The sequence below is a fragment of the Bradyrhizobium sp. BRP19 genome (assembly GCF_020194195.1).
Lineage (GTDB): Bacteria > Pseudomonadota > Alphaproteobacteria > Rhizobiales > Xanthobacteraceae > Bradyrhizobium > Bradyrhizobium yuanmingense.
The window spans coordinates 109,411-164,315 of the sequence record NZ_JADYVZ010000004.1; the positions used below are offsets into that span (position 1 = coordinate 109,411).

Below are 54,905 nucleotides of genomic sequence, written 5' to 3' on the forward strand. Positions count from 1 at the left end.
GCAGATCAAAGACATCAAAGCCGACCTGACGATCGTCGGCGGCAAGATCGTGTTTCAGCGTTAGTGTGCGTCCCGATAGCATGAGGACGCATCTCGAAGCCGAGAGAGGAGATCCAAGTCATGATGAGCCAAGAGCAGAACGACCTCATTACCCGCGTCGGACCGAAGGCGCCCGCGGGAAAGCTGATGCGGATGTATTGGCAGCCTGCTGCGCTCGTCGACGAACTCGCGGAGGGGCGCCCCATCAAGGCCGTCAAGCTTCTCGGCGAGAACTTCGTTCTGTTCAAGGACGAAACGGGGCGCTATGGCCTGCTCGATCGCGACTGCCCGCATCGGGGCGCCGACCTTGCCTTCGGCCGGCTCGAGAACGGTGGCCTGCGCTGCGCCTTCCACGGGTGGCTGTTCGACGTCACGGGACAGTGTCTCGAGACGCCCGCCGAGCCTGCAAACTCCTCGCTCTGCAAAAATATCAAGCAGCGGTCCTACCCCGTGGTGGAGAAGGGTGGAATCCTGTGGGCGTATTTGGGTGAAGGCGAGCCGCCCGCGTTTCCGGAGATCGACTGCTTCGCGGCGCCGGACGAATACACCTTCGCCTTCAAGGGCCTGATCGAATGCAATTGGCTGCAGGCGCTGGAAGTCGGCATCGACCCGGCTCACGCATCGTTCCTTCACCGGTTCTTCGAGGATGAGGATACATCGGCGGCCTATGGCAAGCAGTTTCGCGGTGCGTCGGCCGACTCGGAAATGCCCATGACGAAGGTCCTGCGCGAGTACGACCGGCCGATCATCAACGTCGAGCACACCGAATACGGCCTGCGGCTCATCGCCTTGCGAGAAATCGACGAGCAGCGCACCCACGTTCGCGTCACCAACCAGCTATTCCCGCATGCGTTCGTCATTCCGATGAGCACGGAGATGACGATTACCCAGTGGCACGTGCCCGTCGACGACGTGAATTGCTATTGGTATGCGATTTTCACCAGCTACGCCGCGCCCGTCGACAAGGCGAAAATGCGCGCGCAGCGCCTCGAGCTTTACGAGTTGCCGGAATACCGCTCGCGGAAGAACAAGTCGAACGACTACGGCTTCGACCCGCACGAGCAGGCGACCGAGACTTACACCGGCATGGGCGCGGACATCAACGTCCACGACCAGTGGGCCGTCGAGTCGATGGGCGCTATTCAGGACCGGACGCGTGAGCATCTCGGGCAATCCGACAAGGCGATCATTCAGTACCGCCGGCTGCTTCGCCAGGAGATCGAGAAGGTGGCCTCCGGGGGCAAGCCGCTGTTGTTCCTCGACGCTGCCAGCGCGCGCAGCATCCAGGGGCCGGCCACAATGGACGGCATCGGTCCGACGAAGGGCTGGGAAACCTACTGGATGGAAGTGGACGTCAAGCGTCGTCGGGGCGCTCCCTGGGCCGCGCCGGTGCCCGCCGAGCTCGCCAAGAAGGTGCCTCACCTGACCGCCGCCGAATAAGCCAGGCCGCCCAGCTCAGCAAAGGAGATGTCGTTGAGTTTCGTCGAAAAGCACGGTCTCTGGTCGTCCGAACAGAAGGAGGCTGCCATCCGCATGCGGCGGATGGCGGAGGAGCAGGAGTTGCATACGATCCGGCTCTCCTTTCCGGACCAGCACGGCATCTTGCGCGGCAAGGCGCTGGTCGCTTCCGAGGCGCTCTCGTCGATCGAGAGCGGCTGCTCGATAACGACGACATTGCTCGCGAAAGATACCTCTCACCGCACGGTGTTTCCCGTCTTCACCGCCGGCGGCGGGTTCGGGATGCACGAGATGCAGGGGGGAGGCGACATCTTGATGGTCGCCGATCCCACCACCTTCAAGGTTCTCCCCTGGGCATCAAAAACCGGGTGGGTGCTTTGCGACCTCTACTTCTCCGACGGACGACCCGTGCCCTTCGCCTCCAGGGGCCTGTACCAATCCGTGCTGGGGCAGCTCAAGGACCGGGGCTATGATTTCAAAGCGGGCCTCGAGGTCGAATGCCACATCTTCAGAGTCGAGAATCCCCGACTGGCGCCTTGGGACGCCGGCAGTCCCGGCCAACCGGGTGAGCCTCCGGAGGTCAGCCTGCTTTCGCAGGGCTATCAGTACCTGACGGAGCAACGTTACGACCAGATGGAGCCTGCGCTCGAGCTGATCAGGCAAAACATCGTGGCGCTGGGCTTGCCGCTTCGGTCGATCGAGTTGGAATACGGGCCGAGCCAGTGCGAGTTCGTGTTCCAGCCCACCGTCGGCATTGAGCCGGCGGACACCATGGTGCTGTTTCGTACGGCAGTGAAGCAGATCTGCAACCGCCACGGCTATCACGCGACCTTCATGTGCCGGCCGCGGATACCGAACGTGATGTCATCGGGGTGGCACCTTCACCAATCGCTGGTCTCCCGAACAGACGGCGTCAACGCGTTCATGACCAGCGAACCGGCCGGCCTGTCGAACCTTGGCAAGCACTATATGGCCGGGCTGCTGGAGCATGCCAGGGCATCCGCGGTCTTCTCGACGCCGACGATCAATGGCTACAAACGCTACCGTTCCTACTCGCTGGCTCCGGATCGGGCGATCTGGGGACGCGATAACAGGGGCGTCATGATCCGCGTGCTGGGCGGTCCCGACGATAAAGCCACCCGGCTCGAAAACAGGATCGGCGAGCCGGCTGCAAACCCCTATCTTTACATGGCGTCGCAGATTCTGGCCGGCCTCAACGGCATTGATCGCCAGCTCGATCCCGGTCCGTCGGCGGACACTCCCTACGAGACCAAGGCGAACCTCCTACCGACCTCCTTGCGCGAGGCGGTGTTCGCGTTGCGCGATGACCCCTTCTTCCGCGAGGCTCTGGGAGAGAAATTCGTCGACTACTACGTTTTCATCAAGAACGCAGAAATCGAGCGCTTCCAATCGACGGTCACCGAGTGGGAGCAGCGAGAATATTTCGAAATGTTCTGAAACAGCATCACCGAAGCGGGAGAAGAGAGATATGAGCTTGAGGTTTGGACTTGTTGGGGCCGTCGCGATTGCCACTGCCTGGATGTCGCCGGCGCAGTGCGACACCATCAAGGTGGGGATCATCGGCACCATGTCCGGTCCGTATGCCTTGTTCGGCCAGAACTTCAAGTACGGCATCGACGCCTGGGTGGCCAAGCATGGATCGAAAGTGGGCGATCATCAGATCGAGTTTGTCTATCGCGACGAAGAATCGCCGAACCCCGCCAAGTCGAAATCATTGGCTCAGGAGTTGATCGTCAAGGAGAAGGTTCAGTACATCGCGGGACTGTACTTCACTCCGGACGCCCTGGCCGTCGCTCCGCTTCTCGAGGAAGCGAAGGTGCCTATGATCGTCATGAACGCCGCGACGTCCGCGATCGTCGAGAAGAGCCCCTACATCGTGCGGACGTCCTTTACGATGTGGCAGAACACGGTCCCCGCGGCGAAGGTGGCGAAGGCCAGAGCGGCCAAGAAGGTGGCGATCGCCGTCAGCGATTACGGCCCCGGCATCGATGCCGAATCGGCCTTCAAAAAGACGTTCGAGGCAGATGGAGGCACCATCGTCCAATCGATCAGGATGCCGCTCAATACGACCGACTTCGGCCCGATCATGCAAAGGATCAAGGATTCCGGCGCAGACATGATCTTCACATTCTTGCCGGCCGGTCCACCAACCCTGGGGTTCGTCAAGGCCTATATCGACAACGGGCTGAAAGCGTCTGGCGTGAAGTTGTTGTCCACGGGTGATGTCGTGACCGAGCCCGATCTTCCGACTATCGGTGACAGCGGCGTAGGCATCCTGTCGACTTACCACTACGCGGTCTCGCATGACTCTTCAGAGAACAAAGCCTTCCTGGCCGATCTGATCAAGGCCGGTGCCAAGCCTGAGGACATCACCATGGCGTCGGTCGCGGCCTATGACGGTGCTCGGCTCATCTACAAGATGGTTGAGGCCACCAACGGCCAAAAGGACCCGGACAAAGCCCTTGCGGCCGTGAAGGGCATGAAATGGGTCAGTCCGCGCGGCCCCGTGTCGATCGACCCGGATACCCGGCATATTCGTCAGAACGTTTATCTGCGCGAAGTCGTGAAGCAGGACGGCAAGCTCCTCAACAAGGAACTGCAAACGTTCGATGCGCAGCCGGACTGGGGCCTGGCGAAGAACTAGGGCGGATCGCTCGCGATGTAAATCTCGCGAGCAATCTCTTCATCGTGTCGGATAAGGGCCCGGAATGAGTGGTCGGTCGCAGTCTATTCGCTTCGTCAACGGTCGCATCTATCGCGATGCCAGCGACCGGATGATACCCGGCTTGACGGACGCGCACATCCACCTGTTCGGGCTGGCTGCCGAGCGGCTCCAGATCCGAAAAGCCGCGGAAGCATTCAACTAATGGCGTGGACGGGTCTCAGCATCGGGCTAGATGCCCTCTCGTACGGCATGGTGCTCTTCATCATCTCCATCGGGCTGTCCATCATGATGGGCCTGATGAGGGTCGTGAACCTTGCTCATGGCGCATTTGCGATGATCGGGGGATATCTCGCGTCTTTTGCGCTCAAGAACGCGGGCGCTGGATATCCACTCGCGATTGTCCTGGCGGTCCTCGGCACCATCGCGATCGCCTTTCCGCTCGAATTTCTTCTCTACCGCCGGATTTATCGCAAGTCCGATGAGCTGACCCAGATATTGCTCACGATCGGCATCGCGTTCGTCATCATTGGCGTTGCCAACTACATTCTTGGCCCGACGACCAAATCCATTCCGCTGCCTCCGCTGCTGAGCGGTCCCGTCGATCTCGGCTTCCGAATGATCCCGGCTCATCGGATTTTCGTGATGATTTGCGGAGTGTGCACCGCGGGCTTGCTCTGGCTACTGATCGACCGCACCGAGTTCGGGATCCGGCTGCGTGCCGCGGTCGACAACGGTGACATGGCCGAGTCGCTCGGAATCAAGACGCAGATCCTTTTTTCCGCGACCTTCGCGCTTGCGGTCGGCCTGGCGGCGTTCGGGGGCGTGGTGGGCGCCGAACTGCTGCCCGTCGAACCTTTTTACGCGCTCAGATATATGGTGACGTTCCTTGTCGTTGTCTCGGTCGGCGGGGCAGGATCGATCCCGGGCGCCGTGGCGGCATCGATATTGCTTGGCCTTGCGGACACGACCGGCAAGTACCTTGCACCCGAATATGGTGAGTTCTTCTTCTATCTTGCGGTCATCCTGGTCGTGTTTCTGTTCCCGAACGGCCTTTTGGGCAGGAGGCACTGACGTGACCGATCGAGCCATGGTCGATGGCGTGAGCCCGCCGCGTTTTTCCGTGCCGCTTGAGCTGCGCGCTGTCGCAATCACGCTGGCGCTCGGAGTGCTCGGCTACACGCTCTTTCCGGAGGACCTCGCGTTTCTGACGCGACTGATCAGCATCACGCTTCTGGTGCTGTCGCTCGATCTGGTCACGGGGTATTGCGGTGTCGCCACCCTGGGGCATGCGGCGATCTACGGTGTGAGCGCCTACGTCGTGGGTAACGCCTGCCTTGCCGGACATTCCGACCCCCTGCTGTTGTTGCTCGTGGGGGCGGTGGCCGGTGCCGTGATGGGGCTGGTCTCAGGCGTCCTTGTCACGAGGTTCAAGGGTCTCCCCCAGCTCGTGCTATCCATTGCCGTCGGACAGCTCGTCGCGGCGCTGGCCAACAAACTGTCCAGCCTGACGGGCGGAAGCGACGGATTGTCCGGCATTTCGCCTGGACGAATCTTCGGGGTCTATGCGTTCGACATGTATGGTCGCACCGGCTATGTGTTCTCCGTTGCGGTGCTTATGGTCGTGTTCGTGGTGCTGCTTCGAATCGTGCACTCTCCGTTCGGCCTGCTTTGTCAGGCAATCAAGGATGACAGCCTGCGAGCTCGGATGATCGGTGCCCGCGTGTATCCCCGGCTCGTGCTGATGTATGGCGTGTCGGGGGTTGTTGGCGGAATTGGTGGTGCTCTCAATGCCATCAATACGGGCGTCGTGGGACTGGATAGCATCGGATTTGAGCGGTCGGCTGAAGCTCTCGTCATGCTGGTCCTGGGTGGCGCAGGCAGTCTCTGGGGCGCGCTGATCGGATCCATCGTCTTCCAAGTGTTCGAGCACTACGTCTCGGCTGCGAATCCATTCCATTGGATGACCATGGTCGGTGCGTTGCTGATCGGGGTCGTTTTGTTCGCCCCGAAAGGCCTGGTGTCCCTTGGAGGCTTGCTTGCTGGTCGCACCGCCTCGGTGATGAGGAGGCGCCCGTGAGCCGGCCGCTGCTCGAACTGCGAAACGTTTCGATGTCCTTCGGCGGGATGCGGGTCAACGATGATATTTCCTTCAGTATCGGGAAGGGAGAAAGGGTCGCGTTGATTGGCCCGAACGGCGCGGGCAAAACCACGCTCGTCAACGTCATCTCCGGCGACTTGACCCCTTCACAGGGTGCCGTCCACCTCGCTGGTGTTGATGTCACCGCGCTACCGATTTCCGATCGCGTCGACGCCGGCTTGATCCGGACATTTCAGATCACGAGGCTCTTCAAGAGCCTGACGGTCGCACAAAACGTCGCGCTCGCCGTGATGCAACGAAAGGGGCTCACGAGAAGCATGTTTTCCTGCCCGATGGATCGGCCGGACGTTCGTCGGGAGTGGGAGCGGGCCCTTGGAACGCTCGGTATCGCCCATCTGGCCGACAGGCAGGTCTCGCAACTGGCGTACGGTCAGCAGCGCCTTCTTGACCTGGCAATCGGGCTTGCTCTCGAGCCGAAGGTCCTGCTCCTGGACGAGCCCGCGGCAGGGGTTCCGTCGGAGGAGTCCTCCAAGATCATCGAGGCGATCGACAGATTGCCATCTGATATCGCGGTCTTGATGATCGAGCATGACATGGACCTGGTCTTCAAATTTGCCCGCCGTGTGCTCGTTCTCGCCAACGGAAAGCTGATCTTCCAGGGCGATCCGGCAGAAGTCACGCACCATCAGGAAGTCCGTCGAGCTTATCTAGGTAGCTACGCAGATGCCCGCCACGCGTCTTGAAGTCAAAGGTCTCAGTGCCGGGTATGGCCCCACCCGTATCATCGATCACATGTCGTTCGAGGTCTTGCCCGGAGGCCGTCTCAGCGTCCTTGGTCGAAACGGAGCCGGCAAGACGACCTTGCTCGCATCGCTGATGGGTCTGACGACCCATCATGGGGGAAAAGTATTCCTGGGCGAGGCTGATCTCACGGATACCAAGGCATCGACACGCGCTCAACGAGGTCTCGGTTACGTACCGCAGACACGCGACATATTTCGGTCCCTGACGGTGGAAGAAAACCTGGTCGCGGGTCTCAAGGATCGAGGTCGAGAGGCACTTGAAGAGGTCTACGTGATGTTTCCGAGGTTGGCCGAACGTCGACGCCATTTCGGGACGCAATTATCGGGCGGCGAGCAGCAGATGCTCTCGCTCGCCAGGACGCTGCTGGGAAGGCCTTCAGTTCTCCTCTTGGATGAGCCGCTCGAGGGGCTCGCGCCGGTGATCTGCGATCAGATCATGGAAATCATCACCGCGCTGGCGAGTTCTGGTGAAATGACCATCATTTTGGTCGAGCAGCAGATCGAACGAGCGCTGCGCTTTGCCGATCATGTCATGGTGGTTGAACGCGGCAAAGCGGTCTGGAGTGGTGAATGCTCGCACTTGCGCGACGACCCCAAAATGGTCGAGCGCCTGCTCGGTGTTGGGGTGCACTGAGGCATGCGGCTTCCTTGTCATTGAGACAATGGGCAAGCTCGTATCACCCTTGCCCCGTCGGGGCGGCGGGGTTTGGCCGTAGCGCTCGCCCGGAAAGGCGAACCGGAGCACGATCGCACGCCAAAGGGCCGGACAAGTTGATCCCTTGCCGCAAAGCGCTCAAGGACGACCGCAAGCGCTGTCAGTTCAGCCTTCCAAGCAGTCTTCGGATGATCTTCCGCAAGTTTTCGGCGTACTCATCGACGACCTGACGCCTCTCGGCCGATGGCGGCAGCTGACATTCGTCGTTCCCGTCCGGCGACGGAGGATCCGTCTTGGAACTCCCGCGCATGATCGAGGCGATCGGCTTTGTCACTTTCACGGGAAGTCTGACCTCTGATGCACGACGCGCGTCGTTCAGGCTAGGTGCCAATTCCATCTGCGGCCTTCACACAAGTTAAGTCGCCGGAGCGGGTCGATCTGCATGGCTCGTCGCCGACGCGTGGCGCCGCAACATTTTGCAAATCGCGGCGCGCTAGGTGCACGAGGCGGTCGGATCGCACTTCGGGCAGCAGCCGTCGGCGGCTGCGCCGAGCTGGCGGCCGAGCTCGGCCCTGAGAGCCTCCTTGTCCCATTCGGCGCCGTCGCATCTGACGATTCGCTTGGCGCGCTCGAAGGCGTGACTCTCGGCGGCGTCATCGCCGATGCGGACGATCACGTCCCGATGGAACGGGCAGGCCGTCGTCGCGCGGGTCGTCTCCAGGGCGTAGCGCACGACCTCGGTGAGATCGTCGGTGTCAATGTCGGCAAGCATGTCGGTTCTCCTGATCGGCGTCCTCCCTTGTCCAGACCATGCACTGGCTTCGACGAAAACCGGCCTCGGGCTCGATGGGAGCGCCGAGGCCGATTGTTCGCGTGGCTCTTCCATCCAGGGTCTGAACTCGTCCAGCAAACCCGCGCTGCCGATCTTCGTTCCATCGAACTCTTCGGCGGAGCCGCTCTCCGGCCTGCTCCATGTTCGCGGTCTTCTGCACTCTCCGTGAAAGCGGCGCCGGGAAGGCCTCGAAATCCAAACGTCGCTCGCTCCGGCAAATGGGACCTCGAAAAAGCGTTCCCGATGCCGACACAAGACTATCGTCGGCGTCGCAAACATGTCTTGATCCAGCTCAAGGGAGGCGGCGGTATTTGACCGAACGCTTCTCGATCGGCAACCTGCTTACAAGCGCTGCGCGATGTCTTCACCGCTGCTCGCGTCAATCCGTTCAGGACATCTGCGTAAGTATTGGACCGCAATTTCCAGGTCGCCGCGCCGGGCGCATATCTCCAGCATGGAGCGCAACGTCATCTTCAAATGCCCCCGCACGGGCATGAACGTGCAGCACTGGATTCCCGGCACAGCCTCCGACGCCGCGGACACGCACGTCCCGGTCCGGTGTCCCGCTTGCGCCTCGCTGCACTTCGTCAATGTCGCCAGCGGCAAGACCTTGAGCGAGGGCATCGGGCGGCCTCGCGTGACCACGGCGCCAGCCGGTCACAACCAGCCTGATCCATCGCGTCCTTGACTTCGTGAGCTTCGCGCGGCCGCGCCCGGATCAGATTTCCAACTGGATCCTCAAGGCATCTCAGACCCAGCCACCATCGACGATATAGTGCTGGGCGGTGCAGGCGGACGCCTCGTCGGAGGCGAGGAAGACGGTGAACTTTGCAACCTCGTCCGGCATGAGCCGGCGCTTCAGGCATTGTCGCTGCTGCAGCTCGATCTCGCCGGCCGGCGTCATCCATTTCTCGAGCTGCCGCTCGGTCATGATCCAGCCTGGCGCGATCGCATTAACGCGGATGTTGTAGGGGCCGTAGTCGCGCGCCAGCGAGCGCGTCAGTCCGATCACGCCTGACTTGCTGGCGGTGTAGGCGGCCATGCCGCCTTGTCCTGCGATCCACGACACCGAGCCGAAATTGACGATGGCGCCGGCATTGGCCGCCTTCATGTCCGGCAACACGGCCTGCGATGCGAAGAACTGGTGCTTCAGGTTCACCGCGATGCGGTCGTCCCAATAGTCCGGCGTCATCTCCTCGGTGTTGTGCCGCTCGTCATGCGCGGCATTGTTGATCAGGATGTTGATCGGGCCATGAGCCTTGCGTGCCTCGACGACGCCGGCACGCAACGCGGGGATGTCGATGAGATCGACGTGCTGGAAATGCGCAGCCAGTCCCCGCTCGGACAGCTCGCGCGCCAGGCGCTGTCCCTCGTCGGTCTTGATGTCGAAGAACACGACCTTGGATTTCTGCTCCGCAAAGCGCCGCACGATCGCAGCGCCGATTCCGGCTGCGCCGCCGGTGACGAGCACGACCTTGCCGGCGAGGTCGGAATAGATGGCAGCCATTGGGCACCTCGGTTTGTTGCGGCCGGCGCGGCGCGCCGCAGCCGACTCTTTTCCAAACCTTAGCCATTCCGTTGGTGAGGTGCATAGATCAGATTTTGTGTTGCGTACCTCAAAAATTGAGGGCAGGATTGCGTTCAAAGAATAAAAGTCGTCGGGAGGATGTGATGAGATTGCTCGGGAAACTGGGACTCGCTGCTGCCGCATGCTTGCTTTGGGCCAGTTCCGCGTCAGCCGACACCACGGTCAAATGGCTGCACATCGAGGTCAACCCGGCCCAGGTGAAGATCTGGGAGGAGGTCGCACGCAGCTATGAGGCGTCGCACCCAGGTGTGAAGGTCGAGATGCAGTTCCTCGAGAACGAGGCCTACAAGGCCAAGCTGCCGACCATCCTGCAATCCAAGGATCGGCCGCACATCATCTATAGCTGGGCCGGCGGAGTGCTGAAGACCCAGATCGAGGCCGACGTCCTGGCAGACATCACCGATTCCGTGAAAAGCGGCGGCTACAGCGACACGATCGCACCGGCAGCGCTCGCGGCTTTCACCAGCAACGGCAAGGTCTATGGCCTGCCGACCGCGCTCTCGCAGGTCGGCTTCCTCTACAACAAGGACTTGATGGCCAAGGGGAATGTCGACGCGAGCAAGATCAAGACATGGGACGATCTGCTCGGCGCAGTGAAAACGCTGAGGGGCGCGGGCGTGACGCCGATTGTGGTTGGCGGTGCCGACAAATGGCCGCTGCATTTTTACTGGACGCATCTCGCAGTGCGCATCGGCGGCAAGCCGGCCTTCGATGCAGCACTGAAGGGTGAGAATGGCGGGTTCGCCGGCGAAACCTTTCAGAAATCCGGCGAGCTGTTCAAGCAGCTGGTCGATCTCCAGCCCTTCCAGAACGGCTTCCTCGGGTTCAAGAATCCGCAGGCCGTCGGCTATTTCGGCGACGGCAAGGCCGCGATGATCCTGGCCATCTCGTCCTTCTATCACACCCAGCGCGCGCTTGCCGCCGACAAGGTTGGTCTCGGCGACGACAAGCTTGGCTGGTTCGATTTTCCGGTCGTACCCGGCGGCAAGGGCGAGCCGTCAGACACGCTCGGCGGCATCACCGGCTGGTTGATCACCAAGGGGGCGCCCAAGGAAGCCACCGACTTCCTGAAATTCTTTATCTCCAAGGACGTGCAGGCGCGGCTTGCCGCCGGCAACTTCATCGTTCCCGTCGTCAAGGGCGGCGAGGCCGGTCTCAACAGCGCTTTCATGAAGCAGATCGCGGCCAATCTGGCGAAGTCCAACTATCACCAGAACTTCTATGACCAGAGCCTTGGCCCGTCGGTCGGCCGCGTCGTCAACGACGTCACGGCTGAGATCGCCGGCGGCAGCATGAGCCCGCAGAACGCAGCGAAAGCCATCGAAGCGGCGTACAAGCAGGGTAACTGACCGGTGCCGCGACGGATCGCGATGTCGTCGCCGATCGGCGTTGCCGGTGAGGCGGCCCCCCAGGTCGGGATTCGTGGCGCGGTTCGTGGCCCAGGCTGGGATGGCCGCTTCACGGTCCTGATCCTGTTCCTGCCGCCCGCGCTGCTGCTGTTCACGCTGTTCGTGGTGCTGCCGATCGGCGAGGCCGCCTGGTACTCGGGCTTCAACTGGAACGGGTTCGGCAGGCCGACGAACTGGATCGGCTTCGACAATTACCGCTTCGTGCTGGAGACGCGGGCCTTCTGGCTCGCGCTGCGCAACAACGGGCTGATCATCGCCGTTTCGCTCGCCATCCAGCTGCCGCTTGCGCTGACGCTCGCCCTCATGCTGGCCGAAAAGTTTCGTGGCGCCGTGGCGCTGCGCATGCTGTTCTTCATGCCCTATATCCTCGCCGAGATCGCGACGGGGCTGATCTTCAGCTTCGTCTATGACGGCGACTACGGCCTCGTCGCCTCGATCTGGCGCACCTTCGGCGCCGAGCCTCCGCATTTGCTGGCCTCGACCGACACGGCGATGCTGGCGGTCCTGATTGTGGTGGTCTGGAAGTATTTCGGCTTCCACATGATGCTGTTCATCGCCGCGCTCCAAAGCCTCGACAAGAACCTGGTCGAGGCCGCCCGTATCGACGGCGCGACGCGGGCGCAGACGCTGCGCCACGTCGTGATCCCCTTGCTCTATCCGACGATCCGCCTGTCGGTGTTCTTCGCCATCATCGGATCCCTGCAGCTGTTCGATCTCGTCATGCCGCTGACGCGCGGCGGACCGGCGGATTCCTCGAACACGTTGGTGAGCTTTCTCTATAACAACGGCATCTCGCGCATGCGGGTCGGCTATGGCAGCGCCATCGGCGTCATCCTGTTCGCGATCTGCGTGACCTTTGCCTTCACCTACAAGCGATGGTTCATGCGCGATGAATAGTGCCGGGGCTAGAAGCGCATTCGATCCCGCAGCGCTGTTCAAGGCGCTGTTCCTCGGCTTGCTCGCGATCTTCGTCCTGGTGCCGCTGCTCGCGACCTTGCTCGGCGGCTTCAAGTCGCTCGGCGAGCTCCGTGTCAATCCATTCGGCCTGCCCGCACAATGGGAATGGCAGAACTACGCCGACATCCTGTTCTCGGCGCGCTACTGGCAGCTGCTGCGCAATTCGCTTGTTATCTCGACGCTGGCGGTGGCGCTGACCCTGATCACGGCTTCGATGGCCGCGTTCACCTTCGCCCATGTCAGGTTCTTCGGCTCATCGATGCTGCTCAGCTATCTGACGCTGGGCCTGCTGTTTCCCGCCGCGACCGCCGTGCTGCCTCTGTTCATCAAGGTGCGCGATCTCGGCCTGCTCGATACCTATTTCGGCGTCGCGCTGCCGCAGGTGGCGTTCAGCCTCGCCATGAGCGTGCTGCTGCTACGCCGCTTCTTCAAGGACATTCCCTATGAGCTGCTCGAGGCCGCGCTGGTCGACGGCTGCAGCTACATCAAATTCTTCCGCTATGTGACGCTGCCCTTGTCGCGTCCGATCCTGGCGACCGTCGGCACCATCACCTTCGTCAACAGCTGGAACGCCTACCTGCTGCCGCTGGTGATGCTGAACACCGACGCGCTGTATCCCTGGCCGCTCGGCATCATGGTCTACCAGGGCGAATACTCGTCCGAATGGCACCTGATCCTGGCCTTCATCACGCTCACCATCCTGCCCACGATCATTCTGTTCCTGCTGGCGCAGAAGCACATCGTGGCCGGCCTCACCGCGGGCGCGGTCAAGGGATGAGCCGTATTCTGAGGAGATAACATGAGAAAAGTCGGCATCGGAATCATCGGCTGCGGGGTGATCAGCACCGCCTATCTCAAGGCGGCCCAGCGCTTTCCGGTCATGGAGGTCAGGGCGCTCGCCGACATGCGCAGCGAGATTGCGGAACGCCAGGGCGCGGCCTTCGGCTTGCCGGGAATGCGGGTCGACCAATTGTTGAAGCGAGACGACGTCGAAATCATCGTCAATCTCACGGTGCCGCTCGCCCACACCGATGTCAGTTTGGCGGTGCTGAACGCCGGCAAGCACGTCCATTCGGAGAAGCCGCTCGGCATCAATGTCACTGAGGCGCGCAAGGTCATGGAGCTTGCCGCGCAGAAGAACCTGCGCGTCGGCTGCGCGCCCGACACGTTCCTTGGCGGGGGCCATCAGACCGCGCGCAAGCTGATCGACGACGGCGCGATCGGCACGCCCGTCGCGGGCAGCGTTTTCTTCGGCTGCCCCGGCCACGAGCGCTGGCACCCGGCGCCCGGCTTCTATTACCTGCGCGGCGGCGGGCCGATGCTCGACATGGGGCCGTATTACATCACCGATCTCGTGCAATTGCTCGGCCCGGTCGCCAGCGTGATGGGCTCGACCGCGCGCCCCAAAACCGAGCGCCTCGTCACCAGCCAGCCGATGAACGGCGCGCTGATTCCGGTCGAGGTCCCGACCCATGTCGCGGGGACGCTGGAGTTCGAAAGCGGCGCCGTCGTGTCGATCACGATGAGCTTCGACGTGCCGAAACATCGGCATGCGCCGATCGAGATCTACGGCGACAAGGGCAGCATGCTGGTGCCGGATCCAAATCGCTTCGGCGGCGAGGTTCAGGTGGCGAAGACCGGCGGCGAATGGGAGGCGATGCCGTTGACACACGGCCACGTCGAGGGCGAGTTCCGCTCCATCGGCGTCGCCGACATGGCTGGCGCGATCCTGAACGACCGGCCGCATCGCGCCAGTGGCGCGCTCGCTCTCCACGTGCTGGAGGTGATGGAGGCGTTCCAGACTTCCGCCGACGAGGGCCGCCGCGTCGGGATCGAGAGCCGCGTCGAGCGGCCGGCTATGCTGCCGGCGGGACGCGAAACCGGACAGATCGATTGAGGGAATGACCATGCGCAAGGCAATGATTGTATGGGGCGGCTGGCCGGGACACGATCCCGATCTCTGCGCGTCGATGATCCGTGGCTGGCTGAAGGCGGAAGGCTTCGAGGTGCGGATCGAAACCACGACGGCAGCCTTTGCCGATCCCGCGATCCACGATCTGTCGCTGATCATACCGATCTACACGATGTCGAAGATCGAGAAGGCGGAAGCGCTCAACCTCTGCGATGCGGTGCGCAGCGGCGTCGGGCTTGCCGGCCACCATGGCGGCATGTGCGATGCTTTCCGCGAATCGGTCGATTACCAATTCCTGTGCGGCGGGCAGTGGGTCGCCCATCCCGGCAACATCATCGACTACAAGGTCGACTTGACGAAGCCGGACGATCCGATCATGACGGGTCTGAAGAGCTTCGAGCATCGGTCTGAGCAATATTACATGCATGTCGATCCCGCCATCGAGGTCCTGGCAACGACGACCTTCACCGGTGAGCACGCGCCCTGGATCGAGGGCGTGGTGATGCCGGTGGTGTGGAAGAAGCGCTATGGCGCCGGGAGGGTATTCTATTCCTCGCTGGGCCACCGCGCCTACGAGCTTGACGTGCCGGAGATCCGGACGTTGATGACCCGCGGCATGCTATGGGCCGCGCGCGAATGACTGAAGGCGCGACCCAGCCGGTGCTTCGGGCCACGCTCGAGGACGTCGCGCGCGCGGCGGGCGTTTCGCTCGCCACCGTCGATCGCGTCGTCAACCGGCGCGAGGGTGTCCGCGCCAAGACCGTCGCGCGCGTCGAGGCCGCCGTGGCAAAGCTCGGCTATCGCGCCGATGTTGCCGCGGCGCGGCTCGCCCGCGGGCAGACCTTCCGCTTCGCTTTCGTGCTGCCGACCGGCAGCAACAGCTTCATGACCAACCTCAGCGAGCAGGTCGCGCGCACCGCGGACTGGCTCGCCGGCCATCGCGGCTTCATCGACATCCACCATGTCGACGTGTTCGACCCCGATGTCCTTGCCCGTGCGCTGGAGAACCTCTCGCCGGCCTATCAGGGCGTCGCCGTCATCGCGCTCGATCATCCCCGGGTGCGCGCCGCGATCGACGAGCTCGTCGCGCGCGGGGTTGCCGTGGTCACCCTGGTGTCGGACGCGCCGAGCTCGTCCCGGGTGCATTATGTCGGGATCGACAATCCGGCCGCGGGCCGCACCGCCGCCACGTTGATGGGGCGCTTCCTCGCCGGGGGCGAGGGCACCGTCGCCGTGATTGCGGGATCGTTGTCGCTGCGCGACCACACCGAACGGCAGTTCGGCTTCCACCAGATCCTGTCGAGCGAGTATGCGAGCTTGTCCGCACTGCCTGTCATCGAGGGGCGCGACGACAGTGACCGCACCCGGGACCTCACGGCCGCGCTGCTCGCCCGCCATGCCGATCTCCGCGGCATCTATTGCTGCGGCGCCGGAAACCGCGGCATCGCCGATGCGCTCGAGGCCTCGGGCCGCGCGCGCGAGGTGGTCTGGATCACCCATGAGCTGACCGAGCACACCAGGCGGTTCCTGGTGCGCGGCACGCTCGACGCCGTCATCAACCAGGATGCCGGCCATGAGGCGCGGTCTGCGGCGCGAGTCCTGCTCGCGCATTGTTCGGGCGAGCCGATCAGCCCCGACCAGGAGCGCATCCGCATCGACATCTTCCTGCGGGATAATTTGCCGTAGCGTGAAGCGCACGGAAGCGCCGCGCGAGGACTACCCCTCGTACTGATCCGGCCCCATCGCCCAAGCCGACTCGTCGTGGCCGAAGGCGTAGTTGCGGTTGTTGAGCGCCGGATTGCGATTGACCATCGGACGCATGAACATCGGATGGGTCACTGAGCGAACCTCGTGCTCGACCGTGAACAGCTTCTTGCCGCTGTCGAGGTCGACGATGTCGCAGAACCGGTACTGGTATTGATTGTCCTCGCGCGAGATCAGCTTGCGCGCAAGCAGCTTGCGGTAGGGGCCGGAGAAGTCCGTGATGTACATCTGCACGTGGTGACCGTCATAGTCGGCTTGCGGCCGGTCGGTCTCGCGAAACAGCAGATGCTGGTTGCGGCCCGTCTTCACGGCGGCCACAGTGCCATCGCCGTTCCGCAAGCTCGCGGGCATGCCCATGACTTCAGGGTAGAAGGCGCAGATGCCGGCTGCCGATCCCATAGGCACGTCGAACTCGACATAGGGAATGCCGAGCGCGATCCGGCCGAACCGCGCGGCGCCGGGCTCGTAGCAGCGCAAACGGTTACCCCAGGGGCAGACCGCCTCGACATGGTCGTTATGCTCGGTGAATGCGAACGCGGTGCCCTCGAGTTTCTTCGCGACCGTTGCAAGCCGCGCCAGCAGCGCCTCGCGGCCTTCGATGACGAGGCCAATATGTCCGCGCAGCACCTGCGGCCGGCCGCTCGGCAGATGAAACTGGCTCCGCCCGGCATTGATCCACATGTTGGTGTCGGACACCATCAGATAGGGATCGCGGGTGAGCCCGAGCCCGGCGACGTAGAACAGCGTGGCGAGGCGCTGGTCCGGGACCTGGATGTTGACGTGCTCGAAATGGATGGCGTTGCCGAGATCTTCTGTGGATCGATCGAATTGCTGCGGCATCGTTGTGCGCTTCTCGCTGGGGGATAAACGCGTGCATCTTAAAGCATAGATTCCGGCCGTCGAATGCTTTCGCCGGCCCCGTGCCATGCGATGCGAGGTGCGGCTGACGCCCTGAAGAAATAAGAAAAATACAAGGTCAAGAACTAGCCGCCTTTCGGCGGCTAGTTCTTTGGAGGGATACTCCTCCCGCGTCGTCACCTAACCGTGATCGGAAGCACATCGGAGGAGGCCGCCCTGGAGCGGTCTCTTCTTCTGCGGATTGCCCGTTATTGGCCCCGCAGTTTTTCCCCGGTCTTTTCTCCGTGATCGGTGGAGCTTTTGACTTTGCTGCCGGACGTCTTGCCGGCGCCGGTCGTCGTCTTGGGGCCGCCCTTGCCAGCGTCATTCGCCATGCTGTTATTGGTCCGATCAACGCCCGCGCTCCCGGCGCCGCCGCCACCTTGGGCCAAAGCAATCGTGGAAGTCACAGCCAACGCAGCAGCAGTCGCAATCGTCGCTAGTTTTTTCATCGGGTTCTCCTTGTTTGGACTAAAAAAACCAAGCCTCCGATGCTCGAATCGTTCCTGGCGCCTGCTCCTTTGTCGCAAGACCTGAATCCGCGCCGTCATACATGAGGGCCGGCCCATGCCTGTCTTGATCTTGCCGTGGCAGCCAGTCCCTGTAATCTCCTTGGAACAACAGGGAAGAAGCCGATGGGAGGAGTCTTGGAGGGCGTGCGCGTGCTCGATTTCGGGCGCTATATCGCCGGGCCCTATTGCGCGACCTTGCTGGCCGAGTTCGGGGCCGAGGTCATCCGGGTCGAGAAGCGCGACGGCAGCGAGGATCGGTTCGTCGCGCCGGTGGGCGAAGGCGGCGAGGGCGCGCTGTTCCTCCAGATCAACCGCAACAAGAAGGGCATCACACTCGATCCAATGAAGGCGGAAGGCCAGGAGGTGATGCGCCGCCTGATCGCGACCGCGGACGTCGTGGTCGCCAATCTGCCGCCGCAGACCCTGCGCGCGATGAAGCTCGATTACGACTCGCTGAAAGAGATCAAGCCGGACATCATCCTGACCACGGCGACCGCGTTCGGCGGGCCAGGCCCGTGGTCCGACCGCGTCGGCTTCGACGGCGTCGGCCAGGTGATGTCGGTCGGTGTACATGACGGGCGGGGGCGATCCGCCGTACCGCGCCGCGGTGAACTGGGTCGATTTCGGCACCGCGCTGCACTGCGCGTTCGGCACGCTCGCCGCGCTGATCGAGCGCGGCAAATCCGGGCGGGGACAGATCGTCGAGGGCGCGCTGCTCGCAACCGCTTTGTCCTTCACCAATGCCACGCTGATCGAGCAGGCCGTCATCGACGTCAACCGCGTGCCGACCGGCAATCTCGGCCAGACCGCGGCGCCCGCCGACATCTACCGCACCAAAGACGGCTGGGTGCTGTGCCAGGTCACCGGCCATCCGCTGTTCAAGCGCTGGGCGCGGCTGATGGGCGAGGAGGATGTGTGGCTGAACGATCCGCGCTTTGCCGACGACATCAGCCGCGGCAATAACGGCCGCATCATCAGCGAGCGGATGGCGCGCTGGTGCGCCGAGCGCACCACGCAGGAGGCCGTCGACACGCTGGGCCAGGCGATGATTCCGACCGGTCCCGTGCTCTCGCCGCAACAGGCGTTGGATCATCCGCATATCCGCGCCGCCGGCTTCATGCAGGACGTCGACTATCCCGGCCTGCCGAAGCAGGCCCCGGTTGCCCGCGCCGCGGTGCGGCTGTCGGAAACGCCGGGCGAGATCGCGCACCGTCCGCCGACGCTCGGCGAGCACACCGACCGCGTCCTCGCCGACCTCGGCTACAATGCAGACGAGATCGCGGCGCTCCGGCAAGGCGGCATCATCTAACTCACAGCAGCTGCTTCAACGCCTTTGCATCGGCGGGTGCTGCGCTCTTCTGGTCGTTGTCGAAATAGACATAGACGTCGCAGCCCTGCCGCTTCCACGACTTGATGCGCCTAGCCCATTGCGCCAGCGTGGGATGGGTATAGTGCCCGTGATAACGCCCGCTTGGCCCGTGTCCGCGCACATAGACGAAATCCGCCGTGCGCTTCCACGGCGCCGGCGCGTCGTGATGATCGGACAGGCACAGCGAGATGTTCTCCTCAGCCAGCATGCGCAGGATGCGCGGCTGATACCAGCTCGGATGACGAAATTCGAAACTGTAGCGGCGTTTCCGCGACAGCAGCTTGAAGAACGAGGCGAGCCGGTCCGCGTTCGCCTCGAATTGCGGCGGCAGCTGGAACAGGATCGGGCCGGCCTTGCCGCCGAGCCTGGATATGCGGTCCTCCAGCAACTCGAGGCTGTTGACGGAGCGCTCCGACAGGCGCTTCCAATGCGTGATGAATTTCGACGCCTTCCAGGCGAACACGAAATCGCGGCCGGTCTGCTCCCGCCATCCCTTCACCGCCTCCGGCGTCGGCGTGCGGTAGAACACCCCGTTCAGCTCCGTGGTGTCGAACTGCCCGGCATAGTAGCTGAGCTGCTGCTTCAGCGTCACGCCCTCGGGGAAGAACGGGCCGCGCCAGGAGGCGTAGTGCCAGCCCGAAGTTCCGATCAGAACGCGCGCCATGTTTCACGTACCATCCGTTGCCATTTGCCGGAGGGAACGTCCGTGCGGCCGATACGTTTCTCGTGAGCATCAACGGTGAGGACCGGAACCGATGTACGCGCTGTTCGAAGGCGACAAGCAGATCGGCAATCCCTTTCCGACCGAGAAGGAAGTGTGGGAAGCCGCCTTGATCGAAGGCCTCGTCACCGACGTGCCCGTTGCCGACGAGGAGGGCGGCCACATTCTGCCTGCCGGCTATCACGTCGAGCGCGTGGACGAGACATTCGCGCCGCGGCCGGACTGGAAGCTGCCGCGCGAAATCTCCTAAGTTATTTCGACGCCAGCGCCGCCTTGGCGACCTCGGCCATCCAGCGCGAGGCGACGGGCAGGATCGCGTCGTTGAAATCGTAGCGCGGGCCGTGCAGCTCGGCGCCGTCGCGCAACTCGCCATTGCCGATCCAGACGAAGGCGCCGGGCCGCTGCTGCAAATAATGGGCAAAATCCTCGCCGGCCATGCTCGGCGCGAGATCACGCCGCACCGGCGCCTGCACCTTCTCTGCGGCGATGCGCGCGAGGTCGGCCTCATCAGGCGTGTTGATCACGACGCCGACACCCCAGACGATCTCGGGCGTGACCTTGACGCCGAAGCTGGTCGCGATCCCGGCGCAGGTACGCGTGATGCCGTCGAGGATGACGTCCTTGACCGCTTCGCGGTGATAGCGCAGCGTGCCGCGGATGGTGACGCGTCCGGCGATCTGGTTCGGCGCGGTGCCGCCTTCGATCGTGCAGAGCGACAGCACGGCGGTGTCGAGCGGATCGACGCCGCGCGAGGTGACCGATTGCAGCGCGACGATGAGGTGCCCGGCCGCCACCACGGGATCGCGGGTCAGATGCGGCATGCCGGCGTGCCCGGGGTGGCCCTCGATCGTGATGGTGATGCGCCCGCCGGAGGCCATGACCACGCCGTCGTGCACGGCGATGGTGCCGGCGGCAAGGCCCGGCCAGTTGTGGAAACCGAATATCCGCTCCATCGGAAAGCGATCGAACAGCCCGGCCGCAACCATCGCGCGCGAGCCGCCAAAGCCTTCCTCGGCCGGCTGGAAGATGAAGTCGACCGTGCCGCTCCAATCGGTATCAGTGGCGAGCAGCGCCGCGGCGCCGAGCAGCGCGGCGGTATGGCCGTCATGGCCGCACGCATGCATCACGCCCGATGTCTTCGAAGCATAGGGCAGGCCGGTATCCTCGGTGATCGGCAGCGCATCCATGTCGGCACGCAGGCCGACCCGCCTCTGCGCGTGGCCGCGCCTCAAGGTCGCGACGATGCCGTGGCCGCCGATGCCAGCCTCGAAGGGAATGCCGAGCTCTGTGAGCTTGTCCTGCACGAAGGCAGAGGTCTCTTTCTCCTGGAGCGACAGCTCCGGGTGGGCATGCAGATGCCGCCGCCACGCGGTCAGTTTCTGGTGCAGGTCGGGGGTCAAGGCAGGGGATCTTTCGCAAGGTGTCGGGTGCCGTCACCATAAAAAGATTATCGGGCTGACGCATCCTGCGAAGGGGAATGGCTCGCGTGCAGCCACATCGTCATGGCCGGGCTTGACCCGGCCATCCACGTCTTGCTTCGCAGCTGAAAAGAACGTGGATGCCCGGGCCTTCGCCGCGCCGTAGCGGCTTCGGCCGCGCAGGCCCGGGCATGACGGTGCCCTAAGGCGCCAGCTTCGCCAGCCCCTTCCAGTCAAACCCGATCCCATGACCCGGCCGATCGGGCGCCAGCGCCAGCCCGTCCTTCAGCACCAGCGGATGCTCGATATACTTGTCGAGCCCGAAGCCGTGCGCCTCCAGATAGGATCGGTTCGGGCAGGCCGCGAGCAGGTGCACGGTGATGTCATGCGCGCCATGGCTGGTGACGGGCAGGTTGAACGCTTCCGCGAGCCGCGCGATCTTCATGAACGCGCTGACGCCGCCGCAATTGGTGACGTCGGGCTCCGGGTAGGACACCGCTCCACTGGCGATGTAGTTCTTGAACTCCCACAGCGAGCGCAGATTCTCGCCCGCTGCGATCGGCACGCCGCCCGCCTGCATGATACGCACATGGCCCGCGACGTCGTCGGGGATGATCGGCTCCTCGAGCCAGGTGAGGTCGAAAGGAACGAAAGCACGCGCGGCGCGGATCGCCTCCTCGACCGTCCATTTCATGTTGGCATCCGCCATCAGCGCAAAGCCGTCGCCGAGATGCTGCCGCATCGCGGAGATGCGCGCGACATCGGACTTGAGGTCGGGCCGGCCGACCTTCATCTTGATGGCGCGAAAGCCCTTGGCGAGATTGCCGTCGGTCTGCCTCAGCAGCGCATCGACGGAGAGATCGAGGTCGATGCCGCCGGCGTAGCACGGCACGTGCGCATCGAAGCCGCCGAGCAGGCGGTACAGCGGCAGCTTGGCGCGCCGCGCCTTCAGATCCCACAGCGCGATGTCGAGTGCCGAGAGCGCCAGCACCGCCGGCCCGCCGCGCCCGCCATAATGCAGCCCCCACCAGACATGATGCCAGATCGCCTCGGTATCGTCGGCCTCGCGTCCTTCGACCAGCGGCGGGATCTCGCGCTTGAGAATGTCGGCCACAGCCCCGCCGTTGCGCCCGACCGTATAGGTGTAGCCGACGCCCTCGGCGCCATCGGCATCGCGGATGCGGCAGGTGATCAGCTCGAACGCCGTCATGTCGCCATGCGTGGAGTCCGACAGGGTGATGGGGAGGGGGATCCGGTAGAGCCCGGTCTCGATGTTTGCGATGCGTGCCATGGTGCCTCCCTGATTTTTGTTCTTCGTAGGGTGGGTTAGCCGAGCGGATGCGCAAAGCGCATATGCTCGGCGTAACCCACCACTTCTGTCTCCGCGGATACGAAGATGGTGGGTTACGCCTAGCGGGTTGCGCTTCGCGCAATCCGCGGGGCTAACCCACCTTACGCTAGACTATGAAGTCAGTCGCCTCCAGCGAGGCCGCATGCACTCCGCTCAGGGTGATGGTGTCATTGGCAGTGAGCTGAATCACCGCATTGCCCGAGCTGTCATCGCTGATGAGGCCGGACAGGGTCGCCCAGTCGGCAAAACCGTAGTCGTGCAGGTTGATCACGTCGAGTTCCCCCGCGGTGCTGCCGACCGCGATGTTGCCTTGATTGAAGTCGTTGATGACGTCGTTGCCGGAGCCGGCCGTGAAGACGAAAACATCGTTGTTCGGTCCGCCCCACAGCTGATCATTACCCGCGCCGCCGTTGAGCGTGTCCGTGCCGCCGGTGATAGAGCCAGGGGTAGATGGCGCATAAGTCCGCGCATCGCCGTAGAGATGATCAGTGAACTCTCCGCCATTGAGGATGTCATTGCCGCCACGCGCACTGCCGGACATGTTCATGGCGTCGCCAATCAGCTGGGAGCCGTAGACGGCCGGCGGCGGCTCGCCGCCATTCGTCACGAAGGTCAGGGTATCGTTGCCACCCTGGGCATTGTCGGTCAATGACGTGAGCGAATCGCCGACCAGCGTTCCACCTCCAATCGCCATGCCGCTGCTGATGCCGAGCGTGAGGTCGTCGTTGCCACCGATTGTATTGCCGGTCATGGCACCGATGGCATCCCCACTGAGGGTCGCCGTGCTTTCGTATGCATATTCGAATACGTTCAGCGTGTCGTTGCCGCCATGCGCGTTGTCGCTCATGGATCCCCCGGCATCGCCGCTGAACACGTTCTCGAAGGCGCGCCCACCGGTCACGCCTGTCAGCGTGTCATTGCCGCCTTGCGTGTTGCCCGACATGTCGCCTCCGGCATCTCCGTAAATGGAGATGTTGGAGCGGAAATTGCCGCCGGCGTCGGCGGTGAGCGTGTCGCTGCCGCCTGCAGCATTGCCCAACATGGTCTCGGCGTCGCCCATAATGGTGGCGCCGCTAAAGGGATAATCCACGTTCGCCGTGAGCGTGTCGTTGCCGCCGTGGGAATTGCCCTGCATGACCGTGTCTTCGCCGATCAGCGTAACGAACACGTCCGTGTTGAGGATGGTTGCCGTCACCGTGTCGTTCCCGCCCCAGCCGTCGATCGGGAAGTTGGGATCTCCGACGATGGTCGCGGTTTGGCTGAAGTCCGGAAAGGTGAGGATCAGGGTGTCGTTCGGCATCGTGCGCATGGCGCATCACTCCCATTTCATGTCAGTCGCGTGACTCTGAAAACAGCGGAGGTCTCGGCGAGACGCACTGCGGTCACGCTTGGATCTGAATCTACTTGGAGTTGATGGCGGAGGTTTGCTCCTGACTCGGTTTGATTGCGGCCGAGGAACCGCGTGACGCTGCTCGCCATCGATGGCAGCACGGGACAGGTGCGGACTTCACGGAAACCGCGATCGACCCGTTAGATCAGAGCCGTGTTAAAGCGCTATGACGTGCCGTTTGCCATCTCACCGCATCGTCGCGAGCTGCACCGCCAGCGCGCAGGCGCGGTCGTATTCGTCGAGATTGATCCATTCGTCGACCGTGTGTGCCTCGTTCTGGCCGGCACCGAAGGTGACGGTCGGAACGCCGTGGCGGACCATCCAGTTGGCATCCAGGCCGCCATTGGCGGCGCGCACGTTCGGGCTTCCCCCCACCGCAGACACCGCCTCGATCGCGCGTTTGACCACCGGCAGGTTCTCCTTCATGCGGAACGGATAATAGTCGGTCTCGGCCTTGAACTTGACCTTGCCGGACTTGCCTTGCGCGTTCGTCACCTTCTTGGCCGCCTTCTCGAACGCGGCCTTGTAGGCCTTGGTGATCTCCTTGAAGAATTTTCCGTCGTGGCTGCGGCTCTCGCCGCGCACGTGCACGTAGTCGGTGACGACATTGGTGGCATCGCCCGCGGGGCGGCCTTCGCCGCCGGTGACCGGGCCGACATTGCTGGTGCCTTGCCTCTTGCCCTTCACGACCTTGCCGAACCAGCCGCCGGCCTTCACGTCCGCAAGCGCCAGCGCCATGATCATGGTCGAGGAGATGCCGCGCTCGGGTGCGACGCCGGCATGCGAGGCGCGGCCGAAGATCTCGACGGTCCAACGGTCGGCGCCGACGGCCCCGATCACGACGTTGGAGGCCGAGCCGCCGTCATAGTTGAACGCCATCACGGGCTTGCCGAGCTCGTCGAGCTTGACGTGCCGCGCGCCATAGAGCCCGCTCTCCTCGCGCACGCAGAACAACAGCGTGATCGGCGGATGATCGAGCTTCTGCTTTTGGAGCTCGGCGGCCAGCGTCACCAGCACGCCGCAGCCGCAGCGATTGTCGCCGCCGAGCGCGGTCTTGGCGTCGTTGACGATCTTGCGCCCCGTCAACTTTGGCTTGGCACCGGCGCACAGCGGCACCGTGTCCATGTGGGTCATGAACATGATGCGTGGATGGTTGTGCAGCGCGCCGCGGCCGGGCAGGTCGACGATGAGGTTGCCGGTCTCGGTCGGCACCGGAATGCGCGTGTTGGCGTCATCGAGCCGGATCGCCTTCGCCGGCACACCGCTCTCCTTCAGCGCAGCCGTGAGCTCCCGCCCGATCGCCGCCTCCTGCCCGGTGACGCCCTCGACAGTGAGGAAGCGCATGAGACGATCGGTGGCGGCTTTGGTGTCGACAGGCATGGACTCGAATTCCCTTGATGCGGATGGCGGCGCAGCATCTCCTGCGCTTCCGCATTTCGCAAGGGGCTCAGACGCGCTGCGTGTAGATCAAGAAAATCAGCACGCCGACCGCCAGTGCCGCCGCCATGAACAGCAGCACCGCCGGCAGCCCCGCGAGTGCGGCCACCGCGCCGGTGACGGATTGCATCAGCGCAGTGCCGAGAAAGAAGGCGAGATTGACGGCCGCAAGCGCCTTGCCGGCGACCTGCGCATCGACGAGTTGCCTGGACATGCCGAACAGCAGCGGCTGCGCCGAGGTGAAGAGCCCGATGAGCACGAACAATGCCAGATCGTAGAAGGGCGGCATGACGTTCACGCCGAACAGCCATGCAACGGCAAAGTGCGGCGCTCCCAGCGCCATCAGCGCGAGCAGTAGCGCCGCGATCGCATGCGTGCCGGCGACCAGCTCGCGGCGGCGGCCGAGCCTGCGGTCGATCATGCCGACGAGCAGCGGGCCTGCGATCATCGCCAGCGTGAACGCGCCGAGCTGGTTGCCGGCCTCGATCCGCGTCAGGCCCTTGATCTCCATCAGCCAGGGTCCTCCCCACAGGCCGCGCAGCACCAGCGTGCTCGCCAGCGACACCATCGCCAGCGCGATCACGCCGCGCAGCGGCCGTGACAGGCCGAGCCTGACCACATCGATCATCTGCGACAGCGGCGAGGACTCGTCCTTGTGCTCGGCCGGCTGGTGCGGCACCAGTACGAACACCGCCAGCGCGACGAGGATGCCGCCGATTGCGGAGATCCAGAACCCGGCGCGCCAGCCGTAAGTATCGATCACGAAAGCGAGCGGGCTCGCCGACAGCAGCATGCCGATATTGCCGATCGAGAGGATGGCGCCCGACCACAATCCGAATCGCGCCGCCGACAATTGCTTGGCTGCGAGCGTCATCGGGCACATCAGCATGCCCGAGGTGGCGACGCCGAGCAGCAGTTGCCCGACGGCGAAGCTCTCGGGCCCCGTCGCAAACCCCGAGGCCATCGCGCCGAACACGGTTCCCGCCAGCAGGGCGAGCGACACCGGCCGCACGCCGAACCGGTCCATCGCCGCGCCGACCGGGATCTGCGAGGCTGCAAAGGCAAAGTGGTAGACCGACGTGAGGCTCGCCAGCGCCTGCGGCTCGATGTGGAAATCCGCCGCCATCAGGTCGAGGCTCACCGCCGGAATGGTGCGCAGCAGGGTCGACAGCATGTGGCCGCAGGCGAGCGCGACCAGCGCGAAGATCAGCGCGCGGGTGGCGGTGCCCGCGTCGTCGTCGGCATTGGTCATGAGCGTCCCGTCCCGAGAAGGTTTTAGGGTGGGTTACAGGATTGAGGGGGCGGGTGCCAATGGCGGCAGCGCGCCCCCCTCATGCCGGAATGTGACCTCGGGCTGGTACTCGACCTCTCGAGCAATGCCATTGCCGAGAGGTTAGCCGCATTGCAACGCACCACCTTTGAGACGGCACGCAGCCTGGTAGGGAGTCATGGCGTTGCGCCGCGGGGATAAAGTGTTGTGGGCGTCTCCGCGGTGCGCGCGACGGTTGCATCATCTTCGCTCTTGGGAGCTTCCGTTGGCGAACGTAGGAACAAAGGAGACATCGTCTCTCTTACCTAGGTTAGGGAGACCTGATCATGCTGTCCTCGAGACCGCCACGGCCCATTCGCACGACGCTCGATCTTGCGAACGCTGAGCAGGTCAAGTCGGTCCGCAGGCGGCTTCGCATCTCCAATGCCGATCTGGTCAGGATCGTCGACAAGATCGGCAACTCTCTGGCGGCCATCGAGAAGGAAGTGGAGCTCGAAAAGCTGGCTGCTCGGCAGTGCAATGCCAGGGACGCGGCGACGGCCGTCGAATGAATCAAAGCCATCACGTCGAAAAGGGAGAATTGCGATGAACGGTCTGATCTACCTCATAGGACTCGTCGTTGTGATCGCGGCCATTCTTTCGTTCTTTGGCTTGCGGTGAGCGCGGCGGCCCTGCAGCCTGACGCACCACCAAGCCCGGTGAAGTAATCTCGCGTGCACCAAATGGTTGATCCGCACCAGGTCCATACCATCATCGCGACGACGGCTTGCGCGTTCTTCAAGGACGCTCCCGACGCTCAAATCGGAACTGAAGAAGCCAAGCTGCTGGCCAAGCAAATCACTGAAGCGCTGAACGCAGCTGGGCTGCAAATTGTCCCTGTGGATCCGGCGAATACACGGCCCTAGCTGTATGGCTGCGTCACCGAGCTTTCTGACTTAAGGCTCCATCAGAATCTTCGTTTTCTTGAAGTCATGTCTCGCGCCGGAATGGCGTCATTCGCGCCGCTACCCGGGCCGCAATCTATCTCAACTCGTTCAGAAGCTTCCAAGCGTCCTCCAACAAGGCCTTCACCTGGTGTCGCTCGGCGCGACCATCCGGTGTGCACATTCCATGGCGATATGCATTGCGGTTGCCCTTCGGAGCGCCCGATCTCGGCGCGCCGCCATGCATGCGGCAGCGGCGCTTGCCGTGCATCGCCGGCGCGCGGCAGGCGCTGCCGTCGCGTGTCCGCGCCCCACAGCGCGGGCTCGTCACCATCGCGCGCGTGTTGCGGACGTGACCGCCGCTCATGCGCTGGCGCCCTGCGTTGCGTCGGCCCATTCGCGTTCGCCGGCTGCGCCCGACGCGGTGTCCGGATCGGCACCGATCAGATGAGCATGCTGCGTGACGTTGCCCACGATCGCCCGTCCGCCGTCCTGCACCGACAAATTCTGCACCGTGATCGCGCGCTCGTCGCTGTTGCGGTGGCGGTTCAGCGCTTCGACCTGGGCGGCGAAGGTGCGGGAGAGCCGGGTCAAGGCGCGGGCGATGCCCTCCTGCTGCGTCAGATCGTCGGTGCAGGCGAGACGGCAGGCACAGCGCATCGCCGCCATGTGCACCGACACCATCTGCGACACCAGCATGGCCTCGACGGAATCCTTCGGCGCGATGCTCCTGATCGTCGAGATCATGAAGGCGAGATTGGCCTCATCCGGCTTCTGCCCGACCACACTGGCCTTGACCAATTGCCTCAATATGCCGTGCATCGCGTCGCGGTCGGCGGCGCCGAGCGCCTCGGCCAGCAGCCGCTCGCCGGTGTGCGGGTCGGGATGGCGGATCGCAATGCGCCGCTTGTAGAGTTTTACGCGCGGGGTCGCGGCGGGGACGCTGCGATCGGATGCCGCGAGCGGCGAGGGGATGTGGCGTTCGAGAGCTGTCGTCATGGGCATGTGTCCTTTGAGCGCGCAAGCGCGAACGGCCGTTCGCCGCTGCGCGCGAATGCGGATTTCGGAATGTCGATGAAGGGTTTAGACGCAACCGCGTCGGCACGGGTCCGGACCGGCGGGCCGTGACGCTCGCGACTGTTGCGATGATGGCATTATGGCACTGTTTTGCCCGACGCGACAGAATTTATTTCGTAAATCCGAAAAATTTCCTCGGCCCTGCGCAAGCCTTTGTTCTGAAAGGGGCGGTCTACTGTGCATGGGGTTGTTTTCGCACTTTTGTATTGGAAGCGGCACGCACGTGCCGTGCGGCGGAATGCCGGCGCTCAAACGCGATTGCGAAATCCGGCACGGCCGCTATTCATGACTTCTACGGCGTCGCACCAACAAGCATGCACAAGCGACGCCAAGAGGTCTGGGAGAGAACGAATGCAACGAACCGCCCGCCTGCTGGCAGTCATCGCAGCTCTATGCGCCTTGGCGCCGGCGACAGAGGCTCTCGCGCAGAAATATCCGTCGCGGCCGGTCAAGATCATGGTCGGCTTCAGTGCGGGCGGCCCGGTCGACGTCGTCGCGCGCATCATTGGCGACCGCTTGAGCAACAAGCTCGGCCAGCCCTTCGTGGTCGAGAACCGCGCCGGCGCCAACGGCATGATCGCGGCCGAAGCCGTCGCGCGCGCCGAGGCGGACGGCTACACCATGCTCGCGTGCAACTCGTCGACGATCACGCTGAACAAGACGCTGTTCAAGGACATCCGCTACGATCCGCAAGTCGACTTTGCGTCGCTCACCACGGTGGTCTCGGCGCCGCTCGTCCTCGTCGTCAATCCCGAGAATCCCAAGACGGCGAACGTCAAGTCGGTGGCCGATCTCGTCGCTGCGGCGAAGGCCGCGCCCGGCGCGCTCGCCTACGGCTCCGGCGGCAACGGCAATCTCGCCCATCTCGCCATGGAGCTGCTCAGCCAGAAGGCCGGCATCAAGCTGATCCATGTGCCCTATCGCGGCGGCTCGGCCGCCGAGGTCGGCATTCTCGCGCAGGAGGTGCTGGCAGTGTTCGATCCGCTCTCCGCCGTGCCGCTGGTCAAGGCCGGCAAGCTGCGCGCGCTGGCGGTGTCCTCGGCCGAGCGGCTGCCGGCGCTGCCCGACGTGCCGACCGTGGCGGAAGCCGGCTATCCCGGATTCGACATCTCGTTCTGGGTCGGCTTCTTCATGCCGAAGGCAACGCCCGCGCCGATCCTGGAAACCCTGCATCGGGAGATCGTTGCCGCCGCCAAGGATCCCTCGGCCGAGGAGAAGCTCGGCGCGCAAGGCGTCGTCAGCGTGCTCAGCCCGGCCGACTACGCCGCGAAGATCGCCAAGGAGACCAAGGAGCTCGCAGAGGTGGTCGCGGCCGCGAACATCAAGGCGGAATAGGGCGCGACGCGCTATCTGCCGATCAGCAGCTTAAGCCGGTCGAGCAGCGGACGCTGTCCTGCATTGATCTTCTCCTGCGCCGCGTCGAGCGTGAACCATTCGGCGCGGTCGACTTCCGGAAAGGCCTGCCGCTTGCCGCTGCGCGGCGGCCATTCCATCTCGAACGTGTTGCTGCGAATGCTGCGCACGTCGAGATCGAGCTCGGCCGCGAAGGCGGTGACGAGCTTGCCCCCGCGCTGCCTGACCTGGCCGAGCGGGGTGAACGGCATGGAAAGCTCCTGTCCCAGCTCCTCGGCGAACTCCCGTCGCGCAGCGGCCTCTGCGTCATCTCCGTCCGCGTACTCGCCTTTCGGGATCGACCATGCGCCGAGATCCTTGTTGCGCCAGAACGGCCCTCCGGGATGGACCAGGAGCACCTCGATGTTCCCACGCTTGCGATAAGCGATGATCCCGGCACTCTTCGATGGCATTGCAGGTTCCGCAAAAAGAGCCGCGGCCTTCCCTCGGGAAAAAGTGGAACTGCGCGTCCTAGCGCAGGTTAGTAGCCAATGTTCATTTGATGAAAGGGAGTGAACCATGATCCGCCTGTTGGCAACCACCGCATTGGGGGTGGTGCTGGCGAGCGCCGCGTTTGCGCAATCGCCCAGCACGAATCCGCCGTCTCAGCAGACGCCGCAGTCCCAGTCGAACTCCACCGCGCCATCCACGACCTCGCCGTCGAGCGCGACCGACAAGCAGCAGACCACATCGCAACCGCAGCAATCCCCGTCGTCGGGAACGCCGGCCCAGACCACGCAGGCCAATCCACCATCGTCCGGCTCCGGCACCGCCGATACGGGCTCGACTGCGCAGTCGCAGAGCGGGACGGCGAATTCCAATGCAGCCGGTAACCAGCCTGCAACGCAGCAGAGTGCCAACCCGCCAGCTGCGAACACCAACCAGGCGCAGGACCGGTCCAATCCGCCGCCGGCCAGCAATCAAGCCCAGCAGGCACCGGCCGCATCTGGAACCAACCAGGCCCAGCAGGCACCGACTGCGCCGACGAGCAACCAGGCGGCCGCCCAGGCCGACGTCAACCTCAACAAGCAGCAGGAGACCAAGATCAGCGCGTCGATCTCGCACCTCAACGTGCGGCCGCTGACCAACGTCAATTTCGCGCTGAACGTCGGCACGGTGGTGCCGCGCGACGTGCACCTCTCGACGCTGCCGCCCGACGTCGTCGAGATCGTGCCGCAATATCGCGGCTACAGCTTTGCGCTGGTGAAAGATCAGATCGTCGTGGTCGATCCGGCGACCTACAAGATCGTGACGGTGCTGCCATACTCAGGCCAGTCCACGGCGACAACGACCACGCGCGAGCGCAGCGCCAGCAAGTTCTCGGATCGCGATCGCGAGGTGATCCGCAAGCATGACGAAAACCCGTACCGAGGGGCGCAAGGAAGTGCGGACCACCGGCAGCACGGCGCGCAGTGAGATCCGCGTCGGTGACCGTCTTCCCGAGAGCGTCGAGGTCGAGGAATTCCCGACCACGGTCTATCGCGATGCGCCGGGCTTGCGTGAATATCGCTACATCCACCGCGACACCCGGACCTATGTCATCGAGCCGCGCGAGCGGCGGGTGATCGAGGAGATCGACTAGGTCGATTTAGGTCGGAGCCGCCGCAAGCGAGCGGCTCCGATCGTTAGCCTGACGTCCGTTCGCGCGATGCGAGACGAACGGCGCGAGCCTTCGCGCTCTTTCCGGCCGCGCGTGCCGCGATCATGCTGCGGGCCTTGCCGGGAGCCGTGACATTCTTCCGCAACAGTGTGGCGAGCCGCTTGCGGGCGCCCTTCGTCGTCACGCGTGCCGCGACTTGCTCCGCCTTGCGAATGATGTTCGCAACCGAAGGCGTCAGGTTCACCGGAACCCAGGCGACGTCCTTGGCCTTCGAAAGACTGCCGATGCCTTCGCATGGCGCTTCGCGCGGCAGGTCGATGCGGATCGCGAGTGCCTCCGACCGTTCGGTCCAGTCTTCGGCCTTGGTGCCGGTGATGATCCGGACATAGTCACGCGTTTCGCGCGGCAGCTCGCTCTGCCTGGCAAGCCATTTCTGGATGCGGCCGGGACCGGCATTGTAGGCCGCGGCAGCAAGGCCGAGATTGCCGAAATCGTCGCGCAGCTTGCGCAGGAATTTTGCCGACGCCGGCAGCGCCTTCATCGGATCGAAGGGATCGTCGAGCCCGACCTCGGCGGCCGTCCCCGGCATGAACTGCGCGACGCCCTGCGCGCCAGCATGGCTGACCTCGTTGGACTTGAAGCGGCTCTCCTGCCAGATCAGGCGCGCGAAGAACGGCACCGGAATGCCGCTGGATTCGGCGGCCTCGCGCAGCGCGTGACAAAATCGTTCGGTTGGCGAGGGCTCCGCCTGCACCAACGGCTCGACCGCGCGCGGTGGCTCGATCACCTGCTCGTAAGCCGCGTGCGCGTTGGCAAGCTCGATCGCTTGCACGCTGGCGACGAAGAGCTCGACCACCGGAACAAGTGACGAGGCATGATTGTTCTTGAGAACAGTGGTGTCGAAACGTGATGCTTGGCGGGATGCCGACGGATCGAGATCGCACATCAGAAGCAGAAACGCGGCGCAAGCCGCGACGACAAATCGCATTTGCTGGGAGAACCTCGAACTGTGGGATGAACGGCCAGCGATGCGCCGGCGATAGGAAGTTCTTAACCGTCCGATTGCGGCAAAGCTGCGATCTCGTCGGTTCCTTCGGTGTTACTACGGTGTTCCCGAAGCGAAACCATCCGCGGTTTTTGCGGGCCGTTTGCGAGTGGGATGCGCGATGACGATGCGATGGATACTAGGCGCGGTGATGTCGCTGTGGCTCGTCGCTCCGGCGCTCGCAGGCAATCTCGAGCCTGCTGCGGTGAATGACGCTGCGCGTCCTGCGAAGCCACCGGCCACCGACAAGCTGAATGCAGCCGTGGTGAAGCTTCAGGTGCTGCTCGATCGCGCGCATTATTCGCCCGGCGAGATTGACGGCAAGCTCGGCGAGAACGCGCAGAAGGCGCTCAAGGCGTTCGCGGAGCAGAACGGCATCGCATCCGACAAGGTTGTGGCGCCGGAGCTCTGGGACAAGCTGACCGCAGCGAGCGAGGGCCCGATCCTCGTCGACTACAAGATCACCGACGCCGACGTGAAGGGACCGTTCTTAAGGAAGCTGCCGGCCAAGCTCGATGACATGAAGTCGCTGGACGCGCTGAGCTACACCAGCCCGCTCGAAGGACTTGCCGAGAAATTCCACATGAGCGCGGATCTGCTCAAGGCGCTCAATCCGGGCAAGGCGTTCGACAAGGCCGGAGAGACGATCGTGGTTGCCAATGTTCCGGCGCGGCGCGAGCTGCCGCGCATTGCCCGGCTCGAAGTCGATAAGACCAACGGGACCTTGAAAGCGTTCGACGCAAGCGGCGCTCTGCTGGCGTTCTATCCGGCGTCAGTCGGCAGTCCGGATCGCCCGACGCCAACGGGAACGCTGAAGGTCACCGCCAGCCACGAGCTGCCGACCTACCGCTACAATCCCGACTACAAGTTCAAGAGCGTCAAGTCCAAGAGACCGTTCGATATCAAGCCGGGTCCGAACAATCCGGTGGGCGCATACTGGATCGGCCTGTCGGCGCAGGGCTACGGCATCCACGGAACGGCAGAGCCCGACAAGGTCAGCAAGTCGGCGTCGCACGGCTGCGTTCGGCTCACCAATTGGGACGCGCGTGTGCTCGGCGAGAACGTGAAGCGCGGCATGCCCGTCGTCTTCCTCGATGCGCCGACGGAATCCTCATCGAAGCGGCAGGGCACGCCCGCTGCGAAGCGTGCCGCGAACTAGTCCTTCGGAAAATCCTTCCGCATCGCGATCTCCGCGGCGTCGCCGGGCGACAGCACGTTTTGATCGAAGGCGGCCTGCGGCGTCGTCATGATGTCGTAGAGCGAGATGCCCTTGATCGGCTTGCCCATGAGCTCGCGGACGCATTCGGCGAGCGTGCCGTTGTAGACGAGATAGGGCGGCCCGCGATCCTTCTGCCGCTCGCCCTTCAGCGACGGCCATTTCTTCAGCTCGGCCGGCGCGTCATAGGCGATCGGCGATCCCTCTTTGAACATGCGTTTGGCCCCGGTGGCTTGATGGCCGGGAAGTCTACAGCCGCCGGGTAAACGCCCGTTAAAGAATTGGCTCAAATCAGCCGGCAATGAAGGCGAGCAGGGTGCCGTTGGCCTTGGCCGGCGGCACGCAGATCGCAGCTCCGCTCCGCACCGCGGCTGGCCCCAGCGCCTTCTCGGTCGCCGCGAGATCGCCGCTGACCAGCACCAGCGCGGCGCCACCGCGCTCTGAGAGGCCATTCAGCGACACGCCGGGATAGCGCTTGGCGAGTTGGTCCAGCGTCAGGTAGACGAAGTCGGCGCGATCGCCGCCGGAGGGCACGATGACGGCGCCGTCCGCGTCGGTCTTCGCCTCGCGGTCGATCAGGCGGGCGAGATGCGCGGCCTCCTTGGCGGGCTCCGGCGTTGCGATCAGCGTCTGCTTGATCCGCTTGGCCGCATTGGCGTGGGTCATCAGCTCGGGGATCCACACAGTCTCGCGGGTCTTGTGCTGGCAGGCGAAGATGCGCACGCCGCCCGGCGCTTCAGCCGTCGGCCACATGAAGGTGCGGAATTTCGCCGCCGAGATCGTGCCGTCTGGCAGCGTGACGGGGCGTTCGAAATCGGTCGGGCCGATCGGCTCCAGGCCCCGTGCACGGATCTCCTCGGCGCCGGCGGTGCTATCGACTGCGGTGAAAGCGATGCGCTCGATGCCCTCGCCATGGCGCTCGACGAAGGCGCGGGCCGGCGCATTGTGCTCGGTTGCCACGAGCACGCCGAGCAGCTCCATGTAATCGGGGTCGAACATGATGGTGTAATTGCCGGTGCCCATATGCGCGCTGTGGGTGCCGCGCGGCGAGACCGTGAAGCCGAGTTGCCGATAATTCTCGGCGGCCTTGTCGAGGTCCTTCACCATGACGACGGCGTGGTCGATACCGATGACGTTCTTGAGGGCCACTGTTGCTATTCCCCGATTGCAAGCTGATTTTGCGCCGCGCCGGCGGCTGTCGGCCATGTCTACGCCGGATGGGCCGTCAAGTCATTTTCAATTCGGCGAGAGATGCGGAATTTCATTCCGCGCGATGCATCCTCCGACGCGCTTCAGCGCGCCTGCTCGAGGTAAGCCGCGAGGACGGCGCGCTCCTCGCCGGTCATCTCGGTGATGTTGCCGGGCGGCATGGAATTGGACCAGGCTGCAACCCGCCCGATCAGGCGAATGTTGCGATGGATGTGCTCGGGCGTGTCGAGCACAATGCCCTTCGGTGCGGTGACGATGCCGGCCCAGACCGGCTCGGCCGCGTGGCACATGCTGCAGCGGGACATCACGATCTCCTCGACATTGGCGGCCGTGACCGGCGCCGACAATGCGCCCGTCTTCACCTCGCGCGGTCCGGCGGCGGAGAGGAGGAGAATCGCAATCACGCCGGCCGCGGCCACGCCCCACACCCACCAGGGCGATTGGCGCCCGGCATGACGCTCGTTGAAGAAGTGGCGGATCACCGGCCCGAGCGCCAGGACGATCGCGACGATGATCCAGTTGAAGCGCGTGGCGTAGAGCAGGGGATAGTGGTTGCTGATCATCAGCACGACGACGGGAAGCGTCAGGTAATTGTTGTGGACCGAGCGTTCCTTGCTGGCCTTGCCGAGCTTGGGGTCAGGCGCCTGTCCGGCGATCAGGCTGGCCACGATCTTCTTCTGGTTCGGAATGATCAGCGTGAAGACGTTGGCGACCATGATGGTGCCGATGATCGCGCCGATCTGGTTGAAGGCGCCGCGTCCGCTCAGCACATGGGTGAAGGCGTAAGTGAGTGCGACCAGGAACAGATAGCCGCCGATGGCGAAGGGCAGTTCGCGCTGGGCGAGCCCGGTGCGGCAGGCGGCCTCATAGAGCAGCCACGCCAGCGCCAGGCTGCAGAAGCTGAACAGTCCGGCCTGGAATGATGTGAGGTCGAGGATCGACTTGTCGACCAGGAACAGGTCGGCCTCGAGATAATACACCACCACCATCAGCGCGAAGCCGGACAGCCAGGTGGTGTAGGCCTCCCATTTGAACCAGGTCAGCTCGTCCGGCATCTGGCTGGGCGCGACCAGGTATTTCATGATCCGGTAGAAGCCGCCGCCATGGACCTGCCAGGCCTCGCCCTGCACGCCGCCCGGCAGGTCGGCCTTCGGCTTCAGGCTGAGATCGAGGGCGATGAAATAGAAGGAACTGCCGATCCAGGCGATTGCGGCCACCACGTGCAGCCAGCGCAGCAGCAGGCTCGCCCATTCTGATATGACGGATCCCCACATGATCTCCTCATCCGGCGCGATCTGGATGCCGCAGCCTCCATGACCGTAACCGGCGATCGCCGCCCTCACAATGTGTCGCACCGTTCAACCGCATTTTCCAGTATGATGGACTGCGGCTGATGCACATCGTGCGGGCATGAACTGACGTGGGATTCGGCAGGCGCCAAACTCGCCGAGACACCTTTTGCGGGTGATCGGCGTTGACGCACGACACGCCCAAGGCGGAGGACGACGAATTGAACGACAGGATAAGGTTCGTGGCGATGCTCGCAGCGCTGCTGGCTGCTGCTGCGGCCGGCGCACACGCCGAGCCCGTGTTGCAGGGCAAGGATGCCTATGGCGATTGGCGCGCCGACAAGCCCGGCACGGTCAGGCTGATCCGGCCGCAGGATCTGGTCAGGCCCGGCGCCACGCGATCGGTTGCGAGCTCGTCGCGCGTGGTGCCGCGTCCGCCGGAAGCCCAGCTCCAGGTGCCGGCCGGCTTCAAGATCGAGCTGTTCGCCGAAGGCCTGCGTGCGCCGCGCATCATCCGCGCGGCGCCGAATGGCGATGTGTTCGTCGCGGAAACACGCGCCGGCACCGTTCGGGTGCTGCGCGCGGGCGAGGGCGGCAAGGTCGCGACCAACGAGATCTTCGCCAGCGGCCTGCGGCAGCCGTTCGGCATCGCTTTCTTTCCGAACGGCGACAATCCGCAATGGGTCTATGTCGCCAACACCGACAGCGTCGTTCGCTTTCCCTACAAGGCCGGCGATCTCAAGGCGCGCGGCAAAGCGGAGACGGTTGTCGCAAGCCTGCCGGATGGGGGCCATTCCACCCGCGATATCGTCTTCACGCCCGACAACAAGCGTATGCTGGTGTCGGTGGGTTCGCTCAGCAACGTCGCCGAAGGCATGGGCACGCCGCCCGGCGGGATGGAGGCGTGGGCGAAGACGCAGCCGCTCGGCGCCACATGGGCCAGCGAGCTCGAGCGCGGCGCGGTGCTGGCCTTCAACCCTGACGGCAGGGAGCGAAAGATCCATGCCACCGGTATCCGCAACTGCGTCGGCCTCGCGATCCAGCCGCAGACCGGTCTGCCCTGGTGCTCGACCAATGAGCGCGACGGTCTCGGCGACGACCTCGTGCCCGATTACGTCACGAGCGTGAAGGAAGGCGCGTTCTACGGCTGGCCGTGGTTCTATATCAGTGGCAATGAAGACCCGCGCCATGCCGGCGCGCGGCCGGATCTCAAGGACAAGGTGACGGTGCCCGATGTGCTGATCCAGCCGCACTCGGCCTCACTCGGCATGACCTTCTACCAGGGCGCGCAGTTTCCGCCCGAATACCAGGGCGACGCCTTCGCCGCCCAGCACGGCTCCTGGAATAGGTCGAAACGCACCGGCTACAAGGTGATCCGCATCCGCATGAAGGACGGCAAGCCGACCGGCGAGTACGAGGATTTCGTGACGGGGTTCGTCGTGAACGATACGGAAGTGTGGGGCAGGCCGGTGGGAGTGGCGGTGGCGAAGGATGGATCGCTGCTGATCTCGGAAGATGGCAACGGCACGATCTGGCGGGTGACAAGCGCGCCGCGGTGACGCTGCACCCTCTCCCCTTGTGGGAGAGGGTGGCTTCGCGAACGCGAAGCCGGGTGAGGGGTATCTATCGTCACGAGCAGTCTCAGGTGTAGAGAGAACCCCTCATCCGGCGCTTTGCGCCACCTACTCCCACAAGGGGAGAAGGAAGAAGAGCACCTCATCCTCGCCTCACGCTCGCACCGCCATCCACCGGCAGCGTCACGCCCGTGATGAAATTCGCCTCGTCGCTCGCCAGGAACAGCGCGGCGTTGGCGACGTCCCAGCCCGTACCCATCTTTCTGCGCAGCGGCACCTTGCTGTCGCGTTCGGCTTCGACCTCGGCGCGGGTCTTGTGCCATTCGCGGGCGCGGGTGTCGACGGCCATCGGCGTGTTCATCAGGCCGGGCAGGATGACGTTGGCGCGGATGCCGTATTCGGCGTTCTGGTAGGCGAGCTGTTCGGTGAAGGCGATCATCGCCGACTTCGTCGCCTTGTAGGCGACGTAAGGATAGGTGGTGATCGCGGCCATCGACGAGATGTTGATGATGGCGCCGCTTCTCTGCGCGCGCATGATCGGGATCACTTCCTTCGCGGCGAGGATGCAGCTCTTCAGATTGATGGCGACGACGCGATCGAATGCCTCCTCGGTTATTTGCAGCAGCTCGGCATCGCCACCGGCGAGGCTGACGCCGACATTGTTGTGCAGCACGTCGATACGTTCCCAGCGCGATTGCGCGTCCGCAACCATCGCCTTGATGTCCGCAGCCTTGGTCACGTCAGCCTTGAAGGCCGCCGCCGTGCCGCCTTTCGCGGTGATCATCGTGACCGTCTCCTGCGCCGATTCCAGATGGTGGTCGACACACAAGACCTTGGCGCCCTCGCGCGCGAAGGTGAGCGCGGTGGCGCGGCCGTTGCCCATGCCTTCGCCGGGGCTTTGCCCGGCTCCGACGACGATCGCGACCTTGTCCTTCAAGCGCATCTCGGTTCACTCCCGTCCTTGTCATTATTTTCGTGCAGACTAGCAATCGCGCTCCTGGGAGAGAAGAGCGCGCTTTCCGCGTTCATGTCATTGACATCGCACGGAATTGCATGTGGCAGCCGGTCCATCGCGCATGGCTGGCCGTTGCGGTCCAGGAACCGTTCCGGCCTCGCAGCGTTTGTCGCGGAGCCTTTCCCGCGCTAGGCTCAGTCTCGGGGCTTCCCAACCACCAGTGGCTTGCCGATGAATCTGCTCGATCCGCAAGGGCCCGTGGCTGCGGCCAATAGAACTATTTTGGTCGATTCGGTCTTCATCATGCTCGTGATCGTGGTGCCGACCATTTTCGCGATTCTGGCTTTCGCGTTCTGGTTTCGCGCCTCGAATCCGAGGGCGCGCTACCAGCCGGAGTTCGTCTATTCCGGCCGCGTCGAGATGGTGGTGTGGTCTATTCCGGCGCTCACCGTGATCCTGCTCGGCGGCGTCGCCTGGATCGGCTCGCACCAGCTCGATCCCGCCGCGCCCGTTCCGGGCACCGGCAGCCCAGTGCGGATCCAGGCGGTCTCGCTCGACTGGAAATGGCTGTTCATCTATCCGGACCAGCGCATCGCCACCGTCAACACGCTGACGGTGCCGGCCGGCGCCGAGCTGAATTTCCAGCTGACGTCATCGAGCGTGATGAACACGTTCTTCATCCCGCAGCTCGGCAGCATGATCTACACCATGAACGGCATGGTGACGAAGCTGAACCTGCGCGCCGACAACGAAGGCAAGCTTCAGGGTCTGTCCGCGCATTTCTCCGGCGACGGTTTCCCGGACATGATGTTCGACGTCAACGTGATCTCGCCGCTCGCCTTCCCGGACTGGGTGGCGAACACGGCTAAGACGGACGCGGTGCTGAACGAGGACAGCTACAAGAAGCTGATGCAGCAGGGCATTGAGAAGGGCAGGCCGGTCTACCGCCTCGACGATCCGCGCCTGTTCGATTTGATCGCGACCCAGCATATTCCGCCGGGGCCCGGGCCGGCCCTCGCGTCCGAAGCAGGCCGGTCGCACAGTGGAGGCCATGATGCTCGGTAAGCTCGATTGGTCGGCCATCCCGCTGGACCAGCCGATTCCGCTCGTCGCCGGCGCGGTGGTGCTGGTCGCGATCCTCGGCGTGCTGGGCTGGGTCGTGGTGAAGGGACATCTGCCCTATCTCTGGCACGAATGGATCACCAGCGTCGACCACAAGCGCATCGGTGTCATGTACATCCTGCTCGCCTCGGTCATGCTGCTGCGCGGCGGCAGCGACGCCATCATGATGCGGATCCAGCAGGCTGTGGCGTATCAGTCGCAGGGCTATCTGCCGCCGGAGCACTACAACCAGATCTTCTCCGCGCACGGCACCATCATGATCTTCTTCGTGGCGATGCCGTTCGTGATCGGGCTGATGAACCTCATCGTACCGCTCCAGCTCGGCGTGCGCGACGTCGCCTTCCCGACGCTCAATTCGGTCGGCTTCTGGCTGACGGCGACGGGTGCGCTCTTGGTCAATATCTCGCTCGTGGTCGGCGAATTCGCGCGCACCGGCTGGCTCGCCTTTCCGCCGCTGTCGGAACTGTCCTATTCGCCCGGCGTCGGCGTCGACTATTACGCCTGGTCGCTGCAGATCTCCGGCGTCGGCACGCTGGTGGCCGGCATCAATCTCGTCACCACCGTGCTGAAGCTGCGCACCAAGGGCATGAACTACCTGCGCATGCCGATGTTCTGCTGGACCACGCTGGCCTCGAACCTCCTCATCGTCGCGGCGTTCCCGATCCTTACCGCGACGCTGGCGATGCTGCTGCTCGACCGCTATCTCGGCTTCCACTTCTTCACCAACGAGGCCGGCGGCAACGTCATGATGTTCATGAACCTGATCTGGGCCTGGGGCCATCCCGAGGTCTACATCCTGGTGCTGCCCGCCTTCGGCATCTTCTCCGAGGTGGTCTCGACCTTCTCCGGCAAGGCGCTGTTCGGCTACCGCTCCATGGTGCTCGCGACCATGGCGATCTGTGTCGTCTCCTTCATGGTCTGGCTGCACCACTTCTTCACGATGGGCGCAGGTCCCAACGTCAATGCCATCTTCGGCATCGCCAGCATGATCATTGCGATACCGACCGGCGTGAAGATCTACAATTGGCTGTTCACAATGTATGGCGGCCGCATCCGTTTTGCGACACCGATGTTGTGGTCGGTCGGCTTCATGGTGACGTTCCTCATCGGCGGACTGACCGGCGTGCTGCTCGCGGTGCCGCCGGCCGACTTCATCCTCCACAACAGCATGTTCCTGGTGGCGCACTTCCACAACGTGATCATCGGCGGCGTGCTGTTCGGCGTTTTTGCCGGCTTCGAGTACTGGTTCCCGAAGGCGTTCGGGTTCCGTCTCGACGAACGCTGGGGCAAGGCTGGATTCTGGTTCACCTTCGTCGGATTCTTCATCACCTTCATGCCGCTCTACATTGCCGGCATGCTGGGCATGACGCGGCGGATGCAGCACTACGACGTCGCGGCCTGGCGGCCCTGGATGATCGTTGCGGCGGTCGGTGTGGCGGTGCTGACGATCGGGGTGATCTGCCAGATCGTGCAGCTCGTCGTCAGCATCCGCAATCGCGAGGCGTTGCGCGATCGCACCGGCGATCCCTGGGACGGGCGCTCGCTGGAATGGGCAACCTCGTCGCCGCCGCCGGTGTTCAACTTCGCCTTCAATCCCGATGTGCGCGGCGAGGACGCCTATTGGGACATGAAGGCGCGCGCGAAGCAGCAATCGCTCGCGCATGAGACGCCGGATTATCAGGATATCGAGATGCCCCGGAATTCCCCGACCGGATTCGTCTGTGCCTTCTTCGCCACCATCATGGGATTCGCGCTGATCTGGCACATCTGGTGGATGGTGATCCTGGGCGGCTTGGGCGCTTGGGCGACCTTCGTCGTGTTCGCCTGGCGCGACCATGACGAATACGTCATCCCGGCCGAGGAGGTCGCCCGCATCGACCGCAGCAACATCGAGGAACGGCGCAACCTCGTCAGCATGGCGGGAGCAGTCTGATGGCGATGACCGCGACCGCAGGCCACGCGCATGCCGATCCCCATCATATCGGCCTCGTCATCGAGCATCCCGGCCCCGCGCCGAAGCGGATCGTGACCGCCTACGGCTTCTGGATCTTCCTGCTCTCCGACATCGTGATGTTCTCCTGCTTCTTCGCGGCCTATGCGGTGCTGTCAGGCCAGACCGCCGGCGGCCCCAAGGGCGCGGAGATCTTCGAGCAGAGGAACGTGGCGATCGAGACGGTCTGCCTGCTGTTGTCGAGCTTCACCTGCGGCATGGCCAGCATCGCCGCCGACGTGCGCAACCGGTTCTGGTTTTATCTTAGCATGACCGTGACCTGCGTGCTCGGGCTGATATTCCTCGTTCTCGAGTTTCGCGAATTTGCCGACCTCATCGCGCGCGGCTATGGCCCGTCACGCAGTGCGTTCCTGACCGCGTTCTTCTCGCTGGTCGGCTGCCATGGCCTTCACGTCTCCGCCGGCGTGCTGTGGCTTCTCACCATGATGGCCCAGGTGTTCGCCAAGGGCTTTCGCGCAGACATCTTGCGCCGGATGACGTGCTTTGCGCTGTTCTGGCACGCGCTCGACATCGTCTGGGTCGCAGTGTTCTCCGTCGTTTACCTGCTCGGGAGCGCGCCATGAGTGAGCAGACGCATGGGATGGTCAAACGCGACCTCGCGCCGGGCGAGGAAGAAGAGCATAGCGTCGGCGCAAGGATCCTCGGTTACGTCGTCGGGCTCGTGCTCGCGCTGCTGCTCACGGCGACGTCGTTCTTCATCGCCGGCACGGACCTGGTCTGGCAGCCCTCGATTCCCGTCGCGCTGATCGTGCTCGCGATCGCACAGATGGGCGTGCATCTGGTGTTCTTCCTGCACATCACTACCGGCCCCGACAACACCAACAACGTGCTGGCGCTCGCCTTCGGGCTGCTGGTGGTGTTCCTGGTGGTCGGCGGCACGGTCTGGATCATGGCGAATCTCAACGCCAACATGCCGCCGATGGACCAGATCATGCGGATGCAGTGACAGCCGCGCAAAAAGAGAGAGCCGCTTGCTAGTGACAAGCGGCCCAAGTCTAGGGAGGAAACGCCCAAGCAAAGACAATCGGCCGGAGCCGGATTGCTGCCAAGGAAACGCTCGCGCAAGGGCGCTTGCGTTGGCATACAAATGCAGCAACCGCCGACGAAGTTCAATTCCGGATCAATACGGTCTCGGATTACCACTCACGGGTGCGTGAGGGAGCTTGCTCACCTTGGCCGGCGGCAATTGTAGGCCTTGCGGAAGCCGGCCGCCTGGGCGTCGTCCTCCGAGCAGAACCAGCGATCCGGTGTCGTGGTCGCGGGATAGCTCGGGCATCCCCGCAGATGGTAGATGCCGATATTGCCGGTGACGCGGGCGCGCACCGCGAGCTTGCCCTTGATGCTGCAGTTGGGGGGCATGGTCAGCTCCTCCGGAAACAGCACGGCGCGGATTTCCTTGTCGCGGTCCGGGCGGCAGGCGGTGCCCAGCAGCGCGCCGTCCTTCTTGCCGCTGCGGAAATCTTGCGGTGCAACAAAACAGCCCTTCCAGATCCCCGCCGCCGTCGTCTTGGCCTCGGTGGCTGCGGGCTTGACGTTGGCCTTGATCGGCTCGCGTGCGAGGGCAAAGCCGAGCTTGATCAGCTGCTCGTTCAGGCTGGCCTTGTCGCCTTCTGCCGTGCAGATGGCGCGGTGCCGCTTGCCAAAGCTCTTCTCGGGTCCGACATCGTCGCAGCGCACCGTTCGTTTGTTGATGAGCTTCGCGAGCTGGTCGCGGGCCTCGATGCCGCAGGTCCAGGCATCGGCTTTATTGTCGATGCAGACCTGGTCGAGCTCCGGCGCGTCGACGCCGTCGAGCCGGTAGGTGACGTCGCCGAGCTGGACCGAGTTGCCGTCACGGGCCGTCGCGGCGCCGGTCAGCGCGGAAACTGGTCCGGACGAGGCCAGAAATCCGGACAAGGCGAGAAACGAAACGAGCGCAAAAGCGCGGGCGGCTGCAAAGATTTTCTGGAAGGACATACGGTCTCGCTATCGATGGCTCGTGCGCCCCGTTCCTAGCATCCGGATGTGGCGAGACCAATGGTCTGCGCCTCGCGAAGTGCGACATTCCGGCCCCGCCGCTTTACTCCGCCGTCGCTCTGCCCGTATCGTTTCGCCGGCCTCGCTGACCGCGCAAGGCCGAATCGCCCGGTAAGCGGCGAGGGGGAGGACAAGGTTGCGATGAAAGACCCTGTGGATGTCCTGATCATCGGCGCCGGCGCTTCGGGCGCGGCGGTGGCGTGGTCGCTGGCCGAGACCAAGATGCACATCCTCTGCCTGGAGCAGGGCGGCTGGATGAACCCGGCGGAATATCCCAGCACGGGCCGCGACTGGGAGGCCAAGTTCTACGGCGAATGGTCGTCGAGCCCGAACGTGCGCGGCCGGCCCGAGGACTACCCGATCAACGACGACAACTCTCCGATCAAGGTCGTGAACTACAACGCGGTCGGCGGCTCGACCGTGATGTACACCGCGCACTGGCCGCGGCTGCATCCCTCCGATTTCAAGGTGAAGACGCTCGACGGCGTCGCCGACGACTGGCCGATCGACTACGAGGCATTGACTCCGTTCTTCGAAGAGAACGACCGCATGATGGGCACGTCGGGGCTATCGGGCGATCCGCTGTCGCCGCTGACGCATCCGCCGATGCCGCAGCAGCCGATGGGCCTGTCCGGCGCCATCATCGCCAAGGCCATGAACAAGCTCGGCTGGCACTGGTGGCCGTCGGACACCACGGTCGCGACGATGGACTACGAGGGCCGGGCGCGCTGCATCAATCTCGGGCATTGCACGCCGGCCTGCGCGCAAGGCGCAAAATCCTCCACCGACATCACCTATTGGCCGCATGCGATTCGTGCCGGCGTCGTGCTGCGCACGCATTGCCGGGTGCGCGAGATCACCACCGACGAGAACGGCATGGCCTCGGGCGTGGTCTATTACGACAAGGACGGCATCGAGCAGTTTCAGCCCGCGCATGTCGTCGTCATCGCCTGCAACGGCGTCGGCACGCCGCGGCTGCTGCTCAACTCGGCATCGGGCCGCTTCCCCAACGGTCTCGCCAATTCGTCGGGCCTCGTCGGCAAGAACCTGATGTTCCATCCCTATGCGCAGATCTACGGCTATGTGAAGGAGCCGACTGACTCAAACCGCGCGCCGCCGACCTGCCTGTGGAGCAAGCAATGGTACGACACCGACCTGTCGCGCGGCTTCGTGCGCGGCTATGGCGTGCAGTTCGTGCGCGGGGCCGGGCCGGTGTTCGAAGCCGTAGTCAGCGAGCAGAAGGGCATCTTGCCGTGGGGCGAGGATCACCACCGCGTGTTCCGCAGGCTCAACGGCCATCGCTTAGGTTTCTCCGCGATTTGCGAGGATCTGCCGGAGGAGCACAATCGTGTCACGCTCGATCCGGTGCTGAAGGACAGTCACGGCATTCCCGCGCCGAAGGTCGACTACACCATCAGCGAGAACAGCCGGAAGATGATGGAGCACGCGCTGGCGCGCGGCCGCGAGTTCCTCGAGACTGCCGGCGCGACCGACATCTGCGTCAACTCGCCGATCCCCTGGGGCGGCTGGCACCTGCTCGGCACCGCGCGCATGGGCACCGACCCCGACCGTTCCGTTGTCAACGAATGGGGCCGCTCGCACGATGTGAAGAACCTCTTCATTGTCGACGGCAGCATCTTCGTCACCTCGGGCGGCGTGAACCCGACCTCCACCATCCAGGCCCTCGCGCTCTACATCGCCGACCAGATGAAGCAGCGCCTCGCCAATCTGTTCGATTGAGGCTGTGATGTCCGCAGACAACCAACTGACACGCAGGCAACGCGACGATCTCCGCGCTATCGCCGCGATGATCATTCCGGCCAGCGACGAGTACAAGGTGCCGGGCGCCGACGATCCCGCGATCCAGGCCGACATGCTGGCAACGCTCGGTCGCGATACCAAATTGGTGGCGGCGGCGCTGGATCACCTGGCGCGGCTCGCCGGGGGCCCGCTCGCCGAGCTCGATGCCGCCAGACGCGACGCGGTGGTGCACGAGTTTCGGAAGAACGGCGGTGCCGCCGCCGCAACCCTCGTCCGTGTCGTGCTGCAATGCTATTACCGCGACGACCGCGTGCTGGGCTCGCTGGGGCTCGAGCTGCGCGCGCCTTTCCCCAAGGGCCATGTGCTCCCAGAGGGGGACTGGTCGCTGCTCGATCCGGTCAAGGCGAGAGGCGGCGCGCTGCGGCGGGCGCCCTAGCCATCTGGGCAGTCCGGCCCTGCGCTCCAGGCGGGCCACTTGCGCCTCCGGGAGCAGGCCACCATCTGTGTGAGCCTTCGAGGACTCTTGCCATGTTGGACTTCACCTCAGATATCGCCGATGACGCACCGTCATCGCGGACGACGGCGCCTGGCCCGGCCGATGACCGGGCGCTGCTGGACGCCTATTCCAATGCTGTGATCGACGTCACCGATCGCGTCGGCCCTGCGGTCGTGCGCGTCGAGACCGGCCCCAAGGTGCCGAACGGTCGCGAGCGCGGCGGGCTCGGCTCTGGCATCGTGATCTCGCCGGATGGGCTCGTGCTCACCAACAGCCATGTCGTCGGCACGTCGAAGGAGATCCGGCTGCGCGACGTCGAAGGCCATGTCGGCGACGCCCAGGTGCTCGGCGTCGATCCCGACACGGATCTGGCGCTGCTGCGCGCCAATGGCGTGCGGCACTTGCCCTATGCTGCGCTCGGCAATTCCAAGAGCCTGCGGCGCGGCCAGCTCGTGATCGCGATCGGCAATCCGCTCGGCTTCGAATCGACCGTGACGGCCGGCGTGGTCTCGGCGCTCGGCCGCTCGATCCGCTCGGTGAGCGGGCGCACCATCGAGGACGTGATCCAGACCGATGCCGCCCTCAATCCCGGCAATTCCGGCGGGCCGCTGGTGTCGTCGCATGCCGAGGTGATCGGCATCAACACCGCGATCATCAATGGCGCGCAAGGAATCTGTTTTGCGGTCGCCAGCAACACCGCGCAATTCGTGCTGTCGGAGATCATCCGCCACGGCTATGTCCGCCGCGCCTATATCGGTGTCGCCGGGCAGACCGCGCCGGTCCCGCGGCGGCACGCGGTGCTGGCCGGCGTCGAGAACAAGATGGGCGCGCTTCTGATGCAGATCGAGCCGGATGGACCAGCGGCGAAGGCAGGCCTGTTGCCCGGCGACGTCGTGATCAGGCTCGACGGCGTCGAGATCAATGGCGTCGACGATCTGATCCGCGTGCTCGACCGCGACCGGATCGGCCGCCGGCTACCCATGGACGTGCTGCGCCTCGGCCGCCTCCGGGCGATCGACATCGACCCGATCGAGCGCAAGCCGGCGCGCTGAACCGGGCGATGACAGCGAGTGTGTGGCTGACGCGGAGAGGGGCTGGCGCCTAGCCTCTACTCCGCCGCGGCGGCAAAGCGGCTGTTCTCCAGCTCCGCTTCCAGCCGCGCCGTCTCGGCCGCCGCCAGCCTGATGTTGGCCTCCTTGACGTGGCCGAAGCCGCGGATGGTCTCCGGCACGCGCGCAAGCCTTGCCAGCAGCGGGATTTGATCCGGCTTCAGCCCTGTGATCCGCTGGTCGATCATCGCCAGATAATCCGCGATCAATTTCCGCTCAGTCCGGCGCTCCTCGGTGCGGCCGAACGGATCGAACACGCTGCCGCGCAGGAACTTGAGCCTGGCGAGCAGGCGGAAGGCGTGGAACATCCAGCTCCCGAACTCCTGCTTCTGCAGGTGTCCGGTCGTCTTGTCGCGCTTGGCGAAGATCGGCGGCGCCAAATGGTACTTCAGCGTGAAATCGCCGTCGAACTTCTCAGACACTTTCTTGGCGAAGCTGCCGTCGGTGTAGAGCCGGGCGACCTCATATTCGTCCTTGTAGGACATCAGCTTGAACAGGTTCTTTGCGACCGCTTCGGTGAGCTCGGTTGACCCGGGCAAAGCCGCGCTCTCCGCCTTGCGCACCTTCGCGACGGCTGCGAGGTAGCGGTCGGCATAGGCCTTGTCCTGATAGAAGGTCAGGAATTCGGCGCGCGTCGCGATGATATCGTCGAGCGATTTCGCAGGCGCGGACGCTCTTGCCTTGAACTGGAGCACGCTGCGCACGCGCGACATGTCGTGGGCAGCGAGCCGGCCCCAGGTGAAGGCGAGCTTGTTCATCTCGATCGCGGCGCCGTTGATCTCGATGGCGCGAAGCAGGGCTTCCAGCGACAGCGGGATCGCGCCCTTCTGGAACGCAAAGCCGAGCATGAAGGGGTTGGTCGCGATGGAATCGCCCATCAGTGCCGCGGCAATGCCTGTCGCGTCGATGATGTCGAGGTTGTTGTCGCCGATAGCGTCGCGGAGCACGGTCTGCATCGCGCCCATCTCGAAATCGAGATCGGGGTTTTGCACGAAGCTCGCGGTCGGCTGCAGATCAGCGTTGATGTAGGCCTTGGTCACACCGCGCTCGGCGCGGCTCAGCGCCGTCGAGCCCGCGGAAACGATCATGTCGCAGCCGAGGATGACGTCGGCGCCGCCCGTGGTGATGCGGACGGCGGAGATGTCCTCCGGCTTTGGGGCGATGCGGACATGGCTCATCACCGCGCCGTTCTTCTGCGACAGGCCGGTGAAGTCGAGCGCCGAGCAGCCGCGGCCGTCGACATGGGCAGCCATGCCGAGCAGGGCACCGATGGTGATGACGCCGGTGCCGCCGATGCCGGTGACGAGGATGTTGTAGGGCCCGTCCAGCTCACGCGCCGGCGGCAGCGGCAGATCCGCGAACAGCTGGCCGGAATCCACAGCCGAGGTCTTCATCCGCTTCAGCGAGCCGCCATGGACGGTGACGAAGCTCGGGCAAAAGCCCTCGACGCAGGAAAAGTCCTTGTTGCAGTTCGACTGGTCGATCTGGCGCTTGCGGCCGAATTCGGTCTCCAGCGGCTGCACCGAGACGCAGTTCGAGGCCTGCGAGCAATCGCCGCAACCTTCGCAAACGAGCTCGTTGATGAAGGCGCGCTTGGCGGGATCGGGATAGAGCCCGCGCTTACGGCGGCGGCGCTTCTCGGCGGCGCAGGTCTGGTCGTAGATGATGACCGTTAGGCCCTTGATATCGCGCAGCTCGCGCTGCACGGCATCGAGCTCGCGGCGGTGGTGGATGGTCGCGCCTTGCGGGAAGTATCCGCCTTGCGGATACTTTGTGGGATCGTCGGAGACGATCGCAAGCCGCTTGACGCCTTCGGCCCAGACTTGATGGGCGATCTGCGCGACGTTGAAGGCGCCTTCGGCGGGCTGGCCGCCGGTCATCGCCACGGCGTCGTTGTAGAGGATCTTGTAGGTGATGTTGATGCCGGCGGCCGAAGCCGCACGAAGGGCGAGCAGGCCGGAATGCGTGTAGGTGCCGTCGCCGAGATTCTGGAAGATGTGATTCTCGTTCGTGAAGGGCGACTGGCCGATCCAGTTCACGCCCTCGGCGCCCATATGCGAGATCAGATCCGTGCGGCGGGTCGGCATGCTCAGCGCCATGCCGTGGCAGCCGATGCCGGCCATGGCGCGGCTGCCCTCGGGCACCCGCGTCGAGGTGTTGTGCGGGCAGCCCGAGCAGAAGAACGGCGTGCGCGCGAGCTTGATCGGCGTGCTGGTCGTCACCGGGTTGTCGAAGGCCTCGAGCCTGGCGAGGCGCTGCTCCAGCACGGGACTGTGATGGCCGAGCTTGCGCAAGCGCGCCACCAGCGCGCCAGCGACGATGGTCGGCGTCAGCTCGCCCTCGCTCGGCAACAGCGGTGCGCCGCGCTCATCGCGCTTGCCGGTGACGGTCGGGCGCTTTGAGGCATCGACGTTGTAGAGGATCCGCATCAGCTGGTCTTCGATGAAGCCGCGCTTCTCCTCGACCACCAGCACGTCCTGAAGACCTTCAGCGAAACGTTTCGCGCCGCTTTCCTCCAGCGGCCAGGTCAAGGCAACCTTGTAGATGCGAAGGCCCAGGTCCTGCGCGTCCTTGTCGGTGATGCCGAGATCAACGAGCGCCTGGCGCAGGTCGAGATAGGCTTTTCCAGTCGCGACGATGCCGAGCCGCGCAGGCTTGGAATCGAGCACCATGCGGTCGAGCTGGTTGGCGCGGGCGAAGGCCTGCACCGCGGCCATCTTGGGGCCGAACAGGCGCTTCTCAGCCTCGAGCGGCGGATCGGGCCAGCGGATGTTGACGCCGCCGGGCGGCATCTCGAAATCGTCGGGCACCACGATCTGGATGCGTTCAGGGTCGCTATAGATCGACGCGGAGCTCTCCACAGTCTCGCTGATCGCCTTGAAGCCGACCCAGCAGCCCGAGAAGCGCGACAGTGCAAAACCGTAGAGGCCGAGGTCGAGATAGTCCTGGAGCGTGGCAGGATTGATCACGGGAATCAGCGCCGCCGCGAACACCTGCTCGCTCTGATGCGCCAGCGTCGAGGACTGGCAGCCGTGGTCGTCGCCAGCGAGCGCCAGCACGCCGCCGTTGCGCGAGGTGCCGGCGGCATTGGCGTGCTTGAGCGCATCGACCGAGCGGTCGACGCCCGGGCCCTTGCCGTACCAGATTCCGAACACGCCATCGACCTTGGCTCCGGGAAACAGGCCGACCTGTTGGCTGCCCCAGACCGCGGTCGCCGCCAGATCCTCGTTGAGGCCGGGCACGAAGGCGATGTCGTGGTGCTGAAGGTGCGCCTTCGCCCGCCACAACGCATGGTCGTACATACCGAGCGGAGAGCCACGATAGCCCGAGATGAAGCCGCCGGTGTTGAGGCCCTGAAGCCGGTCGCGTTCGCGCTGCAACATGGGCAGGCGGACCAGGGCCTGTGTGCCGGACAGGAAGATCCGCTTCGATTCGAGCCGGTATTTGTCGTCCAGCTCGACCTGCAACAGCGTCATTCGGAAGTCCTCGTCTTTCGTCCGGCGGGAGGTTTGCGCTGCGGGAGGAATCGCGGCTGCGCGATGCGAATTGTGACAGTCAAAAGGATGGGCCAGCGAAGTCAATATCGCTGGCCGCATCCGTGGCGCTCCTGCTAGTCATGGCTTGCACGCGGAGAGCGCCATGACTGCAAACGCATTCGACACCGCGATCACGGAGACGGCCGAGGCCCTGATCGGGCCGTGGCGTCAGCCACGCCAGATGCTGCAGGCGCAGACCTATGACGCGCACGCCTCGATCCATGACGACGCCACCGCGCAGAAGCTCGGCTTCAAGGGCGGCACGATCGAGGGCCCGACGCATTTCAGCCAGTTCGCTCCGCTCGGCGAGCGGCTGTGGGGGCAGGCTTGGTTCGAGATAGGCTGCCTTTCAGCACATTACCGCAGCGTCTGCTATGAGGGCGAAGAGGTGCAGGCGATCCTGGCGAAGCCATTGCCCGGCACCCGCCAGTGCCAGATCCAGATGGTCAAGCGCGACGGCACTGAGGTGCTGCGCGGCACGGCATCAGTCGGCGATTTGCCGGTTGCAACGGCGCTCGAGGCGCGCCTTGGCGAGCTCAAGCCGCTCACTGATCCCGTGATCTTGCGCGATGTGAAGGTGGCGCAGACCAGCAAGCGGCAGTCGGTGCGCATGGCGTTCGACCAGAACATGGGCGACCTCTATCCGTTCTCGCTGAGGCAGAAGCTCGCCGTCATCACCGAAAGCTCGCCGTACTATTCGGGCGCGGATAATCCGTGGGGCAAGCCCATCATCCCCATGGAGATGCTGAGCGTGCTGTTCCAGTACCGCTCCAAGGACGATCCGCTGCCGGCCAAGGGCCCGGCCGTCGGCCTGTTCGCCGACCAGGAGATCCGCCTGCTGAAGGGTCCGCTCCTCGAGGGCGAGGAATACGAGGTCGAGCGCGAAGTCGTCGCGCTCTCCGGCAGCCGCCGCACCGAAAGCGCCTGGGTCAAGACGCGCGTGTTCGACAAGGCGGGCACGATGGTGGCGGCCATGCTGCTGAACATGGCGACGCTGAAGGAGTCCTACGCCCCGTATGAGGAAGAGCATCGGCAGTTGTATGGGGCAGGGCGGTAGTCCCACTCCCGTCATTCCGGGGCGCGCGCAGCGCGAGCTATGATGCGCAATTGCGCATCAGAGAATCCATCTCACCTCGCGCACTGCCGCCCGATGGATTCCGGGCTCGACGCTGGCGCGTCGCCCCGGAATGACGGAGGAAGCCGCTTATCTCTTAGGCAAATGCACGGCGCGAAGCCGTCGCACAGGGAATAAGCAGACGCCGATCGCCGGCGTAACCTTCTGACCAGACGACAAATTCCCTCGCTACCCGCGCTCAACCGCAATTGTACACAATGGCACGGCGCTTGCAGAACTCCCGGCCAGGAGAGTTCTCGCGGGGCCGTCATGTTGAACTCAGCCAAGCCGACCAAGGGCGTCGTCAGCGCCGAGCCCGAGCCGATCACGCTCGACTGGTCCGCCACCGCGCTTCTCATCATCGACATGCAGCGCGACTTCATGGAGCCCGGCGGTTTCGGCGAGACCCTGGGCAACGACGTCAGCCAGCTCGGGCGTGCGGTGAAGCCGATCGGCGCGGTGCTGACGGCCGCGCGCGACACCGGCATGCTGGTCATCCACACGCGGGAGGGGCATCTGCCCGATCTCTCCGATGCGCCGCCGGCCAAGGTCGAGCGCGGCGCGCCGAGCCTTCGCATCGGCGATCCTGGTCCGATGGGCCGCATCCTCATTCGCGGCGAGGCCGGCCACGACATCATTCCCGAGCTCTATCCGCTCGACAGCGAAATCGTCATCGACAAGCCCGGCAAGGGGGCGTTCTACGCGACCGAGCTCGGCGAGGTCTTGGAGAAGTACGGCATCGAGAATTTGCTCGTGTGCGGCGTCACCACGGAAGTGTGCGTCAACACCACGGTGCGCGAGGCCAACGACCGCGGCTATCGCTGCGTCGTCATCGCCGACGGCTGCGCGTCCTACTTCCCCGAGTTTCACGAGATGGGCCTGAAGATGATCAAGGCCCAGGGCGGCATCTTCGGCTGGGTCGCGGATTCAGTCGCAGTTCTGGAGGCAATGAAGGTTTCGACCACATAGGGGTATATCATGAGCACATTGACGGGGGCGGCCGGCAGTTCTGATCTGAACAAGTCCGACTTCAAGCCGGCGCTATGGACATCGGGCGACTGGAACGCGTTGTTCGGCTTCGGCACCAACATCCTCGTCAACATGCTGGTGCTCACGGGCCTGTTGCGCTTCGTGCTGAAGATGCCCGATAGCCTCGTGTTCGGCCGCATCCTGCCCGCGCTGGGGCTGATGATGTGTCTCTCCACTTTCTACTACGCCTATCTCGCCTACCGCCTCGCCCAGAAGACCGGCCGCAACGACGTCTGCGCGCTGCCGTCGGGCGTCAGCGTGCCGCACATGTTCATCGTGACCTTCGTGATCATGCTGCCGATCACGCTCAAGACCGGCGATCCGCTCAAGGGCTGGTCGGCGGGCCTGGTCTGGGTGTTCTTCCAGAGCTTCATTCTGATGATCGGCGGCTTCATCGCGCCGTTCATCCGCAAGATCACGCCGCGCGCGGCGCTGCTCGGCACGCTCGCAGGGGTCTCCGTCACCTTCATCTCGATGCGGCCAGCGTTAGAGATGTACATGACGCCGCAGATCGGTCTCGTCTGCTTCGCCATCATCCTGGTGAGCTGGTTCGGCGGCGTGAAGTATTGGCGCGGCATTCCCGCGGGCCTCGTCGCAATCGCGGCCGGCATGATCATCGCCTGGGGCTCGAACCTGTTCGGGCTCGGCCTCGGCGGCCTGAGCATCGCGGGCGTCGGTGCGGCCTTCGCCAATTTCGGCTTCTCGGTGCCGATCCCGGCGTTTGGCTACGTCTTCTCCGGCTTCGAATTCCTCGGCATCATCCTGGTCACGGCCATTCCGTTCGGCATCTACGACCTCGTCGAGGCCATGGACAATGTCGAGAGCGCGGAAGCGGCCGGCGACGACTATCCGACCACGCGCGTGCTCACCGCCGACGGCGTCGTCAGCCTGATCGGCTGCCTGATGGGCAATCCTTTCATCAACGCGGTCTATATCGGCCATCCCGGCTGGAAGGCCATGGGCGGCCGAATCGGCTATTCGGCTGCGACCGGCATCATGGTGGTGGTGCTGTCCTGGTTCGGCATCATCTCGGTGCTGCTGGCGCTGGTGCCCGTCGTCGCGATCTCGCCCATCCTGCTCTATATCGGCATGCTGATCGGTGCGCAGGCGTTCCAGACCACGCCGGTCAAGCATGCACCCGCGATCGTGCTGGCACTGACCCCGCACCTTGCGGCGTGGGCCAAGCTGCAGATCGATACGATGCTGGCCTCGACCATGACTGCGGCAGCAACCGTCGGCGGGATGGCGGCGGACAAGGCCGACGCAGTCAAAACGGCTGCGATTGCCGCGCTGCCGCAGCAAGGCGTGTTCTATCACGGCCTCGAGGTGATGGGCGGCGGCTCCATCCTCGGCGGCCTCATCCTCGGCGCTATCGGTGTCTTCATCATCGAGCGCGATTTCGAGAAGGCCTCCGCCTTTGCGCTGGTCGGGGCGATCCTGACCTATTTCGGCTTCATGCATGGCGAGGCCGTCGGCATCGGCGGCGGCTTTGGCGTGACCCCCGCGGTCGCGCTGGCCTACGCCGTGATGGCCGCCGGCCTGTTCGCGGCCAGCAAGCTCGGCGCCAGCGAACACTATGCCGCGCATCCGGAGATGTCGGCCGCACCGGCGGAGTAGGCCCGGCTTCATTGTTGCGGAACGGCCGGGCGGATGGTCCGGCCGTTGCTGTTTCAGGGCCGCACCGCCGGCGTTTCCATCGGCAGGCCGCGCGCGCGCGACATCAGATAGAGCTCGAGCGCGACCAGCTCGGGCGAGCCGTAATCATAGGCCTGGGCGCGGACACCGCTCATGCAGCTGCGCAGCCGTCGCTCCAGCGAGCCCAGCGTCTGCCATTCCAGTCGATACAGCGGATAGCCGGTCGGCTG

55 protein-coding genes and 1 pseudogene (2 of these 56 only partly in view) are annotated in these 54,905 nt (G+C 64.2%); 34 read left to right on the forward strand and 22 right to left on the reverse strand.

Features of this window, described 5'->3' with window-relative positions:
- The 9 genes from I6F36_RS15070 to I6F36_RS15110 form a co-directional block, all read left to right on the forward strand.
- Positions 1 to 64 carry the end of an amidohydrolase gene (locus I6F36_RS15070; RefSeq protein WP_225171674.1) on the forward strand. Its footprint begins 1,532 nt before the window's first position, so the window shows 64 of its 1,596 coding nt (coding positions 1,533-1,596); its start codon lies beyond the left edge, outside the window; the stop codon is at positions 62 to 64.
- 56 nt (positions 65 to 120) lie between these two features.
- Entirely contained in the window at positions 121 to 1,479 is a 1,359-nt protein-coding gene (locus I6F36_RS15075) for an aromatic ring-hydroxylating dioxygenase subunit alpha (RefSeq protein ID WP_036026089.1), read from the forward strand.
- A 33-nt stretch (positions 1,480 to 1,512) separates the two neighbouring features.
- Complete coding sequence (locus I6F36_RS15080; protein ID WP_225171675.1) at positions 1,513 to 2,955, forward strand: glutamine synthetase family protein; 1,443 nt, start codon at positions 1,513 to 1,515, stop codon at positions 2,953 to 2,955.
- 82 nt (positions 2,956 to 3,037) lie between these two features.
- Positions 3,038 to 4,162, forward strand: a complete 1,125-nt coding sequence (locus I6F36_RS15085) for an ABC transporter substrate-binding protein (protein WP_225171844.1) — start codon at positions 3,038 to 3,040, stop codon at positions 4,160 to 4,162.
- Between the two features lie 64 nt (positions 4,163 to 4,226).
- Entirely contained in the window at positions 4,227 to 4,385 is a 159-nt protein-coding gene (locus I6F36_RS15090) for a hypothetical protein (RefSeq protein ID WP_157783994.1), read from the forward strand.
- Complete coding sequence (locus tag I6F36_RS15095) at positions 4,385 to 5,254, forward strand: branched-chain amino acid ABC transporter permease (RefSeq protein ID WP_225171676.1); 870 nt, start codon at positions 4,385 to 4,387, stop codon at positions 5,252 to 5,254. The genes I6F36_RS15090 and I6F36_RS15095 overlap by 1 nt, the downstream gene beginning before the upstream one ends.
- A gap of 16 nt (positions 5,255 to 5,270) precedes the next feature.
- Positions 5,271 to 6,260: a branched-chain amino acid ABC transporter permease gene (locus tag I6F36_RS15100; protein ID WP_225155736.1), complete on the forward strand. Its 990-nt coding sequence runs from the start codon at positions 5,271 to 5,273 to the stop codon at positions 6,258 to 6,260.
- A 32-nt stretch (positions 6,261 to 6,292) separates the two neighbouring features.
- On the forward strand, positions 6,293 to 7,024 hold the full coding sequence (locus tag I6F36_RS15105) for an ABC transporter ATP-binding protein (protein WP_036004179.1): 732 nt from the start codon (positions 6,293 to 6,295) through the stop codon (positions 7,022 to 7,024).
- Entirely contained in the window at positions 7,005 to 7,718 is a 714-nt protein-coding gene (locus I6F36_RS15110) for an ABC transporter ATP-binding protein (RefSeq protein WP_225171677.1), read from the forward strand. The genes I6F36_RS15105 and I6F36_RS15110 overlap by 20 nt, the downstream gene beginning before the upstream one ends.
- Before the next feature lie 514 nt (positions 7,719 to 8,232).
- Here the strand turns inward: I6F36_RS15110 and I6F36_RS15115 are convergent.
- The 3 genes from I6F36_RS15115 to I6F36_RS15125 all read right to left on the reverse strand — a co-directional run bounded on the left by I6F36_RS15115 (position 8,233) and on the right by I6F36_RS15125 (position 10,078).
- Complete coding sequence (locus tag I6F36_RS15115) at positions 8,233 to 8,511, reverse strand: hypothetical protein (protein WP_225171678.1); 279 nt, start codon at positions 8,509 to 8,511, stop codon at positions 8,233 to 8,235.
- 402 nt (positions 8,512 to 8,913) lie between these two features.
- Positions 8,914 to 9,195 (reverse strand): hypothetical protein, encoded by a 282-nt coding sequence (locus tag I6F36_RS15120; RefSeq protein ID WP_156446847.1) that lies wholly within the window; start codon positions 9,193 to 9,195, stop codon positions 8,914 to 8,916.
- A gap of 124 nt (positions 9,196 to 9,319) precedes the next feature.
- Complete coding sequence (locus I6F36_RS15125) at positions 9,320 to 10,078, reverse strand: SDR family NAD(P)-dependent oxidoreductase (RefSeq protein WP_225171679.1); 759 nt, start codon at positions 10,076 to 10,078, stop codon at positions 9,320 to 9,322.
- Positions 10,079 to 10,242: 164 nt separating this feature from the next.
- Here I6F36_RS15125 and I6F36_RS15130 point away from each other — a divergent pair, with 164 nt between their 5' ends.
- The 6 genes from I6F36_RS15130 to I6F36_RS15155 are packed head-to-tail and all read left to right on the forward strand — an operon-like array spanning position 10,243 to position 16,123.
- A complete protein-coding gene (locus I6F36_RS15130) occupies positions 10,243 to 11,508 on the forward strand; it encodes an extracellular solute-binding protein (RefSeq protein WP_225171680.1) in 1,266 nt (421 codons plus the stop codon).
- A 3-nt stretch (positions 11,509 to 11,511) separates the two neighbouring features.
- Positions 11,512 to 12,465 carry a carbohydrate ABC transporter permease gene (locus I6F36_RS15135; protein ID WP_225171681.1) on the forward strand — a complete coding sequence of 318 codons (954 nt, stop codon included), beginning with the start codon at positions 11,512 to 11,514 and terminating at the stop codon, positions 12,463 to 12,465.
- Positions 12,458 to 13,303, forward strand: coding sequence for a carbohydrate ABC transporter permease (locus I6F36_RS15140; RefSeq protein ID WP_225171682.1), 846 nt, complete (start codon positions 12,458 to 12,460; stop codon positions 13,301 to 13,303). The genes I6F36_RS15135 and I6F36_RS15140 overlap by 8 nt, the downstream gene beginning before the upstream one ends.
- A 21-nt stretch (positions 13,304 to 13,324) precedes the next feature.
- Positions 13,325 to 14,422: a Gfo/Idh/MocA family protein gene (locus I6F36_RS15145; RefSeq protein ID WP_225171683.1), complete on the forward strand. Its 1,098-nt coding sequence runs from the start codon at positions 13,325 to 13,327 to the stop codon at positions 14,420 to 14,422.
- A 10-nt stretch (positions 14,423 to 14,432) separates the two neighbouring features.
- Complete coding sequence (locus tag I6F36_RS15150) at positions 14,433 to 15,077, forward strand: ThuA domain-containing protein (RefSeq protein WP_036004213.1); 645 nt, start codon at positions 14,433 to 14,435, stop codon at positions 15,075 to 15,077.
- Positions 15,074 to 16,123: a LacI family DNA-binding transcriptional regulator gene (locus tag I6F36_RS15155; protein WP_225171684.1), complete on the forward strand. Its 1,050-nt coding sequence runs from the start codon at positions 15,074 to 15,076 to the stop codon at positions 16,121 to 16,123. The genes I6F36_RS15150 and I6F36_RS15155 overlap by 4 nt, the downstream gene beginning before the upstream one ends.
- A gap of 30 nt (positions 16,124 to 16,153) precedes the next feature.
- Here the strand turns inward: I6F36_RS15155 and I6F36_RS15160 are convergent, their stop codons facing one another.
- Together I6F36_RS15160 and I6F36_RS15165 are read right to left on the reverse strand one after the other, a co-directional pair.
- Positions 16,154 to 17,041 carry a VOC family protein gene (locus I6F36_RS15160; protein WP_225171685.1) on the reverse strand — a complete coding sequence of 296 codons (888 nt, stop codon included), beginning with the start codon at positions 17,039 to 17,041 and terminating at the stop codon, positions 16,154 to 16,156.
- Positions 17,042 to 17,307: 266 nt separating this feature from the next.
- Positions 17,308 to 17,550, reverse strand: coding sequence for a hypothetical protein (locus I6F36_RS15165; RefSeq protein WP_156446846.1), 243 nt, complete (start codon positions 17,548 to 17,550; stop codon positions 17,308 to 17,310).
- A gap of 183 nt (positions 17,551 to 17,733) precedes the next feature.
- Between I6F36_RS15165 and I6F36_RS15170 the strand changes: the two are divergent.
- Positions 17,734 to 18,919, forward strand: a pseudogene (locus I6F36_RS15170) (CaiB/BaiF CoA transferase family protein).
- 1 nt (position 18,920) lies between these two features.
- On the opposite strand, the gene I6F36_RS15175 reads toward I6F36_RS15170, so the two are convergent.
- Entirely contained in the window at positions 18,921 to 19,643 is a 723-nt protein-coding gene (locus tag I6F36_RS15175) for a DUF72 domain-containing protein (protein WP_225171686.1), read from the reverse strand.
- Between the two features lie 91 nt (positions 19,644 to 19,734).
- Here I6F36_RS15175 and I6F36_RS15180 point away from each other — a divergent pair, with 91 nt between their 5' ends.
- Positions 19,735 to 19,950: a hypothetical protein gene (locus I6F36_RS15180; protein ID WP_057026832.1), complete on the forward strand. Its 216-nt coding sequence runs from the start codon at positions 19,735 to 19,737 to the stop codon at positions 19,948 to 19,950.
- 1 nt (position 19,951) lies between these two features.
- On the opposite strand, the gene I6F36_RS15185 is transcribed toward I6F36_RS15180, so the two are convergent.
- The 5 genes from I6F36_RS15185 to I6F36_RS15205 form a co-directional block, all read right to left on the reverse strand.
- Positions 19,952 to 21,100, reverse strand: a complete 1,149-nt coding sequence (locus I6F36_RS15185) for an amidohydrolase (protein ID WP_225171687.1) — start codon at positions 21,098 to 21,100, stop codon at positions 19,952 to 19,954.
- A gap of 220 nt (positions 21,101 to 21,320) precedes the next feature.
- On the reverse strand, positions 21,321 to 22,409 hold the full coding sequence (locus I6F36_RS15190) for a mandelate racemase/muconate lactonizing enzyme family protein (RefSeq protein ID WP_225171688.1): 1,089 nt from the start codon (positions 22,407 to 22,409) through the stop codon (positions 21,321 to 21,323).
- Positions 22,410 to 22,575: 166 nt separating this feature from the next.
- Complete coding sequence (locus I6F36_RS15195; RefSeq protein ID WP_225171689.1) at positions 22,576 to 23,778, reverse strand: calcium-binding protein; 1,203 nt, start codon at positions 23,776 to 23,778, stop codon at positions 22,576 to 22,578.
- Between the two features lie 267 nt (positions 23,779 to 24,045).
- A complete protein-coding gene (locus I6F36_RS15200) occupies positions 24,046 to 25,239 on the reverse strand; it encodes a M20/M25/M40 family metallo-hydrolase (protein WP_225171690.1) in 1,194 nt (397 codons plus the stop codon).
- A gap of 67 nt (positions 25,240 to 25,306) precedes the next feature.
- On the reverse strand, positions 25,307 to 26,548 hold the full coding sequence (locus tag I6F36_RS15205) for an MFS transporter (RefSeq protein WP_225171691.1): 1,242 nt from the start codon (positions 26,546 to 26,548) through the stop codon (positions 25,307 to 25,309).
- A 344-nt stretch (positions 26,549 to 26,892) separates the two neighbouring features.
- Here I6F36_RS15205 and I6F36_RS15210 point away from each other — a divergent pair, with 344 nt between their 5' ends.
- Both I6F36_RS15210 and I6F36_RS15215 read left to right on the forward strand, forming a co-directional pair.
- The gene (locus I6F36_RS15210; RefSeq protein WP_025034715.1) at positions 26,893 to 27,117 is read left to right on the forward strand and encodes a DUF3606 domain-containing protein; all 225 of its coding nucleotides are present in this window, start codon (positions 26,893 to 26,895) and stop codon (positions 27,115 to 27,117) included.
- 171 nt (positions 27,118 to 27,288) lie between these two features.
- The gene (locus tag I6F36_RS15215; protein WP_225171692.1) at positions 27,289 to 27,471 is read left to right on the forward strand and encodes a hypothetical protein; all 183 of its coding nucleotides are present in this window, start codon (positions 27,289 to 27,291) and stop codon (positions 27,469 to 27,471) included.
- Positions 27,472 to 27,586: 115 nt separating this feature from the next.
- On the opposite strand, the gene I6F36_RS39685 is transcribed toward I6F36_RS15215, so the two are convergent.
- Together I6F36_RS39685 and I6F36_RS15220 are read right to left on the reverse strand one after the other, a co-directional pair.
- Complete coding sequence (locus tag I6F36_RS39685) at positions 27,587 to 27,886, reverse strand: HGGxSTG domain-containing protein (RefSeq protein ID WP_346656656.1); 300 nt, start codon at positions 27,884 to 27,886, stop codon at positions 27,587 to 27,589.
- Positions 27,853 to 28,488, reverse strand: coding sequence for a hypothetical protein (locus I6F36_RS15220; protein ID WP_225171693.1), 636 nt, complete (start codon positions 28,486 to 28,488; stop codon positions 27,853 to 27,855). Before I6F36_RS15220 ends, I6F36_RS39685 begins: the two co-directional genes overlap by 34 nt.
- Before the next feature lie 429 nt (positions 28,489 to 28,917).
- Between I6F36_RS15220 and I6F36_RS15225 the strand changes: the two genes are divergently transcribed.
- The gene (locus I6F36_RS15225; RefSeq protein ID WP_225112708.1) at positions 28,918 to 29,901 is read left to right on the forward strand and encodes a tripartite tricarboxylate transporter substrate binding protein; all 984 of its coding nucleotides are present in this window, start codon (positions 28,918 to 28,920) and stop codon (positions 29,899 to 29,901) included.
- Between the two features lie 11 nt (positions 29,902 to 29,912).
- Here the strand turns inward: I6F36_RS15225 and I6F36_RS15230 are convergent, their stop codons facing one another.
- Positions 29,913 to 30,371: an NUDIX domain-containing protein gene (locus I6F36_RS15230; protein WP_225171694.1), complete on the reverse strand. Its 459-nt coding sequence runs from the start codon at positions 30,369 to 30,371 to the stop codon at positions 29,913 to 29,915.
- Positions 30,372 to 30,477: 106 nt separating this feature from the next.
- Between I6F36_RS15230 and I6F36_RS15235 the strand changes: the two genes are divergently transcribed.
- On the forward strand, positions 30,478 to 31,374 hold the full coding sequence (locus tag I6F36_RS15235; protein WP_346656657.1) for a DUF1236 domain-containing protein: 897 nt from the start codon (positions 30,478 to 30,480) through the stop codon (positions 31,372 to 31,374).
- Positions 31,310 to 31,540 (forward strand): DUF1236 domain-containing protein, encoded by a 231-nt coding sequence (locus I6F36_RS39850; RefSeq protein WP_346656658.1) that lies wholly within the window; start codon positions 31,310 to 31,312, stop codon positions 31,538 to 31,540. Before I6F36_RS15235 ends, I6F36_RS39850 begins: the two co-directional genes overlap by 65 nt.
- Before the next feature lie 43 nt (positions 31,541 to 31,583).
- Here I6F36_RS39850 and I6F36_RS15240 read toward each other — a convergent pair whose 3' ends face one another.
- The gene (locus I6F36_RS15240; RefSeq protein ID WP_074447519.1) at positions 31,584 to 32,546 is read right to left on the reverse strand and encodes a lytic transglycosylase domain-containing protein; all 963 of its coding nucleotides are present in this window, start codon (positions 32,544 to 32,546) and stop codon (positions 31,584 to 31,586) included.
- 184 nt (positions 32,547 to 32,730) lie between these two features.
- Between I6F36_RS15240 and I6F36_RS15245 the strand changes: the two genes are divergently transcribed.
- Positions 32,731 to 33,762 carry a L,D-transpeptidase family protein gene (locus I6F36_RS15245; protein WP_225171845.1) on the forward strand — a complete coding sequence of 344 codons (1,032 nt, stop codon included), beginning with the start codon at positions 32,731 to 32,733 and terminating at the stop codon, positions 33,760 to 33,762.
- Here I6F36_RS15245 and I6F36_RS15250 read toward each other — a convergent pair.
- The 3 genes from I6F36_RS15250 to I6F36_RS15260 all read right to left on the reverse strand — a co-directional run bounded on the left by I6F36_RS15250 (position 33,759) and on the right by I6F36_RS15260 (position 36,302).
- Positions 33,759 to 34,034, reverse strand: a complete 276-nt coding sequence (locus I6F36_RS15250) for a hypothetical protein (RefSeq protein ID WP_036004252.1) — start codon at positions 34,032 to 34,034, stop codon at positions 33,759 to 33,761. The genes I6F36_RS15245 and I6F36_RS15250 overlap by 4 nt on opposite strands.
- Positions 34,035 to 34,110: 76 nt before the next feature.
- Positions 34,111 to 34,968, reverse strand: a complete 858-nt coding sequence (locus I6F36_RS15255; protein WP_225127495.1) for a VOC family protein — start codon at positions 34,966 to 34,968, stop codon at positions 34,111 to 34,113.
- Between the two features lie 143 nt (positions 34,969 to 35,111).
- Complete coding sequence (locus I6F36_RS15260; RefSeq protein ID WP_036026042.1) at positions 35,112 to 36,302, reverse strand: urate hydroxylase PuuD; 1,191 nt, start codon at positions 36,300 to 36,302, stop codon at positions 35,112 to 35,114.
- Between the two features lie 263 nt (positions 36,303 to 36,565).
- Between I6F36_RS15260 and I6F36_RS15265 the strand changes: the two genes are divergently transcribed.
- Positions 36,566 to 37,876, forward strand: coding sequence for a sorbosone dehydrogenase family protein (locus tag I6F36_RS15265; protein ID WP_225171846.1), 1,311 nt, complete (start codon positions 36,566 to 36,568; stop codon positions 37,874 to 37,876).
- Positions 37,877 to 38,033: 157 nt separating this feature from the next.
- Here I6F36_RS15265 and I6F36_RS15270 read toward each other — a convergent pair whose 3' ends face one another.
- The gene (locus I6F36_RS15270; RefSeq protein WP_036037896.1) at positions 38,034 to 38,834 is read right to left on the reverse strand and encodes an SDR family NAD(P)-dependent oxidoreductase; all 801 of its coding nucleotides are present in this window, start codon (positions 38,832 to 38,834) and stop codon (positions 38,034 to 38,036) included.
- Between the two features lie 243 nt (positions 38,835 to 39,077).
- On the opposite strand from I6F36_RS15270, the gene I6F36_RS15275 reads away from it, so the two are divergent.
- The 4 genes from I6F36_RS15275 to cyoD are packed head-to-tail and all read left to right on the forward strand — an operon-like array spanning position 39,078 to position 42,925.
- Positions 39,078 to 39,911, forward strand: coding sequence for a ubiquinol oxidase subunit II (locus I6F36_RS15275; RefSeq protein ID WP_036026020.1), 834 nt, complete (start codon positions 39,078 to 39,080; stop codon positions 39,909 to 39,911).
- Positions 39,901 to 41,901 carry a cytochrome o ubiquinol oxidase subunit I gene (cyoB, locus tag I6F36_RS15280; RefSeq protein WP_225171847.1) on the forward strand — a complete coding sequence of 667 codons (2,001 nt, stop codon included), beginning with the start codon at positions 39,901 to 39,903 and terminating at the stop codon, positions 41,899 to 41,901. The genes I6F36_RS15275 and cyoB overlap by 11 nt, the downstream gene beginning before the upstream one ends.
- The gene (locus I6F36_RS15285) at positions 41,901 to 42,542 is read left to right on the forward strand and encodes a cytochrome (ubi)quinol oxidase subunit III (RefSeq protein WP_036026017.1); all 642 of its coding nucleotides are present in this window, start codon (positions 41,901 to 41,903) and stop codon (positions 42,540 to 42,542) included. Before cyoB ends, I6F36_RS15285 begins: the two co-directional genes overlap by 1 nt.
- Complete coding sequence (cyoD, locus tag I6F36_RS15290; RefSeq protein ID WP_036026014.1) at positions 42,539 to 42,925, forward strand: cytochrome o ubiquinol oxidase subunit IV; 387 nt, start codon at positions 42,539 to 42,541, stop codon at positions 42,923 to 42,925. The genes I6F36_RS15285 and cyoD overlap by 4 nt, the downstream gene beginning before the upstream one ends.
- 221 nt (positions 42,926 to 43,146) lie before the next feature.
- On the opposite strand, the gene I6F36_RS15295 is transcribed toward cyoD, so the two are convergent.
- On the reverse strand, positions 43,147 to 43,935 hold the full coding sequence (locus I6F36_RS15295; RefSeq protein WP_225171695.1) for a thermonuclease family protein: 789 nt from the start codon (positions 43,933 to 43,935) through the stop codon (positions 43,147 to 43,149).
- Between the two features lie 201 nt (positions 43,936 to 44,136).
- Between I6F36_RS15295 and I6F36_RS15300 the strand changes: the two genes are divergently transcribed.
- From I6F36_RS15300 to I6F36_RS15310, 3 genes are all read left to right on the forward strand, one after another.
- A complete protein-coding gene (locus tag I6F36_RS15300) occupies positions 44,137 to 45,735 on the forward strand; it encodes a GMC family oxidoreductase (RefSeq protein ID WP_225171696.1) in 1,599 nt (532 codons plus the stop codon).
- A 7-nt stretch (positions 45,736 to 45,742) separates the two neighbouring features.
- Positions 45,743 to 46,192, forward strand: coding sequence for a gluconate 2-dehydrogenase subunit 3 family protein (locus I6F36_RS15305; protein WP_225171697.1), 450 nt, complete (start codon positions 45,743 to 45,745; stop codon positions 46,190 to 46,192).
- 92 nt (positions 46,193 to 46,284) lie between these two features.
- The gene (locus I6F36_RS15310) at positions 46,285 to 47,304 is read left to right on the forward strand and encodes a S1C family serine protease (RefSeq protein WP_225171698.1); all 1,020 of its coding nucleotides are present in this window, start codon (positions 46,285 to 46,287) and stop codon (positions 47,302 to 47,304) included.
- Positions 47,305 to 47,360: 56 nt separating this feature from the next.
- Here I6F36_RS15310 and I6F36_RS15315 read toward each other — a convergent pair whose 3' ends face one another.
- Positions 47,361 to 50,837 (reverse strand): indolepyruvate ferredoxin oxidoreductase family protein, encoded by a 3,477-nt coding sequence (locus I6F36_RS15315; RefSeq protein ID WP_249788982.1) that lies wholly within the window; start codon positions 50,835 to 50,837, stop codon positions 47,361 to 47,363.
- A gap of 163 nt (positions 50,838 to 51,000) precedes the next feature.
- On the opposite strand from I6F36_RS15315, the gene I6F36_RS15320 reads away from it, so the two are divergent.
- From I6F36_RS15320 to I6F36_RS15330, 3 genes are all read left to right on the forward strand, one after another.
- Positions 51,001 to 51,954 (forward strand): hypothetical protein, encoded by a 954-nt coding sequence (locus I6F36_RS15320; RefSeq protein WP_225171700.1) that lies wholly within the window; start codon positions 51,001 to 51,003, stop codon positions 51,952 to 51,954.
- Positions 51,955 to 52,281: 327 nt separating this feature from the next.
- Positions 52,282 to 52,980: a cysteine hydrolase family protein gene (locus I6F36_RS15325; protein ID WP_225171701.1), complete on the forward strand. Its 699-nt coding sequence runs from the start codon at positions 52,282 to 52,284 to the stop codon at positions 52,978 to 52,980.
- Positions 52,981 to 52,989: 9 nt separating this feature from the next.
- On the forward strand, positions 52,990 to 54,657 hold the full coding sequence (locus I6F36_RS15330) for a regulator (RefSeq protein ID WP_225127489.1): 1,668 nt from the start codon (positions 52,990 to 52,992) through the stop codon (positions 54,655 to 54,657).
- Between the two features lie 53 nt (positions 54,658 to 54,710).
- On the opposite strand, the gene soxA is transcribed toward I6F36_RS15330, so the two are convergent.
- Positions 54,711 to 54,905 carry the end of a sulfur oxidation c-type cytochrome SoxA gene (gene soxA / locus I6F36_RS15335; protein WP_036004313.1) on the reverse strand. 588 nt of this gene lie beyond the right edge of the window, so the window shows 195 of its 783 coding nt (coding positions 589-783); the start codon falls outside the window, past its right edge; it ends in the stop codon at positions 54,711 to 54,713.

Excerpts from the sequence above, each read along its gene's own strand:
- I6F36_RS15075 (WP_036026089.1), top strand. The coding sequence starts at position 121 with ATGATGAGCCAAGAGCAGAACGACCTCATTACCCGCGTCGGACCGAAG.
- I6F36_RS15085 (WP_225171844.1), top strand. The coding sequence starts at position 3,038 with ATGTCGCCGGCGCAGTGCGACACCATCAAGGTGGGGATCATCGGCACC.
- I6F36_RS15090 (WP_157783994.1), top strand. The coding sequence starts at position 4,227 with ATGAGTGGTCGGTCGCAGTCTATTCGCTTCGTCAACGGTCGCATCTAT.
- I6F36_RS15095 (WP_225171676.1), top strand. The coding sequence starts at position 4,385 with ATGGCGTGGACGGGTCTCAGCATCGGGCTAGATGCCCTCTCGTACGGC.
- I6F36_RS15100 (WP_225155736.1), top strand. The coding sequence starts at position 5,271 with ATGGTCGATGGCGTGAGCCCGCCGCGTTTTTCCGTGCCGCTTGAGCTG.
- I6F36_RS15105 (WP_036004179.1), top strand. The coding sequence starts at position 6,293 with ATGTCCTTCGGCGGGATGCGGGTCAACGATGATATTTCCTTCAGTATC.
- I6F36_RS15110 (WP_225171677.1), top strand. The coding sequence starts at position 7,005 with ATGCCCGCCACGCGTCTTGAAGTCAAAGGTCTCAGTGCCGGGTATGGC.
- I6F36_RS15115 (WP_225171678.1), bottom strand. The coding sequence starts at position 8,511 with ATGCTTGCCGACATTGACACCGACGATCTCACCGAGGTCGTGCGCTAC.
- I6F36_RS15120 (WP_156446847.1), bottom strand. The coding sequence starts at position 9,195 with ATGCCCTCGCTCAAGGTCTTGCCGCTGGCGACATTGACGAAGTGCAGC.
- I6F36_RS15125 (WP_225171679.1), bottom strand. The coding sequence starts at position 10,078 with ATGGCTGCCATCTATTCCGACCTCGCCGGCAAGGTCGTGCTCGTCACC.
- I6F36_RS15130 (WP_225171680.1), top strand. The coding sequence starts at position 10,243 with ATGAGATTGCTCGGGAAACTGGGACTCGCTGCTGCCGCATGCTTGCTT.
- I6F36_RS15140 (WP_225171682.1), top strand. The coding sequence starts at position 12,458 with ATGAATAGTGCCGGGGCTAGAAGCGCATTCGATCCCGCAGCGCTGTTC.
- I6F36_RS15145 (WP_225171683.1), top strand. The coding sequence starts at position 13,325 with ATGAGAAAAGTCGGCATCGGAATCATCGGCTGCGGGGTGATCAGCACC.
- I6F36_RS15150 (WP_036004213.1), top strand. The coding sequence starts at position 14,433 with ATGCGCAAGGCAATGATTGTATGGGGCGGCTGGCCGGGACACGATCCC.
- I6F36_RS15155 (WP_225171684.1), top strand. The coding sequence starts at position 15,074 with ATGACTGAAGGCGCGACCCAGCCGGTGCTTCGGGCCACGCTCGAGGAC.
- I6F36_RS15160 (WP_225171685.1), bottom strand. The coding sequence starts at position 17,041 with ATGCCGCAGCAATTCGATCGATCCACAGAAGATCTCGGCAACGCCATC.
- I6F36_RS15165 (WP_156446846.1), bottom strand. The coding sequence starts at position 17,550 with ATGAAAAAACTAGCGACGATTGCGACTGCTGCTGCGTTGGCTGTGACT.
- I6F36_RS15175 (WP_225171686.1), bottom strand. The coding sequence starts at position 19,643 with ATGGCGCGCGTTCTGATCGGAACTTCGGGCTGGCACTACGCCTCCTGG.
- I6F36_RS15180 (WP_057026832.1), top strand. The coding sequence starts at position 19,735 with ATGTACGCGCTGTTCGAAGGCGACAAGCAGATCGGCAATCCCTTTCCG.
- I6F36_RS15190 (WP_225171688.1), bottom strand. The coding sequence starts at position 22,409 with ATGGCACGCATCGCAAACATCGAGACCGGGCTCTACCGGATCCCCCTC.
- I6F36_RS15195 (WP_225171689.1), bottom strand. The coding sequence starts at position 23,778 with ATGCGCACGATGCCGAACGACACCCTGATCCTCACCTTTCCGGACTTC.
- I6F36_RS15200 (WP_225171690.1), bottom strand. The coding sequence starts at position 25,239 with ATGCCTGTCGACACCAAAGCCGCCACCGATCGTCTCATGCGCTTCCTC.
- I6F36_RS15205 (WP_225171691.1), bottom strand. The coding sequence starts at position 26,548 with ATGACCAATGCCGACGACGACGCGGGCACCGCCACCCGCGCGCTGATC.
- I6F36_RS15210 (WP_025034715.1), top strand. The coding sequence starts at position 26,893 with ATGCTGTCCTCGAGACCGCCACGGCCCATTCGCACGACGCTCGATCTT.
- I6F36_RS15215 (WP_225171692.1), top strand. The coding sequence starts at position 27,289 with ATGGTTGATCCGCACCAGGTCCATACCATCATCGCGACGACGGCTTGC.
- I6F36_RS39685 (WP_346656656.1), bottom strand. The coding sequence starts at position 27,886 with ATGGGCCGACGCAACGCAGGGCGCCAGCGCATGAGCGGCGGTCACGTC.
- I6F36_RS15220 (WP_225171693.1), bottom strand. The coding sequence starts at position 28,488 with ATGACGACAGCTCTCGAACGCCACATCCCCTCGCCGCTCGCGGCATCC.
- I6F36_RS15225 (WP_225112708.1), top strand. The coding sequence starts at position 28,918 with ATGCAACGAACCGCCCGCCTGCTGGCAGTCATCGCAGCTCTATGCGCC.
- I6F36_RS15230 (WP_225171694.1), bottom strand. The coding sequence starts at position 30,371 with ATGCCATCGAAGAGTGCCGGGATCATCGCTTATCGCAAGCGTGGGAAC.
- I6F36_RS15235 (WP_346656657.1), top strand. The coding sequence starts at position 30,478 with ATGATCCGCCTGTTGGCAACCACCGCATTGGGGGTGGTGCTGGCGAGC.
- I6F36_RS39850 (WP_346656658.1), top strand. The coding sequence starts at position 31,310 with ATGACGAAAACCCGTACCGAGGGGCGCAAGGAAGTGCGGACCACCGGC.
- I6F36_RS15240 (WP_074447519.1), bottom strand. The coding sequence starts at position 32,546 with ATGCGATTTGTCGTCGCGGCTTGCGCCGCGTTTCTGCTTCTGATGTGC.
- I6F36_RS15245 (WP_225171845.1), top strand. The coding sequence starts at position 32,731 with ATGCGATGGATACTAGGCGCGGTGATGTCGCTGTGGCTCGTCGCTCCG.
- I6F36_RS15250 (WP_036004252.1), bottom strand. The coding sequence starts at position 34,034 with ATGTTCAAAGAGGGATCGCCGATCGCCTATGACGCGCCGGCCGAGCTG.
- I6F36_RS15260 (WP_036026042.1), bottom strand. The coding sequence starts at position 36,302 with ATGTGGGGATCCGTCATATCAGAATGGGCGAGCCTGCTGCTGCGCTGG.
- I6F36_RS15265 (WP_225171846.1), top strand. The coding sequence starts at position 36,566 with ATGCTCGCAGCGCTGCTGGCTGCTGCTGCGGCCGGCGCACACGCCGAG.
- I6F36_RS15270 (WP_036037896.1), bottom strand. The coding sequence starts at position 38,834 with ATGCGCTTGAAGGACAAGGTCGCGATCGTCGTCGGAGCCGGGCAAAGC.
- I6F36_RS15275 (WP_036026020.1), top strand. The coding sequence starts at position 39,078 with ATGAATCTGCTCGATCCGCAAGGGCCCGTGGCTGCGGCCAATAGAACT.
- cyoB (WP_225171847.1), top strand. The coding sequence starts at position 39,901 with ATGCTCGGTAAGCTCGATTGGTCGGCCATCCCGCTGGACCAGCCGATT.
- I6F36_RS15285 (WP_036026017.1), top strand. The coding sequence starts at position 41,901 with ATGGCGATGACCGCGACCGCAGGCCACGCGCATGCCGATCCCCATCAT.
- cyoD (WP_036026014.1), top strand. The coding sequence starts at position 42,539 with ATGAGTGAGCAGACGCATGGGATGGTCAAACGCGACCTCGCGCCGGGC.
- I6F36_RS15295 (WP_225171695.1), bottom strand. The coding sequence starts at position 43,935 with ATGTCCTTCCAGAAAATCTTTGCAGCCGCCCGCGCTTTTGCGCTCGTT.
- I6F36_RS15300 (WP_225171696.1), top strand. The coding sequence starts at position 44,137 with ATGAAAGACCCTGTGGATGTCCTGATCATCGGCGCCGGCGCTTCGGGC.
- I6F36_RS15305 (WP_225171697.1), top strand. The coding sequence starts at position 45,743 with ATGTCCGCAGACAACCAACTGACACGCAGGCAACGCGACGATCTCCGC.
- I6F36_RS15310 (WP_225171698.1), top strand. The coding sequence starts at position 46,285 with ATGTTGGACTTCACCTCAGATATCGCCGATGACGCACCGTCATCGCGG.
- I6F36_RS15315 (WP_249788982.1), bottom strand. The coding sequence starts at position 50,837 with ATGACGCTGTTGCAGGTCGAGCTGGACGACAAATACCGGCTCGAATCG.
- I6F36_RS15320 (WP_225171700.1), top strand. The coding sequence starts at position 51,001 with ATGACTGCAAACGCATTCGACACCGCGATCACGGAGACGGCCGAGGCC.
- I6F36_RS15325 (WP_225171701.1), top strand. The coding sequence starts at position 52,282 with ATGTTGAACTCAGCCAAGCCGACCAAGGGCGTCGTCAGCGCCGAGCCC.
- I6F36_RS15330 (WP_225127489.1), top strand. The coding sequence starts at position 52,990 with ATGAGCACATTGACGGGGGCGGCCGGCAGTTCTGATCTGAACAAGTCC.